Origin of the sequence: Pseudoalteromonas sp. APC 3691 (assembly GCF_030408135.1) — a bacterium.
GTDB lineage: Bacteria > Pseudomonadota > Gammaproteobacteria > Enterobacterales > Alteromonadaceae > Pseudoalteromonas.
The window spans coordinates 1-57,671 of the sequence record NZ_JASDCB010000012.1 but is presented as its reverse complement, the minus strand read 5'-3'; the positions used below and the strand labels follow the sequence as shown (position 1 = coordinate 57,671).

Here is a 57,671-nt window from a genome sequence, read left to right as displayed (position 1 = left end):
TGGCATACTTACTTTGCCGAAGCACCGGCTAATATGGCGTTTTTAACGCCTGATGATTACAACGCATTTTTAGTAAGCCTTGCCGACTACCCTCGCTTTAATCAAGAAAACATTAACTTGATGAAAGAAGGTATTGAAAAGGGTTACACGCACTACTGCAAAACATTTGAAAATTACAGCCAGAGTATTAACGCTCATATTGTTAAGCAACCTGAAAACAGCGCCTTATACGAGCCCTTTACACGCATACCAAATACATTTACAGCAGAGCAAAAGGCAACATACCAAAACAAAGCAAAAGCCTTAATTAGCTCAAAAGTAGTTCCGGCTTATCAACACTTTTACGACTTTTTTGAAAACGATTACATGCCTAACTGTAGAGCGCAGCCGGGTATTTCAAGCGTTAAAGGCGGGCTTGAGTATTACAAATATACAGTTAATTACTACACCACAACCAATGCCACACCAAAGCAAATACACGAGCTTGGCTTAAAAGAAGTGGCACGTATAAAAACACAAATGCAAAACATCATTGATAAAGTAGGCTTTGATGGCTCTTACAGCGATTTTTTAGAATTTTTAGCAACCGACGAGCAATTTTACGCAACAGACGCGCAAGACCTGCTTGAAAAAACAGCCTTTATTACGCAAAAAATGTATGGCAAGTTACCAACCTATTTTAATCATTTACCACGTAATACCTTTACTATAAAAGGCTCAGCGAGTCGCGGCGCGTTTTATATGCCACCTGCTGATAACCGCTCCCCTGGCACTTACTTTTTAGCCTCAACACCTAAATTGCAACCTTTGTATAATTTAGAAGCGCTAAGCCTGCACGAGGCAATACCAGGGCACCATTTACAAAACGCTATTGCAATGGAGTTAGATGTACCCGAATTTAGACGCACACTTAGCCATTCAGCATTTGGTGAAGGTTGGGCACTTTACACCGAACGTTTAGGTAAAGAAGCCGGCTTTTATCAAGACCCATACAGCGACTTTGGTCGTTTAGGTTACGAAATGTGGCGTGCCGTGAGACTCGTTGTTGATACCGGTATTCATGCATTTGGCTGGAGCCGCCAAAAGGCAATTGACTACTTGGCAGATCACACTGCTTTGCCACAAAGCGCGGTCGAGGATCAAATAGATCGTTATATTTCATGGCCAGGCCAAGCGCTCTCTTACAAAATGGGCGAAATAAAAATACGCGAACTACGTGCAAAAGCCGAAAAAGAGCTAGGTGCTAAGTTTGATATACGCAGCTTTCACGACACCGTAATCGGCCAAGGGTCACTCCCTATGGAAGTGCTAGAAGATGTAATAAACGATTGGATAACAGAGCAAAAATCAGCTATTTAAATTTTAATAGAGACGGCTTACTTAGCCGTCTCTATTAGTTAAGTAAACTGCCGAGCTAATTAAAATACCTAACCATTAATCCTCACCCGCTTTTGCTTCGTACCACTTTAGAGTTTAAAAACCTGAGCAAACCTATGAGCAAACGTATTTTATATTGGCTACAAAACGATTTACGAATAGACGACAACCCTATTTTAAGCGAACTTGCTACTGGGCAATGTGCGCTCGATATTGTATTTGTAATAAACCCGCACTGGTTTAAAAATAATAACCACCAACAAAAGTCATATGGTGCGCATAAACAACAGTTTTTAATGCAAAGCTTGTACGAGCTGCAACAAGCGCTTATTGAACGCGGACAAACACTGCACGTACTTGAGGGTGAACCTGTTAGTGTTTTAAAGCAGCGTATAGCTGAGCAACATATTGACGAAGTAGTGTGCAGTGAACATGTTGGAACCTATGAGCAGCGCCAACTTGCGCGACTAAAAGCACATTGCCCACATGTCATATTTAAAACAACTCAACAAGACACTCTATTTCAACAAAGCGACCTCCCTTTTGATTTAATCGAGCTGCCTAAAAGCTTTACCCCATTTAGAAAAAAAGTAGAGGCGGTAAACATACCTATAACAACCTCAACTCTGCCTAAAGGTTTACTCCCTCAACCTATAACATTATGTGCGGCCAAACCAATTGAGCTTAGTGAATATACTGATGACAACAACGCGATAATGCACGGCGGATTTAAAAGTGCGCAAGCTCATTTAGCGCAGTACTTTTCGGGCTTGCTACCAAGTACCTATAAAACAACTCGAAACGAGCTTGATGGCTTTAATAACACCACAAAATTTAGTACCTGGCTTGCCTTTGGTTGTGTAAGTGCGAGGCAAGTTTATAAAGCTGTTGAACAGTACGAACATAACCAAATAACAAACGAGTCTACCTACTGGATTAAATTTGAATTGCTATGGCGAGAGTATTTTAAATGGCATGCACTTAAAGCAGGCAACAGCCTATTTAGCTTTAAAGGTCAAAAGCAAACAAAACCCCTTACTACGTTTATACCAAACCGCTTTGCTGCGTGGTGTAATGGCTCAACACCCTACCCATTAGTCAATGCCATTATGAACGAGCTTAATACGACCGGTTATATATCAAATAGAGCAAGGCAAATTGCCGCAAGCTGCTTAGTTAACGAACTTGGCCTTGATTGGCGCTATGGCGCGGCTTATTTTGAACAACAATTGATTGATTACGATGTAGCCGCTAATTGGGGTAATTGGCAATATATAGCGGGTGTAGGGGTCGACCCGCGTGGTGGTAGGCACTTTAATATTGAAAAACAAACCGCGCAGTTTGATCCGCACGCTGTTTACACTAATAAATGGCAAGGCAATGAAAATACCAGCACACAGCTGGATACTTTAAACGAAGTTGATTGGCCAATTTAAGCCGCCAATCAACTTTTACCAAATAACGTTTAAAACAGCTCAGCAATGCCTATATTAATGGCAAAGCCGCCTAACGTTAAAAACAAAAATAAACACAGCGCCAGTAACAGCGGTTTAATACCCGCTTGGCGAATTGCCCCAACATGTGTGCGTAAACCCAAAGCCACCATAGCAATAGTGAGTAATATATTATCAAACCATACAATAGCGCTTGTAACCACTTGAGGAATAATAGAGAGTGAATGCACACCACTTGCCACAATAAATAACACTGCAAACCAAGGGATGGTAATACCCGTTTTTTGCTCGCCGCCATGCACGTTATTGTTTGTTTTTGCATGCTTTTTACTTTGCCAAAACGATAAACCCACTAAAAATGGCGCAAGCATCATTACGCGTAGCATTTTTTCTATAACGGCGGTATCTGCAGCATTGGCGCTTACAGCAGTGCCCGCTGCAACCACTTGCGCTACTTCATGAATAGTTGAGCCTACAAAAATACCGTAAGCGTGTTCACTCAGTCCCATAAACTCAAACATGATTGGGTAGGCAAACATGCTTAACGTGCCAAACACCACCACCGTTGCCACCGCTACCGATACTTTATGTGCCTGCGCTTTTATAACTGGCTCGGTTGCCATTACAGCTGCTGCGCCACAAATAGAGCTACCTGCGCCAATTAATATTACTGTTTGCTCATCAAGCTTAAATACGCGCTTACCTAGCTGCACTGCCAAAATAAATGTGCCTAACAGCATTACTATATCGGTTAATAGGCCATGCCAGCCTACACCCGCTACTTGCGCAAAAGTAATTCTAAACCCAAATAAAATAACGCCCGCTTTGAGTAATATACTTTTAGCGTAATCAACACCTATATCGGTTTGCGTAGCAATACGCGAAAACACACTGTTACCCACAATAATGCCAAGCACTATACCAATAGTTAAAGAGCTAAATTGCGCACTTTGCATTATAGGTAACTTACTTAATGCAACAGATACCCCCGCCAAAACAACCACCAGCAGCATACCTAACCACCAGCGCGCATCGCCGTATTGCTTAGTATTAATACCCAAATTTTTAATAGCGTTAAGCATAATATTCTCTCAATTGAACAACGTTAAACTGTTGACTTCATTTTAAGAAAGCGCAAAATATAACTCCAATACATTAAAATCATGATTCGATAACTTAAAGTTATGTGATTTGAGAGACACAATGAACTTGCATGCACTTCGGGTGTTTTATACGGTAGCAAAGCTTGGTAGTTTTTCAGGCGCAGCCGAGGCGCTTTTTATAAGCCAACCGGCTGTATCTAAAGCGCTAAAAGAGCTTGAGCATCAATTAAATATTCAACTTATAGAGCGTGCATCTAAAGGCAAAAAACTTACCTTAAGCGAGGGCGGCCAAGCCTTGTATGATCATGCACGTAGCATTTTTGCCATTGAAAAAGCCGCCATAGAAGATATTAAATCACGCACAAGGCTTAAGCGTGGCACGCTCGTTATAGGCACTAGTACAACCATTGCCAGCTATTGGCTACCGCCCTACTTAGCTAAATTTTGCGCGCAGTACCCTGATATAAAAGTAGAAGTACAAGTGGCTAATACCGCGCAAATTGAGCTTGCCCTACTAGAATGTACTATCGATTTAGCACTGGTTGAAGGCACACCTATCGAGCCGCATATTATAAGTAAGCACTGGCAAAACGATTTAATGAGTATCGTTATACCCAGTAACTTTAAGCCCGCTAAAAACTTAAATGCATGGTTAAACAAACAGTTTTGGCTACTGCGCGAGCCGGGCTCGGGCACTTTAGAAATGTCGGTTAAGTTATTAGCCCAACATGGCGTAATAGCAGAGCGCAGTATGCAATTGGGCAGCAACGAGGCAATAGCAAGGGCTGTTGCTCAAGGTATGGGGGTCGCTTTATTGCCAAACGTAGTTACTGAGGATTTAGTGCAGCTAGGTAAATTAACACGCCTGAGCCAAAAAAATAACGAGCAACTCTCTCGGCCGCTATACCAACTGCATTATAAAGACAGACCGTCTTCACATGCTGCGCAAGCATTCGAAAAAAGCTTGTTTAGTGAATAATGTTTATATTAATAAGTGTATACGCGATTTGTAAGTCGCGTATATGCGATTATTGGTAAGCTTAGCCTCTTGTTGAGTGCTTTATTGCTCGATATATTTAAATGTATTCGCACCATCAAAATATCTGATATTTACTGCTTTAATAATATCTGAGTTTACCATTCTGGCATTTATTGCAACTCTATTTGTACCATTATCTCGTTTTTGAGTGTAATGAGTGGTGCAACCACAAAACGAGCACGAGTGATACGAACGTAGTTTATTACCCCATAGATATATAGCATTATTTGATTCTTGTTTTATTACTACTTGATTCGCTGTGTAATATACCCACAAAGCTGCAATACGATAACATATGGAACAATTACAACTGGTTACTGATTTCGGTAATTTTTTTGTGGTTATTGCTATATTTCCACAATGGCAAGTTGCTTCGATCATGTAGCCTCCTTGGACAGTTAACACTTTAGTATTTACACACCACGCAGTTTATGTTGCATAATCGCTTATTGAACTAACAAAACTAGACCGCCACTAGGCAGGTTTAACTGGAGATCATCCTAATATTGTTCAGCCTCTATCTAGGGTCTTATAGGACTCCCCGTAAATGTCAAAAAGAAAAAGTTAAAATAAATTTAGATGCTAGCTTATATACGGGCTCAAATTATTTAAACAGGACAGCCACTCTAATTGAACAGAAAAAAATCTCCTAGATTCTAATTGGAAGTGCACCACCCACACATTAATTTATTAATAAACTATTTATTGCAACTCACCATCTAACTTATAAACAGATTAGCTAAACCGACAAGCTCTAATATAAATAGCTCTATTTATAAGTCCTGAGTTAAATCTTGCGCTAACGTACCCGTTGGCTTTTCAATTACACGCACTAACTCTTTACCATCGTCTTTTACTATAAACGTTGGCGTGTATTGTAAATCGTGAGCTTCTGCAATGCCTGCATCGTCTTGCTTGTTGTAACCTACGGCCACGTATTCAATGCTTGCAAGTTTTACCTTTGATGCATCAATTAACTTAATGAGTTTTGGCACTTCGCGCTCACTGTCGTGGCACCATGTGCCAAATAATACAATTAGCTCTTTGCCTTCTAGCTTTTGCATTAGGGCAATGTCTTGTGCTGTTGGCGTAAACGCTTTGTATTGTTCGTTAAACTTGTCGTAGTCGCTTAGCAGTACATCAGTGCTAATTCCGCCCGAAAACGGTGCATCAGCAGCGCAGCTTACAAGCGGCATGCTTAAAGCGCACAGTAAAATTAATTGTTTAAACATAAGGTTGCTCTTAATTTAGGTATTAATTTAGGTATTAAACGACTATACCCAATATTGAGTGTGGAGTGAACAACTCAAAACCGTTACTTTTTATCCATAAAAAAGTTAACTTGCGATAAGTTAGTTAAATATTCTCGCCTTACGTTTTTATTTTCAGCTAGCTTATCTAAGTCACCAATTAAGGTAACTAGTTTATTATGAGAATGGCTGCTTGTTTTTTTAAACTCGTCTTGCTTTTCGTCACTCTCAACACGCTCTTTTTTATTCATGTTGTAGCTGTTTTCGTTTTCTTCAAGCCAAATATCGTCAATTAAGCGAATGTCGCTTTTACTAACTGTTTGCTCTTGCATCGCCATTTGCAGCTCGTATTGATTGGTTTGCGGATTAAACTCAAACATTTTTGTATTAACATCAACCTCGTGAGACTGATCGAGCCCCACAAGCTCTTTATTTTTAACGGCGGTGTTTACGTTATAACTCTCTTCTTTGTTGTAGTAATCAGGGCGACTATATTGATAATCAAAGTGGCTACTTACATTTTTACTTTGCGTTACACCGCTAAGATCCCCTAATTGGCTTCGATCAGTCGCTTGGCTTAGTTCAATGGTACTTTTAGGCTGATAATCGCCGTTATCCAGCGCATAAGAAAATGTAGCATCAAAATCAGCGAGCTTAGAAATACTCGCACCCAATGTATTTGGGGCTTTATTACCAAGCCCTTGGTAACGGGCATCGTTTGTAATCATGTTATCAACCAAATCGGCAACCATGGCGCGCCCGTCATTAAAGTGCTGATCTGCAAGCGACTCCAAATTGCTATAACGCTCAGCCGCCGCCGACATACTCGTAAAAGCGCCTTTAAATAATGCAAAACCTTGCTGCATTGCCTCATCGCCTTTGCGCCCAAATGCCGACTCTTTATCGTCTTTGGTACTGTTTACTCGGCTATCTTCTAGGCTTTGATCTAGCGATGCTAAATACTGCTGCATTTGCTGCGTGTCTTTAGCGCCAATGGTTGACATATCAAGTGCAAAATCAATGTCGTTTTGCCCACCTGCGGCTTTAAACACAAGTGCTTGCTGGTTTGATGCTTCATCAATGGAGTAACTTAAATCAAGCGTGTTCTCTTTCGAATCAAGATCTTTATTTTGCGTTGTTGAAAACGACACATCAAAGCCTGTTAGCTGCTGACTATTAAAGCCTGCTAAAAAATCTAAACTCATGTCTGTTTTGTTTGGCACTATAAGAGGATTAAATGAGTTTTCACTCACTTTAAAAAATTCATCTGCCATTTCGCCAACACCACTGAGCACCTGCGTAAGTGCTTTATGCTCAGCCTCAGATAAATCGCCATTTACTTCGTAACTTAAACTAAAGCCATCAACGGCTTCGCCTGTGTTTTCATCGTACCCTTGCGATGAGTTAAAGATAATGTTTATAACATCGCCCTCTTTGGTTTTTATCGAGAGCTCAAACAGGTAGTTATCGTCATCCTCGTATTTTGCGCGATTGAGGCTTTCCATGTAGGGATTAAGTGAGCGCTCAACACGTTGCTGACTTGAGGCTAAAAACGTTTTTTGCTCATGCCCAAGCTGACCTAAACTCGATAAAATATCGCTGGTATTAGCATAAGCACCCTGAATATTTTTAACCGACGTATTTAATCGCTCAATTAATTGGGTACTGTTTTCGTTTTTTAATAACCCCTCATGCTGAGAGCTTATTACGGTGCGCAGGGCGAGTTCTTCATCGGAGAGTTTATAGTTAAGCGTGCTCGGCGTGCTTGAAATAGTAAATAACGAGGTAAGTTGCTGCTTTAAAACGTCCTCTACCTTTTGATTACTGGCTAGTGCTTCATCAAGAGTTTCATTATTTAACTGGCTTAATAACCCATCGGTTATTTTTGACTCGTTAGTTTGTAAATCATTAATAGCTTGAAGGTCGCTGCTGGTGTGTAGCGAAGGACTCACAGAGCTTTGGGTAGCGTTATTAACTGATTGGGCCAGCAAAGTGCTTAAATTAGCCTGGCTGCCAAATACATTATTAACCATGATTATCCCTAATCGCTAAACTCTATTAAGTAATTTATCGGTCGTTTGGTTAAAAGCTTTAGGTTATTTGAACGCTTAAATTTGAGCTCAACAATGAGCAGATTAAATCACAAGATCATATTTTTATAATTGTTGATTAAAATTCCACTCTGAGTCGAAAATGAGCCTATTTATCCACTTTAAGACTGCATTTATAATGATTTTTAAATAGTTGTACTTGAAAATAACTATTTTCTTCCTTCAGGCTGTATAAAATTTAACTCTATGGAGAGTATTTATGAAAAATGAAATAACGTGCAATTTTTTTCTTGATGTGAAAGAAGGTAAATTAATAGAGTTCAAAGAACTCATTTATAAAATTGTGGATGTTGTAAAAAAGGAGCCTGGCACTTTAACGTACACATATAATATCAGTGAAGATGGGAAAAAAATTCACATCGTTGAGAGATATAAAAATATAGCGTCAATCATCAGTCATATTGATGAAAGTTTTGCGCCATTCGCGAAAACTTTTTTATCCTTGGTTGATATTTATGCATTAAATGTTTACGGTGTTGCAGATAACAATTTACGTGAGAGACTGGACGTATTTGGCGCTAAATACCATGTATTAGTGGATGGGTTTTCTCGATAATAATACAAGAAAAGCACTAATATAAAATTATACACTTGTGAATATTACTCTTTTTATAAATAACCAGCTTATATATGAGGGCTATTTATCTACAAGAGAATTGCGCTAAAACTAGCAAAAACACGTATACATAATTGTTCTAAATAAAAATATTTAACCTGCCCCCTGGTTAAGATATTTACTAACGTATTAAATCATGGTGATATTTAAATTTATTTTCTCTAGCCAGAGATTTTCAGTGAAACAAGGCGAATTTACGCGTCAATAGCTGGCCTATTGCAAATAAATTCAACGCAGTTAGCGTTTAAAATAGCTGCTTTTAATTTACGACTCTATTAAAACAATTTCTGTGTATCTTCAACATAAGCAATAATGAAAGGCATTTGTAAAAAAGTATAGAAGAGAGAGCCATTGATTATAGTTCTAACTCCATCAATGGCTTATTTATATCTGTATACCTATGATGATTTTTTTAGCGTTTCAGCAAAAACTTCTCCTGAAATAGCCCAATCTTCTGTTTTTACATCATTAAAAATAACGTAAACATATTGCGGATCAACATCAGCGTGTTTAGCTATTGATGCTGTCACTTCTTTTGCTATCGCTTGTTTAGCATGATCACGACCTTCAAACATTTGAATATTAACTACCGGCATTAGGTATCTCCTTTAATTAGATAGGTGTTAACTCGTCAACGATATGACGAAAACAGCATAACAAAGACGTATAAGTAGATAAACATGCAAAAAGGAGACTCTAAGTAGTATTAATTTCTACAATTAATTAAAATTACCCTCATCTGATAAGCGTACAAATTCGTCAATAATAAACCTGACACTGGGCAGGAGATGTTTTGTTTTTGGCCAAATAATATGTAACTCAGTTGAAGCAGGATTTAACTCTGGCAAAATTGGTACTAGCTTACCTTCATCTAGCCAAGGCTGAAGCAAAGACTTAGGAAACTGAATGATTCCCGCGCCAGCAATACAAGCATCGACCATAGCATCACCATCACTAATTTGATGAAAGGGCTTAGGATGAAAGCGCATATCATCACCATCGGTATTTTTAATTAACCAATGTAGTGAACTACCACCTCGCCAAGCCACTATGCACTGATGGCTTGTTAACTCAGCAAGACTCGTTGGGGTACCTAAACGTGCTAAATAAGCAGGAGAAGCGGTTAAAATCAAATGTTGAGAAGTCAGTTTTCTAGCAACTAAATCACCACTATCTTTTATGGCACCAAATCGAATAGCTAAATCAAAGCCAGCATCGAGAGGATCAATAATTTTATCATTAAAAGTTACTGTTAGTTTTAATTGTGCATGTTGCTCAGCAAGCTTCAATAAAACAGGTAACACAAAAGAGCGACCAAACGCAGCTGGCACATCGATTCGTACTCGACCTGAAGGTTGGGATAATTTTGATTGTAACGCTAACTCTGCTGACTGAAGGGTATCTAATGCCAATTGACAGCTTGCTAAATACGCCTCTCCTTCAGTAGTTAAACTCAGTTTCCTAGTTGTGCGATGAAAAAGCTTGGTGTTTAAATGATTTTCTAATTTAGCAATGCTTTTACCTAATGCTGATTTGGAAATACCTAACTCTTCAGCTGCTGCGGTAAAGCTTTCATTTTTGGCCGCTGCGGTAAAATAGACAATACCTCGAAAGGAATCAGATAACACTGTTGACGACATACAATAACACCTATTTATATGGTTAAAAATAAAACACTTCTTCTAAATAATTACCTTATATTTGGCCTTAGATCATTACGACCTCGCATGGTCACTCAACATCAAAAATCGACCGTCAAGGCTACTAAAATGTTTTGATGTAGTTACTTGGAATCATAGCCAATACTTCTCAAAAGCTCTAATTAGATGTAAGTTATCAGAGTATTCTAATTTCGAAACTATATCCAAATATTCTACTTTGTAAAAAACAGACTGTGTATCTAACTGAACTCTAGTTAAGAGGTTTACTAACACATTGAGACATGATTATATTTAAATTTATTTCTCTCTCACCAGAGACTTCCAGTGAAAACAAGGCGAATCTACACGTCAAATATTAACTTCATACCTTATAATTTCTGATTGAGAAATGATTTCAAAATCGAGTAAAAAAGGACCGATCCTTTTTGATCAAACCACTCAATAATTGTACTAATTAATGCAATTAGTCATAAATCTGTAACCTTGATCCGCGATAATCTCTATCCGATAAATGAATAGACTCAAGAAGACTAAGTAAGATGAGTACTCCCTTAGTGCAACTAACATTTGCACTGCAATCATTTGATGATTCTATGTCTGCGGCGATGAGCCACGCTATGGAATATGAAAAACTATCACTAAAAGCCAGTGCTGCGCATAATATTACGCTGCAGTGTGTGTTGCCTGATGGCGCAAATGAGAGCGATGTTATTTCACTAAGTGCAACGCAGCCCAGTGCGCGTGGGGCGCAGTATTTTACTGAAAAAACGCTGAGCAATGCAGACCTTGAATCTGGTACTGTAAACCTAACTTTAAGTAACATTACACAAAGCCAGTGTTTTGTAGTGCAAATGATGCTGCACGGAAAAAACACGACTTTAAAAGAAAGCCAGCAACTCGATGTGTACATTAAAGCATTTGAGCAAGGCTATATTCCTGAGCAAATAAAAACTGAACATACCAAGTCACAGGGCGTTCGTAGCTACTTTGCGAGTATGGGTTCTACGTTTTTATCGCTGTTTTAGTGCTGGCTGCACTTAAATTACGCGACGCGTCTTATAAGTTATTAATCTGCAAAACTTACTTTACCCATAGTAACTCCCGCAATACCTTGTGCGGTGTTACTTAGGTGTTGCTGCTCTCCTGCTAGGCATTCGTTTGCTAAAATAGCAAATAACACAGCCTCTTTTGCATCGGGATTTATACCTAAATCGTCGGTATTTTTAAAAGCCTTAATACGTGGGCAAAGCACTGTAAGTTGCGCCATTAGTAACGGGTTATGAATACCGCCACCACTTGCATACACCACACAATTTTGTACGCGCTCTGCACACTCGTTTAATGCATTTGCTATAACGGTTGCAGTAAAGGTATTTAAGGTGGCCATTACATCTTCATGGCTTAAGTGCTGTGTATTTGTAAGCTGCTGTGCGGTGTTTAAATACGCTAAGTTAAATACCTCAGGCCCTGTGGTTTTAGGCATTGGGAGTTTAAAAAATGCGTTATTACATAATGCATTTAATAATGGTGTATTTACCTTGCCTGCTTTTGCTATTTTTGCGCCATCGTCATAATGCATACCTTTAAAATATTGCTGTACGTAGGCATCCATAATGGTATTACCTGGGCCAATGTCGGAACTAAATACGCCGTTTGCATCACCATTTTTGGGTAAAAACGTTAAGTTAGCAATGCCGCCCATATTTAGCAAAATCCGACTCTCCACAGCGCTCGAAAAATACAAATAATCGCCATACACAGCCAGTGGTGCGCCCTCGCCTCCTGCGGCTATATGTTTTTGCCTAAAATCACCAATGGTTGTAATACCCGTAGTAACGGCTATTTGGTCACTATCGCCAATTTGTAAGGTGCCATTAGTAAAGCTTTTGTGGTTATGCTGCGACTGCGGGCAGTGGTAAATGGTTTGCCCGTGGCTCGCTATTACATCAATACTTGCCGGGTTTATTTGCCAAGTATGTAAGCACTGGTTAACCATATCGCCATGGAGTTTACCTACCCACGGGTGCAATAAAGTAACAAGTTCTAAATCGCATTCTCGCTTAGCAAATACCTGCTTTATTTTAGTTTTATAATCGTCGTTGTAATCAACAGTAGTAAAATTTAAAACCTCAATGTGTGTATTTAAGCCTGCGCCCGTTACTTTGCATAGTGCAACATCAAGCCCGTCCAACGAAGTGCCGCTCATTAAACCAATAATTAAACGGCTTGGTTTTTGGGCGCTGTTATAAAGTGCTTTAATGTGAGGGTGCATAATGGCATCTAAAATAGGTGTAATATTTTGCTTATATTAGAGGACTTTAAAACAAAGTAATAGCCGTAAACCGTTTAATTTAGGTTCTGATTGTTTAACGTTAAAATGATTGTTAAGTTAGTATGCATACTAAAAATTTATGAAAAAATATGATCACCCTCAGAGAGTTTAAAGCCCAAGACGCGCCTTTCATTATTAGCACCCTAAATGATGAACAGGTAACGCGTTATTTATCGTCAAAAATTCCGTTTCCGTATACGCAAGCCGATGCTGATTGGTGGATAAACCAAGGCTCAAAAAACGGCGTAATTGATGCAACGGCTAAGGCCATTGAGGTTAATGGGCAATTTGCCGGCTGTATTGGCATAACTCCCGGCGAATTTGAATACAGCCACAGTGGCGAAATTGGTTATTGGCTAAATAAAGCCTATTGGGGGCAAGGCATTATTACTCGCGCTATTGAACTTATATGCAATGAAGCGTTTGCAAACTCACACATAAACAGAATTTTTGGCGCTGTGTTTGCTGGTAATACCGGCTCTATGAAAGCACTTATTAAAAGTGGCTTTGAGCAAGAGGCTGTGCTTAAACAGGCCATTTATAAAAACGGGGTACTTTACAACAATCATATATTTAGTAAGCTCAAAGCAGACTAATTACTCTAATTAAATCTGCGCAAAGGTTGAATTATCAACCACCCGCCCAAAACTCCTTTATTAAGGTACGCATTGTACATATTCATACTGCTTAGCCGCGCATTATTGTTTAGCTGAACACGATTTTTAAAACGTAAACATTCGGTAAGTAGTTTATTTATATTAATAGGAGATCTTATATGTCTACGACTAGTCGCCAACTTACTCTTGAATCACGCCCTAATGGCGCTCCAACAGATGAAAACTTTAAATTAAAAACGGTAGAGCTTCCTGCATTAAAAGACGGCGAAGTTTTACTACGCACTATTTACTTATCACTAGACCCATACATGCGTGGTCGTATGAGCGATGCTAAGTCGTACGCAGATCCTGTTAATATTGGCGATGTAATGGTTGGCGCAACAGTGTGCCAAGTAGAAGAATCTAAAAACGATAAATTTAAGACTGGCGAATGGGTACTTGCCTACACAGGTTGGCAAGACTACGCCATTACCGACGGCGAAGGCTTAATGCAATTAGGTAAAGAGCCTGAAAACCCTTCGTACGCATTAGGTATTATGGGGATGCCGGGCTTTACAGCGTACATGGGTTTACTTGATATTGGCCAGCCTAAAGAAAGCGAAACCGTAGTTGTTGCTGCAGCAACAGGCCCCGTTGGTGCAACGGTTGGTCAAATAGCTAAAATTAAAGGCTGTAAAGTAGTGGGTGTTGCTGGTGGCAGTGAAAAATGTAACCACGCCGTGGAAAAGCTAGGCTTTGATGCGTGTATTGATCACAAAGCCGATGACTTTGCAGAGCAACTAGAAAAAGCCTGCGACAAAGGCATAGATGTTTACTACGAAAATGTGGGCGGAAAAGTATTCGACGCCGTACTACCACTACTTAATACCGCAGCACGCGTACCATTGTGTGGTTTAGTATCGCAATATAACGCAACTAGCTTACCAGAAGGCCCTGACCGTTTAGGTATGCTAATGGGTCAATTACTTACCAAGCGTATTAAAATGCAAGGTTTTATCATTTTTGATGATTACGGCGACCGTTACGACGAGTTTGCACAAGACATGCAAAAATGGCTGAAAGACGGAAAAATTCAATACCGTGAGCACATGGTAGAAGGCATCGAAAATACAGTAGGCGCGTTCAACGATATGATATGCGGTAAAAACTTTGGTAAAACTGTGGTTAAAATTAATAACCCACTTTAATTTTAAACGGCTTGTAAGGCTAAGCCCTTACGAGCCACAAAAGGACTGACATGATCAAACTACATCATTTAAATAAATCCCGTTCTAAACGCGTAATTTGGCTTTTAGAAGAGCTAAATGTTGACTACGAAATCGTCGCTTATCAGCGCAATAAAGACACTTTTTTAGCCCCTGACGAATTAAAGCATATTCATCAACTTGGTAAGTCACCAGTGATTGAAGACGGCGGTTTAATTATTGCTGAATCAGGCGCTATTACCGACTACCTTATTACTAAATACGGTAACGGTAAATTTGCTCCAAAAGTAGATACCGCTGAATACGTTGACTACCAGCAATGGCTGCACTTTGCAGAAAGCTCAGCCATTTTACCGCTTTTACTTAAAATGTTTGTACTTAAAGACGGCGCTAAAACACAGTTTTTAGAAGGCTATGCCGACGCCGAAACAGCTAAAGTAATTAGCTACTTTAACGACCGCCTAGAAGGTAAACGTTATTTAGTGGGCGATACCCTAACGGGTGCTGACTTTATGATGTCGTTTATTGTTGAAATTGTTAAAAACTCAGGTCAATTAGCACACTTTAAAAACCTCGTTAAATACGACGAACAATTACAAAGCCATGAGAAGTTTCATACAGCTAATGAACTAGAAGCAAAGTACGACTAACTACTTTTATATAATATTTTTATATAACACAAAGGGGCATTTAGCCCCTTTGTTATGCCTATAAATATGCCTGTAAAATAATCCCACCAAAGTTACGCTTGTAAACTAAATTAACAAACAATCCCTTATTGCTAATAAAACTTTAATTAATAAGGCATAATGCTGCTATTATTTTAGAATAATCACTAATAATACAAGCTGCTTTTGCGCGTATTGACTCACACTTGGGATCAACCATGACCATAAACATGCGTTTAACGACCGGTTTTGGCGTAATTTTATCAATGATGCTTATTTTAACCATTATTGGAATTTCGCGCGTTAGCCTTATTAATAATAACATTACCCACATGACCGACGTAAACTCGGTAAAGCAACGTTACGCAATTAACTTTAGAGGCAGCGTACACGACAGAGCAATAGCCGTGCGCGATGTAGTGCTAATCACCGATCAAAGCAGTTTAAGCACCGTGTTAAATAGCATAAAAGAGCTAAACGCATTTTACCAAACCTCAAGCCGCTCTATGGCTAAGCTAATAAGTAATATGAATAGCGAAGAACGCGCTTTAATTAATAGAATAAATCAAATAGAGCAGCGCACTCAGCCTTTTATTCAAGGTGTAATAAACGCTAAAAACGCAGGAAACCTAAACGAAGCTGAGCGTATTTTATTAACCGATGCGCGCCCTGCGTTTACCGAGTGGCTAAATGTTATAAACCAATTTATAAACCTGCAAGAACAAGCAAATCAAGCCACCACTATTGATACTCTCGATATTGCCAGTTCATTTGAAATTTGGATGATTTCGCTCACCGCGCTTGCAGTTTTAATAGGTGCAAGTGTTGCGTACGTTATTAGCCAACTGATCAGAAAGTCAGTAGGTGGCGAACCACAAGAAGCCGCTGAAGTAATTGCCCTTATTGCCCAAGGCGATTTAAGGGGTGATGTACAGTCGTGTTGCCCAAATAGCATGATGGCTTCTGTAGGGGTTATGCAATCTAAACTAAAAACTATTGTAGATAGCATTATTAACTCATCTGAAGAGCTTTCTACCCACTCTGCAAGCGTAGCGTCTGGTTCGCAGCAAGCACTTAGTGCCGCTGACGCACAAGTAACTTATACAAACTCGGCAGTAAGTAGCCTAGAAGAAATGAGCCAAAGTATTCATGCCGTAGCCGATTCAGTTAGGCAAACAGAAGATAACTCAAAAATAACCGCGCAATTATCGCAGCAAGGCAGTATTGCTGTGCAAAAAGTAGCAGCCGAAATTGAGCAAATTTCAGTAACCGTAAAAGCCACAGTTACCCAAGTAAACGTGTTGCAAGAACATGTAAAACACATTGGCGATATTTTAAGTGTGATCCGCAGTATTTCCGATCAAACAAACTTACTTGCACTAAATGCGGCAATAGAAGCCGCTAGAGCAGGCGAAACAGGCCGAGGTTTTGCTGTTGTTGCTGACGAAGTAAGGCAACTTGCCCAGCGTACTGGTGATGCAACAGGCGATATTGAGAAGATGATTTTGCAAGTACAAGAAAATACGCAAGCGTCGGTAACAGCTATGGAAACCACAGTACCGCAAGTAGAAAATGGCTTAACGCTTACTCACGAAGCAAACGAGCTACTGCATCAAATACAGCAACAAGCTAATGACTCATTAAGTAACGTGCTTGAAATTGTTGAATCAACATCAAACCAAGTAGCCACCGTGGCGCAAATTAGTACCGGCGTAGAAGAAATTGCCAGTATGTCAAAAGAAACCAGCATGTCGCTTAACAGTAACGCACAAGAAGCCGTTGCATTAGCTGACCTTTCAAACACGCTTAAAAAGTATATTAGCTACTTTAAAGTTTAATTGTTTAGCGTTTTACAGTAATTAAAAAGGGGCTTTAAGCCCCTTTGTTGTTTATGTACTTTAATAATAGCGGACTATATACCCGCTAAATCACGCTCGGTAATACACTCACCCGACGCCATTTCAAACTCGCGACATACTAATGGGCGGTTTTCGTAAATAGAGCACATAAGCGTATTGCGGTCGAGTGCTTGACACCAGCCGTCGTCAGCGCGTTTCATTACTTCGCTGCCCCATTTATCGTATTCTATATAGTTAAAAGGCACGCCGGTGTCGGTTACTATGCGCACTTCTAATTGGCAACAACAGGCTTGGCAGTTAGCACAGGTAACTGGCTCTGGGGTAGTAGAAATATTTTCAACGGGAATAACAATATGAGGCATAGTGGCTTACTTTTTTGAATAAGCCACTAGGATACAGTAACTAATTTAACGCGCTAGTAGTTTTGCTTTTATATCGCTGTAACGCATCTGCTCGCACAGCGCAAAACCACTCAATTGGCGCACTTTATTACGCGCAAATAACGGCACACTCATCCCCGCTAAAAAGCGGCATTGGGTTTCAATACCCACATTATGATTACCTTTGCCCGCCATATGCGCTAAAAACTCATCTACCTTTTGATAAATAAGTTGCTCGTCAATATATGCAGGCTCTATAGAGTACTCAAGCTTAACCGCATGCCCTCTGCATACACTACAATGCCCGCATTGCGCTGGCGCATTTTGATCGTCAAAATAGCGCGCTAAGTTATAGCTTAAGCAACTTTGTAGCTCAAAAAAGCGAACCAATGCAGCAATACGTTTAATTTCGGCTTGTTCTTTATCGGTAAAGTAGTCGTGAAGTTGCTGGGCAAGTTCAGGGGTATTTATAACCTCTGCATGCACTTTGTATACTTGGGTAATACGTTTGGTTTCGAGCGTTATTAGGTTTTTTTCGGCTAGATAGTCAAGAGCAGCCACTACACGTTTTCGATCAACCTGCGCGGCTTGCGTAAGGGAATCAAAATTTAGCGTCCCCCATATTTTTTTAAAATCTGTATGGCTAAATATTTGCGTTAAAAATGCTTGGCGTTGCTCGTCAAATTGGCTTAGTAGCTCGTTTTTATCAACCAAAAATTTGTATTTAAAATCGGCGTAGTAGGCATATTGCGGCGTTATAGCGCCTTGCATTTCAAGCTGTACGAGTAAGGTTTTAAGTGCCAGTTGCCTAATATTACTTTCGCTCGATAAGCTATATTCTTGCATTTCCCATTGCTGGTGGCTTTGACGAATATCGTTAATTACGTATTCAATACCGCTAAGCTCAGGAGTGTCGCCGTATACAAAATTTTCTACCGTATTTAGGCCGTCTAGGTTAGCAAGCGTGAAACAGTTTGATGGATTACCATCGCGCCCTGCTCGGCCAATTTCTTGGCTGTAGTTTTCAATCGATTTAGGTAAATCGTAATGTATAACAAAGCGAATATCTGACTTATCAACGCCCATACCAAAGGCAATGGTAGCCACCACTACGTTAATTTTACCCGCCATAAAATCATCTTGAATTTGCCAGCGTAGCGTATCCTCAAGCCCCGCATGATAAGCCACCGCATGCACACCTTGTGCACTTAGCACATTAGCGACTTGTTCTGCGCTTTGCTGCAATGTTACATACACAATACCAGGGCCACTTTGCGCGCGTACAATGTTAGCAAGCTCGGTGTTTTTATCGGCGGTTTTAACGCTCAGCACGCTTAAGTCTAAATTAGCGCGGTAAAAGCCCGTTTGCACAATGCACTCAGGCGCAATAGCAAAGCGCTCTGCCATATCGCGTTTTACTTTTTTAGTCGCCGTTGCAGTAAGTAACAACACTAAAGGAATATTAAGCTCTTCGCGGTAACGCGGCAATTTAAGGTAGTCGGGTCTAAAGTTATGGCCCCATTCAGATATACAGTGCGCTTCGTCGACCACTAACATCGAAAGTGCCACTTGGCTTATAAACTCTCTAAAACGCTCGTTTTTAAAGCGCTCAACCGACACCATTAATACCTTAATTTTACCATTTCGCACATCATTCATTACGGTGCTGCTTTGCATTTGATCTTGGCTCGAATCAAGGCTGGCAGCATAAATACCTTTGCTATTTAAAAAGCTAATTTGATCTTTCATCAATGCAAGCAAAGGCGAAACCACTAACGTTAAATTTGGTAAATGCAACGCAGTTAATTGATAGCACAACGATTTACCCGAGCCGGTCGGAAATATAGCCAACGACGATTGACCATTTAAAAGCTGCTCTATAGTTTGTTGTTGCCCTGTTCTAAATTGGCTAAAACCAAAGTGCTGCTCAAGTGATTGAATTAGTGGCGTGGTCATAAATGTCCTTTTCGGTGTTTTTAACAGCAATTTAACTGTACAGCTAAACTATAAGAAAGTGAGTATAACTTATATGCCTTTATTCAGCATTTTTTGCTGACATCACCTTTATTTAAGCGCAAACTAGAGCACTATAAAATGAGTAGTAACTGCTTGTTGCCAAAATAATTTATTGATACCCAAGTCATCTTAAAAAACTAAAAATAATACAGATTATTTGGGTATATTATTTTTTGAGGGCAACGTTATGAGTATTACTAAACCTAAAATCGTCGTTATTGGCGGTGGCGCTGGTGGATTAGAGCTAGCAACACAATTAGGGCATAAACTAGGAAAGAAAAAACAAGCAGAAATTCTACTAATAGACAAAAACCGTACCCACATATGGAAGCCGTTACTGCACGAAGTAGCGACAGGCTCTATTGACCCCGATTTAGATGGGGTTGTGTATTCAGCCCATGCTGCAAAACACCACTATAACTTTCAACTTGGTACTTTTTGCAATATAGATCAAAGCAATAAAACAGTTACCCTTGCACCACTTTTAGATGAGCTAGGCCACACAATTTTACCCGAGCGCACCGTGCGCTACGACCACCTAGTCATTGCCATTGGCAGCGTAAGTAACGACTTTAATACCCCAGGTATAAAAGATCACTGCTACTTTTTAGATTCAAACCAACAAGCAGAGCGCTTTCAGCATTCATTACTAGATAGCTTTACACGCCTTCACCAAGACGACAACCAACAGCAATCACTTAATATTGCCATTGTAGGCGGCGGTGCTACCGGTGTTGAACTCTCAGCTGAGCTTTATCATGTGTCTGAACTATTAAAGCTTTATGGCTTAACAAATATGTCGTCTAAGCGTTTGCATATTCATTTAATAGAAGCCGGACCACGAATTTTACCAGCACTACCAGAGCGTATTGCCGTAAGTGCCAAACGCGAACTATTAAAGCTTGGCGTAAACGTGCGCGAGCAAACACAAGTAAAAGAAGGCACCGCACAAGGCTTTATCACCAAAGACGAAGAACACATTGATGCCGATATTATGGTGTGGGCAGCAGGCGTAAAAGCACCTGATTTTATAAAAGACTTAGGTATTTTTGAGCTGACGCGTAGCAACCAAATTCAAGTAAACGAGTTCTTACAAAGCACCGTAGACGAAAGCATTTTTGTATTAGGTGATTGCTGCGCATTTACCCAAGCCGATGGCAAGCAAGTACCACCTCGTGCACAATCGGCGCATCAAATGGCGCAGTGCGTCGAAAAAAATCTAATCGCAACGCTAAAACAGCAACCTCTACGCGGCTTTAAATACAGCGACCATGGCTCACTTGTTAACTTATCAAGCTACAGCACTGTAGGTAACTTAATGGGCAATCTAACCAGCAATACCTTTTTTATTGAAGGTAAAATTGCCCGCTTTATGTATATATCTTTATACCGTATGCACCAACGCGCCATACACGGTAGCGCAAAAACCTTTGCATTATGGATAAGCGAAAAAGTGCTGCGTGTAGTGCGCCCTAAAATGAAGTTGCATTAAAGGCGATTTAAATTAAAGGCAGTGAGCGTTATCACTGTCTTTAATTTTTAACATTGTCTGTGTAGAGTATTTAAAACAACTAAGGAAATTGGGTTATGACGGGTAAAACGCTAATTTTTAACTTTGACGGCACAGGAGGCGAGCCCCGTGACGCAGAACAATTTAGCTCTGATCATTTTAAAGAAGACTCTAATATTACCAACATTCTAAAACTGCATTTACTACTTGGCGGTAAATTAGAAGACTCCCCAATTACTCCATTTGCTAACCAACTCAGTTTTTATTATCAAGGTATTGGTACCAAAGGCAGTCGCCTTAAACGCATTTTAAACCAAACCCTTGCACCTCGTGGTGACGACGTAGCCAGTATTTTAAATCAAGCGTTAAGCGACTTTAAAGCTCACTACCTAATAGGCGATACCATACTGCTAACGGGTTTTAGCAGAGGCGGTGCACTTGCTAGGCGTTTTGCCAAAATCCTAGAGCCTTTAATTGCTGATAATGTTTACGTATGTGTGTTTGATACCGTCGCCTCAATTGGCTTGTCAAAAGTAAGTAAAGCCACACGCGGCGCAGAGCACGTTATTTTTGAAAACCACACCATTGCCAACAACATTACTCACGCGCTGCACTGCGTAGCCCTTGACGAAAAACGCCGCGCATTTGAACCCACACTCATGAACCATCAAAGCAACATTACCGAGCTATGGTTTGCAGGTGCGCATTCAGACATTGGCGGCGGTTACTACCGCGATGGCCTAGCCGATATTAGCTTGCGCCATGCACTTGAATGGCTAATAGAACAACCGCTTAATATATCGTTACTCACTAGCCACGATATAGACTACGAAACCCTACTCCCCGATAGCAACTTAGTAGCACAAGATGACGTAACAGTAACGCCCGATCCGCTCGCATTAAGTCATCAACAAAATTACTTTTGGTTTAACCCGTTTTTTAAATTAGTAGATAGGCAGTGCTATATATTAATTGATGACGAAGCCAGCAACCTTGAGCCTTTAGTGCACTACAGCGTAGCCGAACGTATTAATAAGCTAACCAGTTACCGCCCAGAATCACTTAAAAAACTGCATTACAAAATTAGCTACAACGACAACACCACACTTAGCTTTATTGGTTTAAGCCAACATATAGAACTGGCTAATCAAAACATGAGTGTGCTGAGCATTAACCAAAGCCAAGATGTAATGGTATTTGCCTCTGAGCAATACAACGCAACCGGCCTCATGCTAGAGCAAGGCGCCACGTACCGCTTTACCCCATACCCAAATCAATATTGGTTTGACGATGGCATAAAGTGCACGCCATTAGGCTGGAACCGCGATAACGTTCAACTTGGCGTAAAAGAAATCCCCATGGCCTTGCTTGAACCATTTAGACGATTTCCTCGCGCACAATGGTTTTCGCTCATTGGTGCTATTAATAAAAACGACGACCACCTATTTGAAATAGCCAATGGCGCCGACATTAAAATGGATAAATCAGGCGAGTTTTGCCCATTTGCAAACGACCTAAGCCGCTTTTATGGCGCTAATGCAGGTAAAATACAATTAAAAGTAACGCGGTTGGAGTAATAGGTACCCGAAGCTTTTAAATTGTAGGTGCGATTTCACATCGCGCTTTCTCTTTAGTAACTAGCTCATTACCACAATCAACGCTACAAAGCTCACCCAAACACCTGTAGGCGCTCAGCTTGCTCGCGCGAAAAGCGAAGCTTTTAAATTAAATAAAACAAATATCAGTTTTAATGTTCACTATAAAACTGATAGGTTATTATTACTGTTTTTATCAATGGTTACTTTTCGTGACAAATGAAGTTATACAAAAAATAATTGAGTATTTACATCAAAACACCGACATTGATGTAGTTTGGCTATATGGCTCTCATGCAAAAGGGACAGCTCAGCCTCATAGTGACATTGACTTAGCCATAGCATTTAAAAACTTTGATCTGGAATCGTTCGATAAGCGCCTTAGGCCAAAAGAGCTTGAGCTTGAAATAAGTAATGCACTTAATCTTAATGAACAACTTATTTCGATTGTTGATATAAATATTATTCCAAGTTATTTAGCTTTCAATGTTATTGAATATGGAAAAATAATTATAAGCAATAATAGTGTTAGAGCGATGAAAGAGCAGCAGCGTATATATAGCCAGTTCGAATTTGAAACCATAGCGAGTAAACATGACTGATACCGGAATTCCACTTTATTTAAGTGAAGTAACACGCCATATTGACGAATATATGCAAGAACTCGACGAACTCAGTCAAATCGATTCACTTAATAGCAGAGACTACCGAGCCGCTGAGCGATTACTACAGTTAATGACCGCGGTGTGTATTGGTTTATCAAAGCATTGGCTAAAGCAGCACAAAAGTAGTACCAGTAGCAACGCCTATCAAACATTTAGCGAACTTACTCATTTAGGCTTTTTGAGCGAGGCAGAACTACTGTCATGGCGTAAAATTATAGGCTTACGAAATGCACTTGTTCACGATTACTTAAATATTGATCAAAGTATCGTTAAAACAATCATTAAAAAACAACATTACATAACTATGCAGGCATTTAGTATTAAAGCGATTACAGAGCTAAACAAAGATTCATAGATAAAACCTCACCTACAATAATTAAACCACTGTACTGAACAAAACCGTAGGTGCGATTTTACATCGCGCTTTGTCCTCTAGTAACTCTGGTTCATAACTCCCAATCAACGCTACAAAAGCTCACCCAAACACCTGTAGGCGCTCAGCTTGCTCGCGCGAAAAGCGAAGCTTTTAAATTGTAGGCGCGATTTTACATCGCGCTTTGCCCTCTAGTAACTAGATCATTACCCCAATCAACTCTACAAAGCTCACCTAAACACCTATTCGCCTCACTTAATGAGGCGAATAGCAGAGTTAATTGCCTCATTACTTTTAAGCGCTACATAGAACAATAATTCACTTTTCTGTGGTAAAAAATGTATTTATAAGCGAGGTATAAAACCTCACCTACATTAATGTAAACATCACTCTTAACAAAAGCGTAGGTGTGATTTTATCTCGCGCTTTTAATTTTAATTTACTTATATCGCGTTGGCGATGGCAACCAATATATGAATTTATCACTCAAAATGCGTGTATTTATTTTCTAATATTTAAATAAATGCATCCATATTTGGTAGTTGTATTATTTGCTCACTCAGCTTATTTGCAGCTTTATTAATTATTTTTATGCACAAATCAATGTGTGCTAATTCAGCAGAAGATAAGTTATTTTTAACAGCAGAAACTTTAGCCGTATCAATTGCGGCTAATACAGAATCAACGGTTTGACTCATAAGTAGTTGCATCCGTGGTAGTGAAATAGCAAATTCATCAGCAAAATCAGCTAACATGTAAGCTGTAATCTCATTAGTAAAATTGCCCGCACTTTGCGAATTATGCTCCCCCACTGACATAGCATAACACCTTGATATTTTAGGCTGTAAATAGCCCATATCACGGTCAATGCTTCCCTGCTCAATAATAGCCTCTATATTTACCAAGTCGTAAAACGGCGTAAGCTCTAAACCATTTTTACCAACAAAAAAACTAATGTTTTTGCCATGAGCATCGTAATTACGTACTAAAATATTAAATGTCATCCAACGAATAAGCTGAGCCTCATACGCTTGTACATTCGTTGTTTTAACACTAAAGAGTTTTGCAAAAGAAACGCCATCTCGAATATAAATACCATCCCCATCATCACCATGCTGACGCTCATATTTATAAGAAGGAGGTAAATTAGTGGCTTGGCAACCATCAATAATATGACGACGTAATACACGGTTTTGATCTTGTGTAACGCGCCTATCAAAGCGATCTATTACAAATACTCTTACATCTGCGTAAGTACGCAACTCAACATGGGGAACATTGAGCCCCGACTCTTTTGCCAAAAGCATGGTAAAAAGTTCATTTACTGCAATGAAAGGAGCGGTACCTGTTTCGAATTTAAAAATTTTATTAGAACATAGCTCCCCTTCACCAAATCCTAATTTACTATCGATTTCGAGTAGGTTTAGTTTGTCTTGAACGCCAGCAACAGAGAGCCGAGTTCGGCCATCCCAATGAGTAATTGGCTCGCCAACTTGTACAAAGCGTTTAAGTTTTTGGCTTAGCTCGTCACTAGGGTCTGCTGTTCTTTCAAGGTTAAATTTGCAGCAGCCTGTTTGGTATTTAGGCAAGGCAGAGCCTATGCAGTGTGGTTATTCCCCATAAATGGGCGATAACGTAGCATTAATACCAAACAGGCGCTGCCCGAAGGGTTCTTCCTAGGAGCTATTTACTCTTTGTTGCTCGGTTTTTACTTAGCCCACTAGGTTGCAAATCTCGCATCGCGATTAAATAGCTCCTAGTTTGGACAAATTTTAATCCGCAAAGATCAACAGACCCTAGTTACTTCACGAAAAGATGTTTGCTTTAAAGTACTGTTACTTGCTCTAAACGACAAAGCGCCTGACGTTTCCTCGCCAATTACTTTAATCAAACCAAACGTATTATTTTTAGAGATAGTAGTACTACTTATAATCTCATCAAGACCTTTGCCCTCGGGTAATAAGTTTTGTAAATAATTACGCACATCACGTGAGTCAAAATCACCATTGAGCGGTAAGTGTGGTGAAATAGCAAACCCCTTATTAATCCACTCAGGTTCATAGGTAAATGCAATATCATTTTCAGAGCCTATATCAAGGGCTATCGCACCTATCTTCTGCGTATGCCCAATAAATACATCCAAGCTGTTTTTTTTAATACCACTGCTCATCGCTCACCTCATCCTTGTTATTGTGGTGCGACTCGTCATCACTGACAAGGCTAAACGACAACCCCAAGTATTCCATCACTTTGAGTACATTAAAAAACTGCACATTCACATCACCTTTTTCTATTTTTATCAGCGTAGGCTTTGAAATATTAAGTGCTTGCGATACATCAACCAGCGTAAGCTTCATACCTGTTCGCTTTGAAGTAATCGCTTTAGCGAGTCGCACCGACGAAAACGGCTTTGATAGATCAGGCATTTCAGTGCGTTTAACAACTCTTCCAAGTGTTTTTTTTGCTGGTAATTCACTCATTAAAGGTCAACTATAGTTTACTTATACAATTTATTTTAGGGTAGCCTACCCAAAAGTCAAATATAACTTACTTTTAAGTTTAAACGTATATTTACTGCCTATAAGTAAACCGTAACTTACTTATAGACAGTAAAATAAAACCCAGTCCCATAAGTAATACTTAAGTTACTTATGGGAAGTTAATGACATTTTGAGCTTAATAGCCAAGCTAAACACCTGTAGGCGCCCAGCTTGCTCGCGCGAAAAGCGTAGCTTTTAAATTGCCTTACTATCGTTTAAGGCTCGCTGCACCACTTGATAGCAAATAGCACGCTGCTGCTCTTGATTTAAGCTAACTTGTCGCATTGAAAGGATAGTTTTAACTATTTGTTTATGAGAAACGATTGGAAAGATTGGTCTCTGCTTTAGCTCAACAAACCAACCAGGAAAGCATAAAACAGGCAAAACTTGGGTGTTAAAACCCGTTGCCTCTCGTAGCCATTTATTCACCCAATTAGCTTGATTTTGGGCTTGCTCTAGCGGCTTACTTTCAAACCAAGAAGGAAATGCTAAATGGTTATTCTCAAATTTAACTCTGTAATTTGTATCGTCTTTTATTCGTTTATGTCTGCCTTTGGTTTCAATAGCAAATATCCCATTTGGCCCAACAACCAAATGATCAATATTAAAACCATCTGCTTGTATATCATGAAATACTTGGTATCCGTGTGACTGTAATTCTATAAGCTCAGAGGCAACGGCTAGTTCTGCATCACGCCCAAGTTTTAACTTTATTAAGTGATTAGATTTAACCCAAAGCTTTCGTGCTACATAGATTAAACCCAGTGCAATCGCAATAATTAAGAAGTAATTAAACTTGCCGCTGGCAAACATTTCAGCAATGCCTTTAATAGCAAAAGGCATTGTGACTATCAAAGCAGACAAGAAGACTAAGCCAATTACATCTAAAACTTTATCATTAACTTGTTCATTAAGTGTCTGCGCTGCAACACGTTTAAGCTTTTTACGATCTACAGGTAATTTAGCATTCTTCTGATGAAGCCATATTTTGAAAAACAAAACACCTAATAGCGAATAAACACTACCAATAACAAATAAAAGGCTTAAACCTTGGTTTAATAAATCATCCATGATGAGTTCCTATAATCACAATGTTTACTTTATACCTTAAAAACAGGTACATGTCGCATCATTCAAACCCACATTACAAAGCCCACCTAAACACCTGTAGGCGCTCAGCTTGCTCGCGCGAAAAGCGTAGCTTTTAAAATAATTTACTTATATCGCGTTGGCGATGGCAACCAAAGAGAAGTAACCGCCGACTTCTCTTTGGAATCTCTCGGCGCCCCTCAATTTCACTTATCCTTAAACAAATAATTAATATGAACGTAAACGTGATGAACGCACATCCATGTGCAAGCATCCCTTTCCTCGAATCCATGCGAGGTAATTACTCATTAATTATGTGTTTGCAGGTGAAGTTGAAGGGGATAATTTCTTAGCATCATCATTTGATTACTCTCTCGGCTAATACTTAACTCACACGTTTGTACTTAATTACTAGTAACTTAGTCGATTATTACTTGTAGCTGTACCGTATTTAAGTAAACTAACTACTCGCAAACAGGGAGTGGTTTTAATGCAGCAAATTGGTATTTACGAGCAGTTAATTACGCAAGTAATTGAGCAAAACTTAAATCGAGACCAATTTTATGTTGGTGAACGCCAGCTTGAAAGTGCTGAGGCGGCAACGTGGCTTTCACGCTTTTTAGGTAAACTTGTTGCTCATGCAATAAATGCTATTCCTAATTCAAACGAGCGGTTACAAGAGCAAATTAGCCTTGCTAACAACCTTGTTCTTTGGCTTAAAGATCATATAAAAGATGATGAGCTTATTAACGAAAACCTTATTGATAGCCAAGGCCGAATACTTACTGCACTGTTTAATACCCAAAACCCTATTGCTGCAAATCTTAAAGAATACTCTCACGATATATTCCCGCTAACGGGCCTTACGCAAAGCGAATTATTTAGCGGTGCTAATGCAGGTATATCGCTCGAAACCGAGCTAAAGCGCGAGATAAAATCGTCCGACACTATTTATTGGTTGGTCTCATTTATAAAATGGACAGGGCTGCGCATATTTAAAAATGAGCTGGAAGCGTTTACCAAAAGCGGCAATAAACTCAAAGTTATTACTACTTCGTACATGGGCGCAACGGATGCTAAAGCCGTTGAGTTTTTAGCAAACCTACCAAATACCGAAGTAAAGCTAAGTTATAACAATCAGCAAGAACGCCTACATGCTAAATCCTACTTATTTATGCGCAATACGGGTTTTCATACAGGGTATATTGGCTCGTCTAACTTATCGCATTCGGCGCTTACCAGCGGCCTTGAATGGAACTTAAAAATTACCGCACAAGAAATCCCACACATAATAGCCAAAACCAAAAGTACCTTTGAAACCTACTGGGAATCAAAAGACTTCGAGCTATTTACAGGCGCTGTTGAGTGTAAAGAAAAGCTCATTAATTCACTTAACGAGCAACGCGGTGTTGGGCAATCAAGCAGCCTATTTTATTTTGATATAACACCAAAAACGCATCAGCTCGCTATTTTAGAAAAGCTAAGTGCTGAGCGCAGCGTACATAAGCGTTTTAAAAACTTAGTGGTTGCCGCAACCGGCACAGGTAAAACTATAATATCGGCGTTCGACTTTAAAACCGTTTACGACAAAAACCCAAACGCACACTTTTTGTTTGTAGCCCACCGCGAAGAAATACTAAAACAAGCGCAAAGCGCTTACCGTGGTGTGCTTAAAAATAACGACTTTGGTGAGCTGTGGGTAGGTAACTACAAACCACAACGCTACAACCAATTATTTGCATCAATCCAAACGCTGAACAGCCAAATTGAATCGCTAAATTTAACTCACGATTATTACGACTACATAGTAATAGACGAAGTACATCACGTAAGCGCTGCCAGTTATCGCGCTATATTAAACCACTTTACGCCCACAATATTACTTGGCTTAACCGCAACACCAGAGCGACAAGATGGTGCAAATATACTCGATGATTTTTGTGGCGTAATAGCCGCCGAAATTCGCTTACCAGAGGCAATAAATCAACGCCATTTATGCCCATTTCAATACTTTGGACTAGATGACGACACCGACCTAAGCCAAATAACATGGCGAGGCGGCCGTTACGATATAAGCGAGCTAAGTAACCTTTATACAGGTGAAAACAACCGCGCTAACAAAATTATATCCAGCCTTGCCGATATCGTAACCAATGTTCACGCTATTAAAGCACTCGCGTTTTGCGTAAGCCAAAAACACGCTGAATTCATGGCCTCTAAATTTAACTTAGCAGGCATAAACGCCGATGTACTCACCAGCAAAAACACCAATGAGCGCGCGGCTAAGCAACAAGCACTGCGCCAAGGCGAAATACAAATACTCTGTGTAGTTGATATTTTTAACGAAGGTGTCGATATTCCAGAGGTTGATACTCTGTTATTTTTACGCCCGACTGAAAGCCTAACGCTGTTTTTGCAGCAACTAGGCCGTGGTTTGCGCCTGCCCGATAACAGCCAAAAGCAGTGCTGTACCGTACTCGACTTTGTCGGTAATGCTCGCCCAGAATATGACTTTGCGAGTAAATTCCGCGCACTCATTGGTAAAAGTAACCAGCCAATAAAAGCCGAAATCGAAAACAACTTCCCGCATTTACCACTGGGTTGCCGCATAGAGCTACAAAAGCGCACACAACAAACAATACTAAAAAATATTCAGCAAGCCATAAACACTAAACGCCGTTTACAGCAGCTTATAAATAGCTATTCGCAACACACAAATGACGCGCTAACGCTAAGTAACTTTTTACGCATAAACCCACAAGTCATACTAGAAGACATATACAAACCAAAAGACGGTAAGCTCGGCGGCTGGCATTGGTTAAAGGACGGTGAAATCCCTGCAGAGCAAGCCGATATTTACGCCGCGTATTACCGCGCAATCAACACCCAATTACTCGGCTGTGACTCGCTCAGCTACTTATGCTTTTTACGTGATTTATGTAAAAACGATTTTAGCTTTACGCCAACAGCACAAAACCAACAGTACGCATTTATGGCGCATTACAACTTTTGGGATTCCACTGGCACAAGTTTAGGCTTTAAAACGCTTGAACAAAGCTTACAAACGCTTATTCATCCAGCGTTACAGCACGAACTTGCACAAGTAATCACGCTTTTATTAAACCGCATTCACCAACAAGAAAGCGATTTAGCGTGTTTACCTAATCACGCCATAAAATTGCACAGCCGCTACACGCGCCAGCAAATACTTTCTGCATTTGGAGCGCACTCGTTTGATAAAAAATCGACAGCCCGCGAAGGCGTTTTAGAGTTTAAAAACCAAAATCTAGAGCTATTATTTGTAACGCTTAATAAGTGTGAAAAAACCTACTCACCCACCACGCTGTATCACGATTACGCAATCAGCCCCACCCTATTCCATTGGCAAACGCAAAACAGCGCTCGCCCTGAACACGGCCGTGGCCTTAGTTATATTCAGCACCAAAAAACTGGCAAAACCATCCTGTTATTTGTGCGAGAACAAGGCAAAGACGAAAACGGCAGAACTATGGGATTTGTAAACTACGGCGAGGTTAAATACCAAAGCCACAACGGCAGCCAGCCGATGAATATAACGTGGGAATTAACCAGCCCCATGCCAAGTGAAATGTGGCACGAGGCTGGGAAGTTAGCGGTTGGGTGATTAAAAATTAGAAAAGTCGTCTATGAATTATCTCCAATCTATCAACAAACACACCTTCCCCGTGATCACACCTGAAACTGAGTTAATGATGAGTAATTTACAGCATGGATGCTGTAAAAAGCGTAGCTTGGCCATGGATGGCCTACCTACGCTGGTTACGTTCACATCATTAACGTAAGTTGAAGATAAAGTGTGATCCTCGGGTGCGCCGTGGGATTCCAAAGGGCGGTCGGCGGCAGCCGCCCTTTGGTTGCCATCGCCAACGCGATATAACCTCGAATAGAGGTTTTTAAATCCTTTAAACCTACATCAAAACACCAATTTATGAGCGCGATATAAAATCGCACCTACAACTATTCCACAACTACCTGTTTAAACCGCGCAAATGTTCGCATGCTTTCATCAGCAATCATTACTTCATAATCTGGGTTTTGAGCGATTAACTCATATTGCCCATTTGGTAATTTATTAACTTTGCGCAGTAAATACTGCCCATCACCGCTTATATCGTCTCGCTCTATCGCGACTATTTGGCCGCGTAACGATCCTGCTTTATCGGATGTTATAAGCTCAAGTAGCAGTAAATCACCATCCAGTATTGGATGTTTACCGCCGTTCATAGAGTTACCCGAAGCGCGTGCTAAAAAATGCACGTTTGGATCAAGCTTGCCTGCGCCAAGTGGCGCGTCCATCAATTCCATACCGCTTTCATCCCCTGTTTTAAAATGCCCACAGGCAATTCTAATATTGGGAAAGAACGGCAGTTTTAGCGCGTTATCTTGTTCTTTTACTGTATCGGCTAACTCTTTAAACGCTAACTGAGTTACATTGTCAGCTTTTTGCTCTGTATTTTGTTCCGTGGTTGGCGTTTTTACTTTTAGTCGCTGGCTGTATTTAGCTAAGGTGTATTCAACCAGTTCTAACACGGCGCCGTTTAGTAACTCGCATTTTTCTGCGGGTACGTCAAACGTGGCTTTTACGGTGTTGTTTTGTAAGGTAAACCATTGTGTGCCGTCTTTATTTTTATTGGTGTAGGCTTTAATTGGATTTTTACGCCAGTAGCTCTGCCATGTTTGCGAATCTGCAGCTGCTTGCTGTTCTTTAATAGGTAAATCGTGTTGCTTTAAATTTGGATGTCGCGCGAGTACCTTTGCACTCATTACAGCAAGTTCTGCAACTGTTGGGGGGTTAGCAAAGCCATTTAAAGCAACATAAGCCTCAAGAAAAATAGCTTTGAAGCATTTGGTCATACTGGTAGTTTGTATGCCTTTATGTAAAAAGTCGTAAAACGGTGCTAATTGCTTGGCACTTTGCTGTGCTTCGTCATCAATATTTTGTATTTTAGCAATTAGATCAAACCAACTAGTGTAGTTGCTGTTTACCTTTTTTATATCGCCGTAGTGGTAGTAAAACTCACTTAATGTAGGTAAATGCCCTAGTTGCTCGGCAAGTTGTGTTATATCTTCTAACGCTGTGGTGCGCTGTATTTTGGCTAGCTGCTGCCAAAAGTTGGTAACTTTTAAGTCAATATTTATAAAGCAGCCATCAGCAAGGTTTGGTTTTTTAAGCTTTTTAACTACACCAGTTGGCGTGGTTTCATGAAGTAGCGCATAAGGTTTATTTAAAAAGCTGTGGTGGTTACCAATAAAATCGAGCACCACTAAATGTGTTTTACCTTCGAGGGTGCGTAAACCCCGCCCTAATTGCTGTAAAAAGAGTATTTTAGAGTCGCTTGGGCGCAGCATTAATATGGTATCAATGCTTGGTAAATCAGTGCCTTCGTTAAATAGGTCAACAGTAAATAGTACTTCAACTTTACGCTGTTCTAATTGTTTAAGCGCCTCATTACGTCGTACTTTTGATTGGCTATGCACTGATAGCGCTTTTACACCCGCTTTATTAAATGCAGCAGCCATATAATCGGCATGTTTGGTAGATATACAAAAGCCCAATGTGCGCTGCTGTTTGTATTGCTGCCACTGTAAAAGTGCATGGTCTGCCCGTTTTTGGGTTGCAAATTTGTTTTCAAGTGCTGCTGGATCAAATCGGCCATTACGCCACGGAATAGCTTGGTAGTTTACGTTTTCATCCCAAATACCGTAGTAATGAAATGGCACTAACGTTTTTTGGTCTATCCCCTGCGTTAAGTTACGCTCAAATACTAGGTTGTTGTCGCATAACCCTAAAATATCAGCTTGGTCGGTACGCTCTGGTGTAGCTGTTAAACCCAGTAAAAACTTGGGTTCAAAGTAGTTTAAAAGCTGGCGATATACGCGCGCACTTGCATGATGAAATTCGTCAACAATAATGTAATCAAATGCCGTTGGTGCAAACTGCTTTAAGTGATTACTTCGGCCAATGGTTTGAATAGAGGCAAACAAACACTCAGCGTTTTTGTCTCGCTGTTTACCGTTATAAAACCCAGTAGATAGAGTAAGTAATTCAGAAAATGTACGCTGTGCTTGCAAAAGTATTTCTTCACGATGCGCTACAAATAAAACACGTTTTGCTTTGAATTGTTTTACATCAAATGCACTTAACCATGTTTTACCCATACCCGTTGCTAAAACCACTAAGCCACGCTTAAAGCCCTCAGTACGCGTTTGCGCTAAGGCATTAAGCGCTTCAATTTGAGCTGTCCTTGGTGTTTTAGCTTCATTCTTTTCAATAACTTGCTCAGCTGTATCAGCGTGGTTTACCGATACAAACTGCTGTGTTTTACGCCTAGTAATGTAGCTATTTATCCATTCATGGCTTAGATGGGTAACAAATTCGTGATTAAAAATATTTTCAAAAGCTGTGCGTATACTAAAAAACTGCTTCGCTGCTTGGCTTGTTTTTGGTTGTGTATAATCGTGTCTAAAATTCCACTCATGCCCTTTGGTTAATGCGCTGGCACTAATATTACTTGAGCCAATAAAGGCACAGCCATCAGTAATCTCTTTTTGGTCGTTTGTTTTGACAAAAATATACGACTTCATATGAAAACTTTGATTACTGTGTGTTTGGTAAATACGCACATCGGCTCCACGATCTACCAATGCCATGAGTTCTCTCAACGCATTAGGATGAGTAATATCTAGGTAATCTGAGGTAAGTAATTTAAGTGTTGCACCACTTTGCAAAGCTTCACTGAGTGGATCAAACAACAAAGCTAAGCCACTTGGCTGAATAAATGAAACCGTAACTTCAATCTCAGTGGCATTATTTATGGCATGCACAAGATTAGGTAATAACGGGTCATTATCACCCGTAATAAGCTGCTGGTTATTACTTTGCAGGTGTTGATGTTCACTAAAACTATTCACTTATAATTTCGCTTTGCTATGCGTTAACAAGGCATTGAGCCACACTTCACTTTCGCGCTCTGGGCGCTGATCAACACTTTGCCATTGTTTAATAGCTTTTAACTGCGTATGGCTAAGTAAATGCGTTAAAGAATTTTCGTTTAAATCGGTAAATTCGCGACCATTATGCACACGCTCTGTGTCGCCATATTTAAACGATACATACAAAACACCGTTTGGTTTTAGTGCATTTTGTAGGTTTAAAAATACCTGTGGTAATTCAGCTTTTGGCACGTGTAATAAACTGGCGCAGCACCAAATGGCATCGTATTTATTAACACAATCTAGCTGCTGGAAGGTTTTAACGTCGACGGGTTGCTGTAAGTAACTGCTTGCTATTGCGGCAAGTTCTGGGCTTGCATCAAACGCGCTAACAGTAAAACCCTGTTGTTTAAAGTAAGCAGCATCGCGGGCACTGCCGCACCCGGCATCTAAAATATGGCCGTGTTCGGTAACGTGTGGCAAAAACTCAGCATACAGCACTGACATATCAACATTTAAGGTTGAATCACTAAAGCTTTGTGCGTTTTGATTGTAGTAACTAAGTGTGGAGTTTGACACGAGACACACCGCTCCTTGGCTTATCTGTTAATAACTAACGTATTATTAAGTTAGTATTCATTTAAAACAATTTACCTGATTGGTAAAAATAAATATAGGCTTATTAGTTATATAACCAATAAAAACTACGCCGTTATCATTAATACGCGCCTGCTTTTACAATTATGTAAATTTAGCCTTAACTTTTAAACAATTAAGTACAAGCTTTTGTTATTACTAAATTTAAAAAAATACACAACACGTTTAAATTAATCCGAGTGCATAATCGTGCCTACACATTAAAAGCTGCGTTTTTCGCGTCAGCAAGTTCAAGTCAAACCAAGCTCGGTGTTTAGGTTATGCGTAGGCGGGGCTTTATGCCGCGCTGGTTAAAATTAAAAAATTGCGCGAGGTAAACTCTCGCCTTCATTCATAAACACTAACATTGAGTATTTTTCACCTAAAACCTGCCCTGTGCTTTTGTGCCTAGAAACAAACTTGCAAAAAACAAAATACCGCTAAGCTAATCATTTAGTGGTTAATGATTTAATTGGTAGTCATTTATGAGATCTGAACAAGTATTAAAAATCGCTCAGCGAATGGGGGATTTAATTCGCCAACACCGAACACTCCATTACACTCAAAGTACCTTTGCCAAAATGATTGGTGTATCGCGTTCTACGGTACAAAAGCTAGAGCAAGATGAGGTTGTAAAAAGCGATATTTTATTTGAGGCTTTAGTGGTGCTGAAGCTTCAAGGTAGTTTACTTGATGAAATAAATGAACTTGCTTCCGATGTGGGTGGCTATAATGCACGCCAGCGTAAAACAAACAAAACACAGGTGATTAACGATGACTTCTGAATGCTATGTGTTTATTGACGGGCTTTAAATTTATTATTTCAAGCACTGCGCTTTGTAAGCACAAGCGACATTGATATTGCACGTTTAACAAGCGTAATTTCTACTATTGAATAAAAACTTAAAAAGCGGTTATGCACTTCAAATTGAATCTGCGTTATGTTTAGCGCGATATAAATCACGCTAAACGTTTTTCACCTACTTTTTTCTTAACCAAAAAAGACTCGCCGGAACCGAAATCCATGCCTGCTTACCTAATGAATCAAGGTAAACACCTACCTCTTCTTTGCTGCCTGGGCTGTAATATGGCGGCTGTTCTTTAAGTTTTTCTTGCCCGGTGAGTATTTTTACAAAATGTTTACTCTGTTGTTTAAGCATTTTTTTGTAATCGTTAGCTGGTTTTGAATCGCCATGCTTTACAAAAGCACTTAGCGCTAGGCTTGCTGTTGTGTGTAGTTCTTGAAAATCAAAGTCGGCTAATAGAGCGTCTAACTTCTCCCACTCTTTGTTTATGATTAGGCAGTTCATTAATAAAAAGCGGTTTGCTTGATTATCGTTTGGGTTTAGCTTTAATAGATCTTCGAGTTCTGATTGTGCTTTTTGGGTATAACCATGCAGCGCGTTTATTTTTGCACGATGCGCACGCAGCATCATATAAGGGCGGGTTTCGTGCAAGCCCCAAAAGTGCCCGGTGTTGTCTTTAATATATTGCTTTGTTATGAGCCCTTCCATAACCTCTAAAAGCATCTGTATTGGCTCAAGTGCTGTTAGTTCTGTATCGGCGAGTACCAGTTCAAGTAGTTCATCAAGCTGATCCAATTCATCTGGTTCTTCATCTAAAAAGCTGTTGTTAAATTCAACCTCATCTTCATCGCTTAAAGTAAGGTCGTTATTAAACCTAAGCTCAAAAATAGCGTCGGCCATAAAATAAACATAATTACGTTTATATTCTTGGGCGTTGTATTGGGCAAATTCACCAAACTCTTTTGCGGCGATTTTGGGGCTTGTAAATGCTTTTAACACTGTAGTAAAGCTGTTTATAGAACGTTTTTGTTCTGTATTGAGCATGCGTTTATTTATATTTTTAAGCGCCTGTAAAACCCCTTTACAGTAATTTGGTAGGGGCATATTCGGCTTTAGTGACTCACGGTAGTCTTGTTTAGATAGGCTGCATTTTGCTGGCATTTTTAATTCGTTTTGAATTATTTTATCCATGCTTTGGTTATACAGAGCCATTAAGCTTTCGAGGTATTTTAGCTCAGTCTCGTTTTGAATATTAAACTCTCCAAATAGATCTGGGTGCCACTCACTGGGAACAAGTAGTTGAGGTAATACACCTAATCCCATTAAGTAGCCTTGGATAAAGTAATAATCTGGTTTTTTAGTGCTTAATTCACTGAGTTTTATAACATCACTGCGTATTTTGGCGGGTGACATAACGTGCCCTGCTATGTATAAATTTATTATTAGTGTACCCATAGATAAGGTTACCAACAACGCTAGTTTAGTTGTTTTATCCTAAAATGAATTTTTAACGAAATATTTACAAATTTACACAATCCCTCGCCGCTAAAATACAAAAGCTGGTTTATACTGTTGTAATAATAAGCAAAAATAATAACTATGAGGCGCAATGAATAAATTAATTACCGTATTTTTATGTTTGCTGTTTACGGCTCCGTTTAATGTATTTGCTTGTGAGAGAACCTTTAGCGTGGCATCGCACGATGCTTTTTGGCCGCCTTATGTAATGGGCATTAACGGTAAGCTGCAAGGCTTGGAGGTTGATGCGCTTAACATTATATTTGCTGACTCCCCTTTTTGTTTTGAAGTTAAGTTACTGCCAAATTCTAAGCGGGCTTTTATTGAGCTTAAATACGGCCGTATTGATTTAGGGTGGGCTGCAAGTTATACCGATGAGCGCGCTAAATATGTGCACTTTAGTGATAACTACCGAACTGAGGTTATGCGCTTATACGAAAACAAAAATAATCAGCATAGTGTTAAAAACCTCGAAGACATTTTTAAACAAGGCTTTATTGTTGGCGCTAACTTTGGAAGCTATTACGGTGAGGAGTTTGAGCAATATAAAACTAAATATAAAAAGCAGATTGAATACACCAGTGCAACCAGTAAATGCTTTGAAATGCTTAATAAACAACGTATTGATTTTGCTATTGAAGACGAGTTAGTGGGGGCTTATTTTGCCAAAAAAGGCTCAAATATCAAATTAGTAACCAATGTTGAGCATGTAAATAAAGACGATATTTATTTAATGTTTAGCAAAAATACGGTGTCGGTTACTGAGCTTGCGGTAATTAATGAATATATAAACAAAAATAAAACAGCACTTAATGCGCTGTTTAAATACTAGGAGTGTAATGAAAACTTTATTTTTAACATTTACTACACTGCTATTTACTCACTTTAATGCCCTTGCGTGTTCAAAAACATTGGTAATGGGCACTAACGAAACTAATTGGCCGCCTTACCTTGTTAAGCAAGGTGATACATTTTTAGGCACAGAAGTGGATGCTGTAAACGCTATTTTTAAAGATTCAAAATTTTGTATTAAATGGACTTATTTTCCGAGTTTTTCGCGTGTTCAAGCTGAGCTTAAAAATGGCCGAGTAGATATGACCTACGCGGCAAGTTACACAAAAAAACGCGCACAATATGCGCACTTTAGTTTGCCCTACCGCGAAGAAGTTATGCATCTTTATAAACATAAAGACTCGCCTGATGTAACCAGCTTAGCTGATCTTTTTAGTCAAGATTTTACAGCAGGTATTAACCGAGGAAGCTTTTTTGGTGATGAGCTTGAACAACTCAAAACCAAATATTCAAAACAGGTCGTGCTTACTGCTCAAGCAAATAATCGATTTAACATGTTAGATAAAAAACGAATCGACTATGTTATTGAAGACTCCGTGGTTGCGCAGTACTTTGTAAAAAAACACTCCTCAATTTCGCAGGTAAAAACTATTACACCGATTAACGTTAACAATGTGCATTTTATGCTAAGCAAGGAGTCGCTAACACTTGATGACGTGACGACTGTTAATCAGTTAATTACCAAAAACGAGGCGGCGATAAAGTCAATTTACCAACCTATGCATTAAAACATAGCTAATAACTTAGCTATTTGGCGCCCCCTCTTTAATATTGCTTGGCATTAGTAATTATTTACATTGTGGCTGTAAGTACATTCAACACTACATACGTTAAAAATAGTGACCTAAAACCGAGAATTGCCGTTATTTTTACTTGGTTATAAATTAGCTGCCTTTTATCTTTCATTCGTTGTGGCTGATCTGTATAATTCGCCAGCTAATTTACCCTATTGTCTGGTTCTTGTTTGTGGCGTTTTGCTGCAGCGTACTCCTGTCAGTACTAATCTAGGATTACCTTTTTTGATCTCCACCGCAAATATTACGATGCAGTTTGGCGCAGAGCCGTTGTTTGAAAACATTTCAGCTAAATTTGGTAACGGTAACCGTTACGGTTTAATTGGCGCTAACGGCTGCGGCAAGTCGACTTTCATGAAAATTTTAAGCGGTGCGCTTGTTCCAAGTGCGGGTAATGTATCTATTACTCCAGGGTTAAAAGTAGGTAACCTAAGCCAAGACCAGTTTGCTTTTGAGCAATACAGCGTTGTAGACGCGGTAATTATGGGCGACGTGGAGCTTTGGAAAGTAAAGCAAGAACGCGAACGTATTTACTCGTTACCAGAAATGAGCGAAGAAGACGGTATGAAAGTTGCCGATCTTGAAAGTGTATTTGCTGAAATGGACGGTTACACCGCAGAAAGCCGCGCTGAAGAGATTTTGCTTGAAGCTGGTATCGATAAAGAATTTCATTACGGTTTAATGGCAAACGTTGCCCCAGGTTGGAAACTACGTGTGCTTTTAGCACAGGCGTTATTTGCAAACCCTGACATTTTGCTACTTGATGAGCCTACCAATAACTTGGATATTCATACAATTACGTGGCTTGCTAACGAGCTTAACAAACGTAAATGTACGATGATTATTATTTCGCATGACCGTCACTTTTTAAACTCGGTATGTACACACATGGCCGATATTGATTACGGTGAGCTGCGTATTTACCCTGGTAACTATGAGAAATTTTTAGAAGCTGCGGGCTTACAACGCGAGCAACTTTTAGCTGAAAATGCTAAAAAGAGCGCTGAAATTGACGAGCTACAAGACTTTGTTAACCGTTTTGGTGCTAACGCTTCAAAAGCTAAGCAAGCAAGTTCGCGCGCTAAAAAAATGGATAAAATTAAGCTTGATGAAGTTAAATCTTCAAGCCGTATGAGCCCATCACTTTCGTTTGACGAAGGTAAAAAAATGTATCGTCAAGCGCTTGAAGTTAATAAGCTTGGCCATGGTTTTGATGGCGAAACGTTATTTACTGGTGGCGACTTACTACTAGAAGCTGGCGCTAAGCTTGCCGTAATTGGCGAAAATGGTGTGGGTAAAACTACATTTTTACGCTGTTTAGTAGACGAGCTTAAAAGTAATGAAGGCGAAATTAAATGGTCTGAAAATGCGAGCTTTGGTTATTGCCCGCAAGACAGCACTAAAGATTTTGATAACGATTTAACGTTGTTTGATTGGATGTCGCAATGGCGTACAGCTAAGCACAACGATTTAATGGTTCGTGGCATGCTAGGCCGCTTGTTGTTTACAGCTGACGATTCAAACAAAAAAGCGCGTAACTGTTCTGGTGGTGAAAAAAACCGCCTGTTATTTGGTAAGTTAATGATGCAAGACGTTAACGTGCTTGTTATGGACGAACCAACTAACCACATGGATATGGAAGCCATTGAAGCGCTTAATAACGCGTTAAAAGATTTCCAAGGTACGCTTATTTTTGTAAGCCATGACCGAGAGTTTGTTTCGTCATTAGCTACACGTATCATTGATATTAAAGATAAAAAAGTAATCGACTTCCAAGGTACGTTTGACGAATACCTAGCAAGTTGTGAAGAGAAAAAAGCGTAAACTTTTTCTTATTGCTTATAAAAACGGTGCTAAATTTAGCGCCGTTTTTTTATGTGTGGAATTTGAGTTTAACTATAAAATTAATAAAGGCTTAAATAAATAATTCACTAAGAGGTTAAGAGACGCTACGCTTTTAGAGTCAGTGATAAAATACTCGTTTTCTGGCTTGGCTCTTCTCATTTACTCCTCTTTGGCTTCTCCTAGTGCAATAGTTTTTCAAGTAAATAGTTCACTAATGGTGATATAAGACGCAGCGCTTTTAAAGTAAGTGATAAAATAAAAAACACTGTTTTTTGACTTAATTTTTCTTAGTTACTGCAGCATCGCTTTCTCTTATGCAATTAATGACTCTTATCGCAGAGCTAATTATTCACATTATTTTATTGGTAAATTCTGCATACCTCACTGCTTTAAATCTAGTCATATTCCCCTGTAAGTCTTTGTCACTTAATGCTAATGTTGATGGAGTGAATTATTTAAAACTTTAATAGCTAAACCAAGAGGTAACTATGTCTAATTGGGTTGAAGCAACAGTAAAAAATGTCACGTGGTGGAGCGAAACACTCTTTAGCTTAACCGTTAATGCAAACGTAGAGCCGTTTAAAGCTGGCCAATTTACAAAGCTTTCAATAATGGATGGCGACAAACGTATTGCTCGGGCTTATTCATATGTGAATGCCCCTGAAAACCCCGATCTCGAGTTTTATCTTATTAACGTAATTGACGGTTTGCTTTCTCCTCGTTTAGCTACCTTACAACCTGGCGACACCGTATTAATAGAACAACACGCAACCGGCTTTTTTACCCTTGATGAAATACCACAAAGTGATCAGCTTTGGATGTTAGGGACTGGCACTGCCATAGGCCCTTTTTTATCAATTTTACAACAGCCCCATGTATGGAAAAAATACAAAACTATAAATTTAGTGCATGGCGTACGTTTTAATAACGACTTAAGCTATCAGGCACTTATTAACGAGCTATTAAGAGTGTACCCAGCACAACTTAACTATATTCCGGTTGTAAGTAGAGAGGAGCCATTACAAGGCTTAAGTGGGCGAATTACTAACGCAATTGAGAGCAACCGCTTGTTTGAATATGTAAAGTTAGACCCAAAGCCCAGTAATGCACAATTTATGATTTGCGGAAATCCACAAATGGTAAAAGACACAACCGCGCTACTTCTCGATAAAAACTTTACGCGTAACCGCCGTAAAAACCCCGGCAATATTACGGTAGAGCAGTACTGGTAGGCTTCAGTGGTGGTATTAACTACCCGATAACGTTAAAATTTGCTATGTTGCACCCTTATACTAATTTTATCAAAAATATGATCATTCTATCGCATTAAATAACTCACTAACTGCGTTAAAGGTTATTCATATAGAACAACTATATGTCACAATTTTCGCGTTGTTATTGCGCTATTTTTTAACGCTATAATAGATCGCCTATTTAATGTAATTGGTATTACACGTATTTAGTGTTCATTTTAGGAAAGTTATGAAACCGTTATCTATTATTTTAGCCTCATTAGTCACTACCGTTGCGCTAATTACTTATGCCGCAGAGCAAAGCGAGCCTGAGCAAAAAGAGCCGCAAGTTGAAGCTCAAGCAAGCGTTGAAAAGCCAAAAGTTGAAAATGAGCAATCAGTAGCTCAAACCAACACTGACGACAAAGTAAATACGCTTGAATACAAAGTGCCAGAGCTTAAAAAGCCAACAATTGATGCGACTAAACCAGACGATTCAAAAGTATTAGGTAACGAGCAAATTAAACCTGCTGAAAAGCCTAAAAATAAAATAGAAAAAGCAGTGGCTGTAGCCGAAGCTGAAAAAGCTGTAACGCAAGCAAAAGAAGCACTTACAGTTAAGCAGCAAACTAAAGCTAAACAATCGCGCGAATCACTTGCTGTGGTAGAGCAGCTAGTTAAAGCATATAACGCGCGTAACATTGAAGAGTTTCTTCGTGTATATGCCGAAGATGTTGAGTTTTATATTTTCCCTAATGAGCTATTATTTAAAGGTAAAGAAAAACTAATAGAACGTTATGGGCTAATGTTTAAAAAGTTGAAGTGTATTCACTCATCACCAATTAAGCGCATAGTGCACGGTGATATAGTGATTGATCACGAACTTTCAGAAACTTGTTCAACTGACGAAAACGTAGTTGATAAACGCTCAGAACTTATTTCGAGTTATCAAATTAAAGATGGGAAAATAGTACGCGTACTGTTTTTTAGATAAAGGCTTTAAATGCAAATAAATGACGACAAAAAAATTCGCTTAATGTATCGCATTGAGCCAGGTTGCCTTGGACCTAAGGGTGCTGAGCATATTGAAGATTTTTGTCGTTTTGCAAACAAGCATATTAAATCCCCCTTTTATGGCCAATTTGTATTTTTACCACGTTACGATAAAACCATAGACGAGCGACAATATAGCGTTAACAGCCGTAATTTATCACTTGTGCAGGCTCGGGCTTACTTAAAGCACTTTGATATTAATATTGAAGAATTTGAAGAACAACTCGACGAGCTCCTCACAAAAGCGATTGATTTATACTTTAAGCGATAGCGTTTAATTGCTGTAGCTTAGGTAATACCTCCCCTCAAACGTACATTTTTATTTATTTTAATTACTATTAAAAATATAAATAATTTCTTTCACAAAGATAAGGTAATCAGTAATAACTGAGAAAAACCAGTCTAGCCAATATGTATCATTTACTCTAAAAGCGCAGCGCCTCTTAACCTCTTTGTGAATAATTCGCCCTTTAAAAGCCTTTATTTGCACAATGAGAAGTAAAAGAAAAGTAAATGAGGAAGCCAAAAAAAAACAGTATTGTTATGTTTTATCACTACTCTAAAAGCGCAGCGCCTCTTAACCTCTTTGTGAATAATTCGCTCTTTAAAAGCCTTTATTTGCACAATGAGAAGTAAAAGAGGAATAAATGAGAAAAGCCAAAACCAGTATTTATATGTTTTATCACTCACTCTAAAAGCGCAGCGCCTCTTAACCTCTTTGTGAATTAATTAACTAAATATTTTAAAAGCCCTAAAAACAAAAAAGCGGTGTTAATTTTAACACCGCTTAATGCGTAATATATTTAGCTTTAGTAAGCTTGGGTTACAACATAGGTTTTATAACATCAAACACAGCTTCTATATGGTCGTCTCTGTCGTTTAGTGCCGCTATGTAACGGTATTTTTCGCCGCCTGCGTTTTCGAATATTTCACGGTTTTCACCTTCTAGCTCTTCAAGTGTTTCTAGGCAGTCGGCGCTAAAAGCAGGACTTATAATAGCTACATCGGTAATACCTTCATCAGGTAAGGCTGCAAGGGTTGCGTCGGTATAAGGCTTTAACCACTCTGCTTTACCAAATCGACTTTGAAAAGTACTAATTACTTTGTCTTTATCAAGGCCTAGTTTTTCGACAACTAAACGCGTGGTTTGTAAACATAGGCAATGGTACGGATCGCCGCGCTCTAAAAACAATTTAGGCATACCGTGATACGAAAAAACAATTTTTTGTGGCATACCATTCGCTTCTAAATCCTCACTAATACTATTAGCAAGCGACTCAATGTAACGGGTGTTTTTATGATAGCCATTTATAAAATGAAGTTCTGGCACCCAGCGCCATTTTCGCAGTACGCTCGATACAGCATCAAACGTAGAACCCGTAGTTGGGCTAGAATATTGCGGGTACATTGGTAAAATAATTATACGCGTCAAGCCTTTATCACGAAGCTCTTCAAGGCCTGCCTCTATTGAAGGGTTGCCATAACGCATTGCCATTACTACTTCTGTATTGGTATAACCTTGCTCTTTTAATAAAGTATTTAACTTTACACTTTGCTGGCGAGTAATGTGGGTAAGTGGTGAGCCGTTTTCGGTCCATATACTCTCGTATAATTTAGCCGAACGTTTAGGGCGTACGCGTAAAATAATGCCATGTAAAATTATCATCCATACCAAGCGTGGTATTTCTACAATGCGTGGATCTGATAAAAATTCGCGTAAATATGTACGAAGCGCAGCCGCTGTTGGTGCATCAGGGCTGCCTAAGTTAGTTAGCAGTATTCCCGTTTTTTGGTTAAAACGCCCATCATGGGGGTTGTCAGTAACCGCAGAAAATCGCGACACAGAGTGCTCCTTCAAGCAAATTCAATAATCTATTTTATGCACATTGTAACGAAAAAAACTGCGGTTTAGATCAATCATTTAGCAGTTTTCACCATTATTCTGAACGGAGTTGGTTTTTTCGATTCTAGCTGTTGGAGTTTTTCTATCGATTTACTGCCAAATACATGACCTTTGGGCAGCAACATTATGCCCATATGGCTGTGTAGAGCATGGCCCAGTACCATTTGCTCTTTGAGTTCATGGGCGTTACAAATTAGCACTGATCCTGCTGAACTTTTTTGTTCGTGTAGTTTTGCATGGCTTGCTTCAAGTGCACGTACAATTTTAGGATGATAAAACGATCCACTATAAAGTTTTACACTTTCGAGTGCGTCATCGTGGCGCTGTTTTTCATCACTTGCATTGCTTTGCTCAAACGCGTCCCAATAGTCGCGCGCTAAACCTAGCACCATAGCGCCTATTGGTATGTCGTTTCCGGCAAGGCCTTTGGGCATTCCGTTTCCGTTAAAGCGCTCAAACTGATAATAAATAGCATCCGACAAGTCATGTAAATGTATTGCTGGCATTAACATTAATTGTGCAGTACTTGGGTGAGTATAAAAGGTTTTACGTTGTTGCTCATTTAAGCGGTTAACTGGTTTTTTATAAAGATCAGGATCCATAGCAAGCAAGCCTATTTGCGCCAAGTAACCAGCCATAGGGGCAAGATCAATACTTTTTTGCGACAAGTTTAAATAAAGTGCTATTTGTGTACAGGTATTTGCAATATTTTGTGCTTTGTTGCCATCTAGGTAAGGGTTTGCGTTAACAAAATTATATAGCAGCTCTACGGTCGATTTATGCTCTTGTTTTTCGCGCTCGTTGGCGTCTTCAAGCTTTTTTAAAACCTGTTTGATTTGTAAGGTGCGTTTTTCTACCCGTTGCTCAAGCGAATTATTAAGCTCTAGCAACTCTTGGTTTTGCGCTTTAACTTGTGCCTCTAATTTTTGATTTTGTTTTTTTAGTGCAAATTTTTCTAGGCTATCTCTAATGCTACGAAGTAATAAATCGTTTTGCCAAGGCTTTTGAATATAACCATTTATTTGGCCCTGGTTAACAGCCGCTAAGGTGGTTTGTATGTCGGCGTAACCGGTTAATAAAATGCGTTGGGTGTCGGGCGCCAGCGCACGTGCTTTTTCTAAAAACTCGGCACCGTTCATTACCGGCATACGCATATCGCTAATAATTAAACCAAACTCATGATTTTTAAAAAGCGTTAGTGCACTTTGCGGGTTATCGCAAACAATAACCGACAGGCCATTTACTTCAAGTAGCCGTGTTAACGTGCGTAGTACTATCTCATCATCATCAATGCAAAGTACATCAACCTGATTTATTGGTGTGCTTGGTGTTACTTGAGTCATTGAGTCGCCTTTAAATTACTTCTGGTTAAATAATAGCTTAAAAAAATATTCTATGGTGTGTTTGTGACTACCTTTTATATTAAGTGGTATTTATATAATGGGGTTATTAGCAATAAGTGGATAATTACTCATACATAAAATTAGGCCTTGGCCACACTAAAGTTGCAAATTTGCATGCAGACGACTAAACGTTAAGTATAAAGTTATCTATATGGATGAAGGGAATGGATGGATCAGATGGTAATTTTGAACGTGCTTTTTTAAACGAACAAAAGCTGCGCTTAGCTGCAGAGCAATTACTCAAAGATAAAAGTAGCGTTTTAGTTGCCATAAATAATGAACTACAAAAAAAAGTAGCCGACTTAGAACACCAACAAATGCTGTTTGTGCAAACAGAAAAAATGGCAACCTTAGGTACACTGAGCGCAGGCGTTGCCCACGAAATAAATACCCCACTTGCCTATGCAATGAGTAACGTAGAGAGCCTACAAAACGCAAGCCCTTTACTTGTAGCGCTGCTAAAACTTAACGAACAATATTTAAATAACGAAATTAAAGAGAGCCGTTTTAAACACGAAATCGACATACTCAATTTACAGTATCCGTATGCGTGGATTTATAACAATTTGCAGGGGCAAATTAACGACAGCGTTGAAGGACTTAAACGTATAAAACAAATAGTGCATGACTTATTAAACTTTGCCCACCCCACCTCTTCTCAAGATAAACAATTAGCCGATGTAACAACGGGTGCTAATAATGCTTTAAGGTTATTGAGTAGCAAACTTAAATTATGCGAAATAAAAACGCGGTTTGAACCCCTACCACTCATTTGGTGCAATTTATCGTCAATTAATCAGATTTTTGTAAACCTTTTAATGAATGCTTGGCAAGCTTGCGAGTTAGATTTAGAAAAAGGCTGCATTATCGAAGTGAATATTTTTGAACTAAACACAAATATTTGTATTGAAATAAAAGATAACGGTTGTGGAATGAATGAAGACACAATAGCGCATATGTTTGACCCTTTTTACACAACAAAAGAAGTCGGAAAAGGCACCGGTATGGGTATGACACTTGTATACGCTATGGTGAGCGATCACGGTGGAAAAATAGAAGTTAACAGTACATTAGGCACAGGTACGACCATTCGCTGCCTATTACCTTTAAAAGTATAAAATAACGAGCAAAACCACATTGTAAATAAAGCGTTAAACACTCTGCTTTTTGATGTTTAATCCTTTATTAGCGTGCATTTTAATCGATTTGATGTGATTTTTTCTTATCTTGAAGTTTATTTGCATACTTAGACCATATATTTAGTTTTTTTATTTCTTTTTGTTTACATATGTTGCTAGGATGTTTGCAACAGGTTATGAGCATCATAACCACACACATATTATTAAGAATACAAAAAAACAGGGTCGTCACTATGTCAACATACCGTTTAAACACACTTGCTGTAGCCGTTGCTTTCGCGTTTAGCGCACCAAGCATTGTTAACGCAGAAGAAGCACCAGTGCAAGCTGCTAAAAACATAGAGCAAATATCTGTATTAGGGTCGCGTGTATCTAACCGTACCTCTGCAGAGTCTTCTTCTCCTATTGATTTAATTGACGCGGATGATTTAACTAAAGGTGGTTTTACCGAGTTAGGCCAAAGCCTTCAAGCGACAGCGCCTTCGTTTAACTTTTCGCGTACACAAGTATCAGACGGTTCAGATTTATTTAGACCCGCAACACTTCGTGGCTTACAACCAGATCAAACCCTTGTATTAGTAAATGGTAAACGTCGTCATAACCAATCAATTTTTGGCCTTAACGGTACAGTAGGCGCAGGCGCTGCGGGTACTGATATGAATGCCATTCCGCTAACAGCGCTTAAAGGCGTTGAAGTATTACGCGATGGCGCTGCAGCGCAGTATGGCTCTGATGCTATTGCAGGCGTAATTAACTTATCTCTTAATAACTCAACCGGTATTACAACGGGTTTTGTACAATACGGCGGCACGAGTGAAGGTGACGGCGACACTATTTCAGCAGGTTTAAACCGTGGTTTTGAATTAGGTAACGAAGGCGGCTTTATTAACCTATCGCTTGAGTACCGTGATGCCGACGGCACTAACCGTGCAGAGCGCGATACGGGTGGTTCGCTTAATGTTGAACCAGGTACACTAAGTGAAGATGTACGCTGGGGCCAAGGTAACTCAGAAAGTGAATTTACGTCGTTATTTTACAACATGGCATTACCAATGGGCGACGGCGAGCTTTACTCGTTTGGTGGCTACTCTGAGCGCACGGCGCTGGGTAATGGTTTTTACCGTAACTTTAACGAAGCCTCTAAAAACGTAACCCAAGTATACAGCGATGGTTTTTTACCGCGCATATATAACGAAGCACAAGATATTTCAGTAGCGCTTGGTTTTAAAGGCGATATAAACACAGACTGGACTTACGATGTATCGGCTGTTTATGGTGAAAACCAATACGATTTTACATCACGCAATACATTAAATGCTTCTTACGCGGCTGAGTATTTATTTAATAACCCAGATGCAAGCGATGCCGACATTGCAGCAAACTCAGGCCCTACTGGCGGTTACTCAGGTGGTTTTAGATTCGATCAAACAACGGTTAACCTTGATGTAAACGGTATTGTAGATATTGGCCGTAGTGAGCCTTTATATGTAACAGTAGGCGCCGAATACCGTAAAGAAAACTACGGAATAGTGCCTGGCGATGAAGCATCATACGCCTGTGGACTAGCAAATATGGATACCTCGTACCCATCAGTAAACGATCCGGATCAATTTGCACAGTGTGGTTTTCAGGCTTATAACGGCCTTCGCCCTGAAGCGGCTAACGACAGCGACCGTAACAGCTACGCAGTTTATGTAGACGTAGAAACTATGATCACCGACGCATGGAACGTAAGTGGTGCACTACGCTATGAAGATTTCTCAGATGCTGGGGATGATTTAATTGGTAAATTAGCAACGCGTTATGAATTTTCAGATGACTTTGCAGTACGTGGTGCACTGTCTACTGGTTTTAGAGCGCCATCACTTCAACAAAGTGGTTATACAGCCTTTACAACTAACTTAGGCTCAGACGGTACATTAACGCAGTCGTTCACAGCAAACACCGGTACAGCCTTCCCAAGTGCGTTAGGCGTAGATAGCTTAGAGCTTGAAACATCAACAAACTACAGTGCTGGTTTTGTTTACGATGTAACAAGCGAGCTTTCGTTAACGGTTGATTTTTACCGTGTAGAAATTGAAGACCGTATTACACTTGGCAGCTTACTTTCGGCTGACGACGTATCGTTTAGCGGTGATGCAGTTGCAGCGCTACAAACAACTGGTGCAGTGCAAGCTAACTACTTCTCAAACTCGGTTGATTCTACTACACAAGGTGTTGATATTATTGCATCGTACCGCACTGAAGTTGAAGGCGGTAATTTAGGAGTAACCTTTGCAGGTAACCTAAACGATACTAAAATTGACAGCGTAAATGCAGAAGACGGTATTCCTGAAGCGGTTGCTTTTGATGATTTACAACGCAGCTTTTTTACCGACGGACAACCTAGCGAACGTGCAACGTTTACGTTTGACTACGAGCGCGATGCCTACACATCAACCATTCGCTTTAACTACTTTGGCGAAACAGATGTAAAATACTTTGGTAACGACCATATTTCATTACCTGGTGAGCTTTCGCCTACGGGGTCATTTAAACCAACAAGTACGGTTGAGTCTGCTGTGTTAGTTGATTTAAATGTTAGTTACCAAATTAATGACATGTTTGCGCTTTCGGTAGGTGCCGATAACGTGTTTGACGAAACGCCAGACGAGCTAGGTGACGACGAAGTACTTAACTTTATCACCAATGGTGCATTTAAATATCCTGTACGCGCATTGCCATACGGCTTTGACGGCAGAACGTACTATGCAAAAGTAAGCTTTAGCTTTTAATTTTTAAAGCAAATTAAACCACATTAAGCGCGGTTATTAACTGCGCTTTTTTTATGCGTTTTTATTATTAAAATACGACCAAAAGAATGTTAAAAATACTTGCGCGGTTGAAAATTAAGCCTACAATCGCCATCTCTTAAATAGGCCAATATAAAAGCCTCTTTATTATTTAACTTAAAATAACCATTAGTTGATAGGAAATATATGACTAAAAAATCTAAAGCAAAAACCGCAAATACCAGCGCGGTAGACACAGGGCGAGGCGTTATAAACCACAATGCACTAGCGGCAATGGTCACCTCTAAATTATTTAAACCACAAGTAGTTAAAGCTAAAAAAGGCAAAGGCTCGTTTAAACGTAGCAACAAACATTCAGGACAAGAGTCCTATTTAATCGCGGCTTAAATAGCACCGATCAAATAGGGCTTTTGAATATAATAAGCGAGGTTTTATACCTCGCTTTTACTTTTAGTTCTTTATTATTTTAACTTCCAAGCTGTCCTCTAAAAGAGCAGCGCCTCTAAACCTCTTTGTGAATAACAGCCCTTACAAATATAAATGCACAAAGAGAAGAAAAAGAGGAGTAAATGAGCAGACAAAGTCCATTTGTTTAAGTTATATGATATTTCACCATCGAGGCGCTGTGCGTTACACAAAGAAAACACGAGTAATGTTAGTCACTGCTCCTTGTTTTCTCCTTCACTTCTCGGTGGTGATTAAGTCACTTGTTTACTAATGCATCCAACTAAATGTAAAAGCGGTGCTTTTAAACGCCAGCAAGCTGCGCGTCTTGTAGGTGTTTTAACCCAAGTTAGAAGTGTAGTTTTTAACCTTTAAAACTATTATTTTTAACTGTTTGTGATGGGTTTTCACCAAAAAGTTGCGTGTAATCTTTAGCAAATTGTCCCGCGTGCCAAAACCCCCAATTGGCTGCTATTACTGAAATTGGCTTATCTTGGTTTAATTTTTTCAGTTCCCGCCTTACATTATTTAAACGTGTTAAACGTAAAAACCGCAAAGGGTTAATTCCTAAAATACTCTCAAAGCTATATTGAAGTGTGCGCCTACTTACAAAGGCAAGCTCGCACAGCTCGGTTATGGTTATTGTTTTTTGTGGATTTGTGGTCACATACTCTTTTACTTTATCTACCACGGCTTTTCGACGTTTATAACTTGGCGCAATATTTTGCTGTGGATTATCCGCTTGTAATAAGTGTAGCGCCAACATGTTTAACATATCTTGTTGTGATTCGGTTTTAAGTCCAAAGCCCTTGCCTACAACCATGCTATTAATTATTTGCCTTGCCGTTTGCAATGATGAGTTGCTCACCGATAAGCGAGCTGATTGCGCAGATGACAGGTTTTTCAATGTTACACCTTGTAGCTGCGCCATATATTCAATTGAGTTTCAATCGATTACCAAACCATAAATATTAAATTACTCAGGGGTTATCAGTTCAAAGTCATTATCACTTGTACGGCACATAAATTGATTACTTGCCACATTTAGGCCATTAATTCTACTTTGCTGCGACTGATGAGGGATGCCAAGCCAAACAGAATTGGGGGCTATGTTACATTACTGACGAAGCGCTCGCTCGGTGTATTCTTTAAACACGTGAATATTGGCGTAATCCGTTTCTTCAATAAAACCATAAAAGCTGCCGTCGCTCATTTGATCGTATTTTTGCTGCCATTGAGTAAGGCTATGCGCTTGCTCGTCTATGTCATGTGTTTGCACCTTGCTCTTAAGTGGTGCGCCGTACCTATTTTGCTGCGCCATATAGGGGATGCTCTTTTTCGTTACACTTTTATTATGCTTAAGTTAACACCGCTTTGCGTATGCAACCAATTGAATTGGATTAATAAATAATCTTTTGCCAAAATTCGATAGTTACTTGGTACAAAATAAGCTGTCTTGTAACTATTCAAAATTGATTTATAGCTAAAATATAGCAAAACCTATACCAAGGTTTGTCATGTTAGTTATGTGGAGTAAATCATGGGGCAAGCGTACAGTTACATTAGGTACACATACTTATAAATTCGATAACTTAGCCCAGTTAATGGCTAAAGCAACGCCGCAGCGTTCGGGTGATCGCTTACCGGGTGTAATTGCACAATCGGCGCAAGAGCGCGCTGTAGCACAAATGGCATTGGCCGATGTACCTCTTAAAACATTTTTAAATGAGGTACTTATTCCCTATGAAGATGACGAAATTACACGTTTAATTATTGACGAACATGATGCGAATGCTTTTATGGCTATTGCACATTTAACCGTAGGTGACTTTCGTAATTGGCTTTTAAGCGACTTTGCAACACCCGCTGTGCTTGCAAGTATAAGGCAGGGTATTACGCCCGAAATGGCCGCAGCTGTTAGCAAAATAATGCGCAATCAAGATCTCATATTAATTGCTAAAAAGTGTCATGTTACGAGTGCTTTTAGAAATACTATTGGCCTTCCTGGGCATTTATCTACACGTTTACAACCAAACCACCCTACTGATGATATTAATGGTATTGCTGCATGCATGCATGCTCGATGGTCTGCTATACGGTAATGGCGATGCCGTAATAGGTATCAACCCTGCAACCGATAATGTTGCTCAAGCCATTAAATTAATGACGCTAATGGATGATGTTATTCAAAAATATGAAATACCAACCCAAAGCTGTGTACTCACCCATGTTACTAACACGATTGAATGCATAGAAGCAGGTGCACCGGTTGATTTAGTGTTTCAGTCGATTGGTGGCACAGAGGCTACTAATTCAAGTTTTGGCTTTAATTTAAATACCTTAGCCGAAGCGCAAGATGCGGCCTTGAGTTTAAAGCGCGGTACTGTTGGCAATAACGTGATGTATTTTGAAACCGGGCAAGGCAGTTCGCTTTCAGCAAATGCGCATCATGGGCTTGATCAGCAAACGTGTGAAGCTCGCGCTTATGCTGTTGCTCGTAAGTTTAACCCGTTACTAGTAAATACCGTGGTGGGGTTTATTGGCCCTGAATATTTGTTTGATGGTAAAGAAATTACTCGGGCAGGACTTGAGGATCATTTTTGCGCTAAGTTACTAGGTATACCGATGGGGTGCGACGTGTGTTACACCAACCATGCAGAGGCCGATCAAAACGATATGGATAACTTGCTAACGCTATTAGGCGTTGCAGGTTGCTCGTTTGTAATGGGAATACCTGGCTCTGACGACATTATGCTTAATTACCAAACTACGTCGTTTCATGATGCATTATATGTTCGTCGTGTTCTTGGCTCTAGACCCGCCCCTGAGTTTGAAGCATGGCTGAGCAAAATGAAAATTATGCAAAGCACTTCCGATATCACACTTTCAGATACTTTGCTTCCCGCTTTTGCCAAACCTCTGGGTGCAATTACTGGAGGTGGCTCATGAAATCAAGTTCAAAACAGAGCACTCCTTTAGATAACTCAGTAAACGAGCATAAAAATAACGGTAATGTAGTGCACAACCCTTGGAGTTATTTACGTCGTTTTACCGACGCGCGTATTGGCCTTGGCCGCGCCGGTATAAGTTTGCCCACCTCAGAAATGCTGGCTTTTCAGCTATCTCATGCACAAGCGCGCGATACGGTGAGCTTTCCGCTAGATATTAACGAAATGACTGAGCAACTGGGTAGTATTAGTGCTCTAAAAGAGGTTGCTCCTCCCCTTCATTTACACAGCCAAGCTACTGACAGGGTTACTTACCTTCAGCGACCCGATTTAGGCCGCAAGCTTAATGACAATGGTAGGCAAATACTTCTCAGCTATATGAATAAACAAAAACACACTACGCAGGCTAAATACGATTTAGCAATTGTCGTGGTTGATGGACTCTCGTCGTTGGCGGTACAAAAAAATGCATACCCATTTATAACAGAGCTATTAACGCACCTCACAACAGACAAGCAATTTAAAATTGCTCCCATTACTTTGGTTGAGCAAGGGCGAGTAGCGATTGGCGACGATATAGGTGAGCTGCTAAATGCGCAGGTGGTTATGGTGTTAATAGGAGAGCGCCGAGGACTTAGTTCGCCAGATAGCCTTGGCTTGTATTTAACGTGGGAGCCCAAAACAGGACTTAACGATGCATGTCGTAATTGCATATCGAATATTCGCCCTGCAGGCCTGCCTTATGCTGAAGCGGCTAGGCGTGCACTGTACTTATTACGTGAAGCTAAAAAACTAAAACTAACTGGGGTTAATTTAAAAGACCGCACACAAGACGATGTCATTGAGCATCAGGTTTCAACCACTAACTTTTTAATTGCTGAGTAATTTTAATTAAAAACACGTGAAATAAAACAATAAAAACTAAACATCAACGGAGAAGGGTTATGTCTACTAATAATACAGAGTACCTTGCTAAAAGACAGTTAAAACGGGGTACTGCGGGATTGTTATTACTCGCAGGTTTGGGTGTGTCGTATGTAATATCGGGTGACTTTGCAGGCTGGAACTTTGGTATTGCTGAAGCCGGTTGGGGTGGCTTTGCCATTGCAGCAGTATTAATGGCAGTTATGTATTTAGCGCTAGTATTGTCGCTTGCTGAAATGTCAGCTGCAATACCTGCTGCAGGCGGTGGTTATAGTTTTGCGCGTCAAGCTATCGGGCCAGCGGGAGGCTATTTAACCGGACTTGCCGTATTAATTGAATATGCCTTAGCGCCCGCTGCTATTGTTATTTTTATAGGCTCTGCAGTTGAAGCCCTTACCTGATTTAATGGCCCATGGGTATATGCATTATTTTACTTACTATTTGTGGGAATTCATTTAGCAGGCGTAGGAGAAGCACTTAAAGTAATGATGGTAATAAGTGGTTTAGCAGTATTAGCTATTATTGCAACGGCTTTTGTTTTAATTACAAATTTTGATGCATCGCGCTTATTTGACGTCCCCGCAACTGATGCAGTCGGAGCCAGTGAGTTTTTACCTTTAGGTTGGTACGGGGTTTGGGCTGCATTACCGTTTGCCATGTGGTTATTTTTAGCGGTAGAAGGTGTACCGCTTGCTGCGGAAGAGGCAAAAGATCCCGCTAAAGATGTGCCAAAAGGCATTATTGGTGCAATGATCTTTTTGTTATTTACTGCTTTTTTAGTTGTTGTTTTAGTGCCTGGCGCTGGCGGTGCTGCTGCAATGGGCGCAAGTGCTGTACCTTTGGTTGATGCATTAAATGCATCGGGTAGTGAGGGCTTAGCAACTGTAGTAAATATATTAGGGCTTGCGGGTTTAGTTGCTTCGTTTTTCTCTATTATTTATGGTTATAGTCGCTTAGTGTTTGCTTTATCTAGAGCCGGATATTTATCGCGTTCGTTGTCGATTACAACTAATCGCAAAGTGCCAGCACGTGCGTTGATTGTACCTGCCGTATTTGGTTTTTTAGTATCACTCAGTGGCGAGGGTGATTTAATACTTGCAATGGCTGTAGTAGGTGCAACTGTATCGTATGCATTGATGGCGCTGAGCCATATTTTGCTACGCGTTAAACAACCTGATTTACCTCGCCCGTATAAAACCCCTGGTGGTGTAGTAACTTCAAGTATTGCTTTAGTGCTTTCGCTTATAGCATTAACCGGTGTGTATGCGTTCGACCCTCGTGCATTTTTATACACTATGATGCTGTTTATTGTGGGCGCCGTATATTACTTTGGCTACAGCTCAAAACACTTAGTTGCTAAAAGCGCTGATGAAGAGTTTGCAATGTTGGCAGATGCAGAATCTGATTTAGAAATGGCTAAGTAAATATTAATAGTTATTATAAGTGAGGCTAGCCCTCACTTATATTTTTATACAAGCAACACGGTGTAAAAATAGTGCCTGCATGTAAACATCAAGCCCCTTCTCTACTTTATTAATACCATTTAAAACTAAAATTTTATACTACCTCGTAGTGCTTTGTTTTGGCCGTGTTTGGTTTTTTTATCCATACGTTTGCGTTGTGAATTACGGCTAGGCTTAGTAGCTCGGCGCGCTTTATTGACAACGGTAGCACTGAGTATTAAATCTTTTAAGCGTTTAAGGGCATCTTCGCGGTTTAGTTCTTGTGTGCGGTGGCTTTGCGCTTTTATTATTAAAACGCCTTCTTTAGTAATGCGCGAGTCGTTTAGCTTTAGTAGTCGCTCTTTGTAAAAGTCAGGTAACTTTGAGCGATTAATATCAAAGCGTAAATGAATAGCACTGGCTACTTTGTTAACGTTTTGGCCACCGGCACCTTGCGAACGAATAGCGGTTAGCTCTAGTTCCCATTCATCTATAGTGACAGTATTTGAAATAGTTAACATTACGTTCAGCTCTTATCGACAAAAATGCATTATAACATTTGTAACTATATTTGTGCTGAATCAGCTTAAGTTATAGGACTTTAAAGTATTTATACTACTTTATAGCCTAAATACACCTAATACTTTAGTTATGTATTGGCAAGCGCTTACATTTAGTTTTAAATAGCGTTAATTAAACAACAGGAAATGCTCAATGAAAAAAATACTTGTATCACTTAGCTTATTAGCGATGAGTTTCTCAAGCCTTGCAGAGGATATTAACGAAGGTCAACTTCAAAGCTATATGAAAGCACTGCCAGCTGTTACTAGCTGGGCAAGCAGCCAAGAGTCGTTAAAAGACTTAGATTTAGCAAGTATGCTAGGTGGTTCTGCAGATCAAAGTGTTGGCGAACAAAGCTCTTTAGCTAACAGTGCATTAAGCATGATTAAAGAACAAGACCTGTACAAAAGCTTTGCGAGTGTTACAAACCGTTACGGTTTTACGCCAGAGCAGCTAGTAACTGTAGGTTCTGAAGTATCAATGGCTTATATCGAAAATCTTAAATCGGGCCTTTCGGCTGATAATCAAGAAACTGCTAATAAAGTAATGGGCGGTTTTCAAAGTATGAAAAGTGCTAAAGATAAAGGCGCTAGCTCATTAATGGGTTCGTTTGGTAAGTCATCAAGCGCAGCTGAGGAGTCTACAGAATCTTTAGTAAGCGAAAACAACCTTGAACTTGTGGGCGAATATATGCCACAACTACAAAAGCTTTTTGCACTTTTATAAGTTTTATTGCTTTAAAAAAAGCGGGCTTATCTAGCCGTGAAATTAAAACGCATATCGAGTAGGGTGAGGCTTATGCCTCATCCCTCTCACAGAACCGTACGTACGGACCTCGTATACGGCTCCTGTACCCTTCACATTTTATCAACTTATTTCCTAAACGCTGATAAAGCAAGCCATCCCGTATTCACTTTTTCTATTGGATATAAACCAAGCTCCTCAAA

The 57,671-nt window shown here is 39.7% G+C and carries 46 protein-coding genes and 3 pseudogenes (1 of these 49 running past the window's edge); 29 read left to right on the top strand and 20 right to left on the bottom strand.

The window, feature by feature from the left end:
• A protein-coding gene (locus QL998_RS06095) for a DUF885 domain-containing protein (protein WP_024605507.1) crosses the window boundary here: on the top strand, nt 1–1,359 show its 3' portion. Its footprint begins 369 nt before the window's first position; the window shows 1,359 of its 1,728 coding nt (coding positions 370–1,728); its start codon lies off the left edge, out of view; the stop codon is at nt 1,357–1,359.
• A 134-nt stretch (nt 1,360–1,493) separates the two neighbouring features.
• Entirely contained in the window at nt 1,494–2,813 is a 1,320-nt protein-coding gene (locus QL998_RS06090; protein ID WP_182195145.1) for a DASH family cryptochrome, read from the top strand.
• A 29-nt stretch (nt 2,814–2,842) separates the two neighbouring features.
• On the opposite strand, the gene QL998_RS06085 is transcribed toward QL998_RS06090, so the two are convergent.
• Nucleotides 2,843–3,913, bottom strand: coding sequence for a YeiH family protein (locus QL998_RS06085; RefSeq protein WP_182195147.1), 1,071 nt, complete (start codon nt 3,911–3,913; stop codon nt 2,843–2,845).
• Between the two features lie 121 nt (nt 3,914–4,034).
• On the opposite strand from QL998_RS06085, the gene QL998_RS06080 reads away from it, so the two are divergent.
• Entirely contained in the window at nt 4,035–4,913 is an 879-nt protein-coding gene (locus tag QL998_RS06080) for a LysR family transcriptional regulator (protein ID WP_290192320.1), read from the top strand.
• Between the two features lie 81 nt (nt 4,914–4,994).
• On the opposite strand, the gene QL998_RS06075 is transcribed toward QL998_RS06080, so the two are convergent.
• From QL998_RS06075 to QL998_RS06065, 3 genes are all read right to left on the bottom strand, one after another.
• Nucleotides 4,995–5,354 (bottom strand): aldehyde-activating protein, encoded by a 360-nt coding sequence (locus QL998_RS06075; protein WP_170071587.1) that lies wholly within the window; start codon nt 5,352–5,354, stop codon nt 4,995–4,997.
• A gap of 392 nt (nt 5,355–5,746) precedes the next feature.
• Nucleotides 5,747–6,205, bottom strand: coding sequence for a thioredoxin family protein (locus QL998_RS06070; RefSeq protein WP_024604340.1), 459 nt, complete (start codon nt 6,203–6,205; stop codon nt 5,747–5,749).
• An 83-nt stretch (nt 6,206–6,288) separates the two neighbouring features.
• Complete coding sequence (locus QL998_RS06065; protein ID WP_290192319.1) at nt 6,289–8,256, bottom strand: hypothetical protein; 1,968 nt, start codon at nt 8,254–8,256, stop codon at nt 6,289–6,291.
• A 277-nt stretch (nt 8,257–8,533) separates the two neighbouring features.
• On the opposite strand from QL998_RS06065, the gene QL998_RS06060 reads away from it, so the two are divergent.
• A complete protein-coding gene (locus QL998_RS06060; RefSeq protein ID WP_024608398.1) occupies nt 8,534–8,890 on the top strand; it encodes an antibiotic biosynthesis monooxygenase in 357 nt (118 codons plus the stop codon).
• 458 nt (nt 8,891–9,348) lie between these two features.
• On the opposite strand, the gene QL998_RS06055 is transcribed toward QL998_RS06060, so the two are convergent.
• Nucleotides 9,349–9,546: a 4-oxalocrotonate tautomerase family protein gene (locus QL998_RS06055; protein WP_024604338.1), complete on the bottom strand. Its 198-nt coding sequence runs from the start codon at nt 9,544–9,546 to the stop codon at nt 9,349–9,351.
• Nucleotides 9,547–9,669: 123 nt separating this feature from the next.
• Nucleotides 9,670–10,590: a LysR family transcriptional regulator gene (locus QL998_RS06050; protein WP_024604337.1), complete on the bottom strand. Its 921-nt coding sequence runs from the start codon at nt 10,588–10,590 to the stop codon at nt 9,670–9,672.
• Nucleotides 10,591–11,150: 560 nt separating this feature from the next.
• Between QL998_RS06050 and QL998_RS06045 the strand changes: the two genes are divergently transcribed.
• A complete protein-coding gene (locus tag QL998_RS06045) occupies nt 11,151–11,636 on the top strand; it encodes a hypothetical protein (RefSeq protein WP_290192318.1) in 486 nt (161 codons plus the stop codon).
• A gap of 41 nt (nt 11,637–11,677) precedes the next feature.
• Here QL998_RS06045 and QL998_RS06040 read toward each other — a convergent pair whose 3' ends face one another.
• Entirely contained in the window at nt 11,678–12,883 is a 1,206-nt protein-coding gene (locus QL998_RS06040; RefSeq protein WP_024604336.1) for an anhydro-N-acetylmuramic acid kinase, read from the bottom strand.
• Between the two features lie 149 nt (nt 12,884–13,032).
• Between QL998_RS06040 and QL998_RS06035 the strand changes: the two genes are divergently transcribed.
• From QL998_RS06035 to QL998_RS06020, 4 genes are all read left to right on the top strand, one after another.
• On the top strand, nt 13,033–13,539 hold the full coding sequence (locus QL998_RS06035; RefSeq protein WP_024604335.1) for a GNAT family protein: 507 nt from the start codon (nt 13,033–13,035) through the stop codon (nt 13,537–13,539).
• 179 nt (nt 13,540–13,718) lie between these two features.
• A complete protein-coding gene (locus tag QL998_RS06030) occupies nt 13,719–14,747 on the top strand; it encodes an NADP-dependent oxidoreductase (protein WP_290192317.1) in 1,029 nt (342 codons plus the stop codon).
• A gap of 50 nt (nt 14,748–14,797) precedes the next feature.
• Nucleotides 14,798–15,415 carry a glutathione S-transferase gene (locus QL998_RS06025; RefSeq protein WP_010554991.1) on the top strand — a complete coding sequence of 206 codons (618 nt, stop codon included), beginning with the start codon at nt 14,798–14,800 and terminating at the stop codon, nt 15,413–15,415.
• Nucleotides 15,416–15,651: 236 nt separating this feature from the next.
• Nucleotides 15,652–17,271: a methyl-accepting chemotaxis protein gene (locus QL998_RS06020; RefSeq protein WP_290192316.1), complete on the top strand. Its 1,620-nt coding sequence runs from the start codon at nt 15,652–15,654 to the stop codon at nt 17,269–17,271.
• 74 nt (nt 17,272–17,345) lie between these two features.
• Here QL998_RS06020 and QL998_RS06015 read toward each other — a convergent pair whose 3' ends face one another.
• Both QL998_RS06015 and QL998_RS06010 read right to left on the bottom strand, forming a co-directional pair.
• Nucleotides 17,346–17,654, bottom strand: coding sequence for a YkgJ family cysteine cluster protein (locus tag QL998_RS06015; RefSeq protein WP_010554993.1), 309 nt, complete (start codon nt 17,652–17,654; stop codon nt 17,346–17,348).
• A 45-nt stretch (nt 17,655–17,699) separates the two neighbouring features.
• Nucleotides 17,700–19,628: a RecQ family ATP-dependent DNA helicase gene (locus QL998_RS06010; protein WP_290192315.1), complete on the bottom strand. Its 1,929-nt coding sequence runs from the start codon at nt 19,626–19,628 to the stop codon at nt 17,700–17,702.
• Nucleotides 19,629–19,875: 247 nt separating this feature from the next.
• On the opposite strand from QL998_RS06010, the gene QL998_RS06005 reads away from it, so the two are divergent.
• From QL998_RS06005 to QL998_RS05990, 4 genes are all read left to right on the top strand, one after another.
• Nucleotides 19,876–21,180 (top strand): NAD(P)/FAD-dependent oxidoreductase, encoded by a 1,305-nt coding sequence (locus QL998_RS06005; RefSeq protein WP_024604330.1) that lies wholly within the window; start codon nt 19,876–19,878, stop codon nt 21,178–21,180.
• A gap of 95 nt (nt 21,181–21,275) precedes the next feature.
• The gene (locus QL998_RS06000; protein WP_290192314.1) at nt 21,276–22,775 is read left to right on the top strand and encodes a DUF2235 domain-containing protein; all 1,500 of its coding nucleotides are present in this window, start codon (nt 21,276–21,278) and stop codon (nt 22,773–22,775) included.
• A gap of 230 nt (nt 22,776–23,005) precedes the next feature.
• A complete protein-coding gene (locus QL998_RS05995) occupies nt 23,006–23,395 on the top strand; it encodes a nucleotidyltransferase domain-containing protein (RefSeq protein ID WP_197103407.1) in 390 nt (129 codons plus the stop codon).
• Nucleotides 23,388–23,813, top strand: coding sequence for a DUF86 domain-containing protein (locus QL998_RS05990; RefSeq protein ID WP_290192313.1), 426 nt, complete (start codon nt 23,388–23,390; stop codon nt 23,811–23,813). The genes QL998_RS05995 and QL998_RS05990 overlap by 8 nt, the downstream gene beginning before the upstream one ends.
• Before the next feature lie 533 nt (nt 23,814–24,346).
• Here QL998_RS05990 and QL998_RS05985 read toward each other — a convergent pair.
• The 4 genes from QL998_RS05985 to QL998_RS05970 form a co-directional block, all read right to left on the bottom strand.
• Entirely contained in the window at nt 24,347–25,420 is a 1,074-nt protein-coding gene (locus QL998_RS05985) for a HipA domain-containing protein (protein WP_290192312.1), read from the bottom strand.
• A gap of 197 nt (nt 25,421–25,617) precedes the next feature.
• Nucleotides 25,618–26,001, bottom strand: a complete 384-nt coding sequence (locus QL998_RS05980; RefSeq protein WP_290192311.1) for a HipA N-terminal domain-containing protein — start codon at nt 25,999–26,001, stop codon at nt 25,618–25,620.
• Entirely contained in the window at nt 25,985–26,311 is a 327-nt protein-coding gene (locus QL998_RS05975; RefSeq protein ID WP_029753647.1) for a helix-turn-helix transcriptional regulator, read from the bottom strand. Before QL998_RS05975 ends, QL998_RS05980 begins: the two co-directional genes overlap by 17 nt.
• Before the next feature lie 255 nt (nt 26,312–26,566).
• A complete protein-coding gene (locus QL998_RS05970) occupies nt 26,567–27,442 on the bottom strand; it encodes a nuclease-related domain-containing protein (protein WP_290192310.1) in 876 nt (291 codons plus the stop codon).
• 508 nt (nt 27,443–27,950) lie between these two features.
• On the opposite strand from QL998_RS05970, the gene QL998_RS05965 reads away from it, so the two are divergent.
• Together QL998_RS05965 and QL998_RS05960 are read left to right on the top strand one after the other, a co-directional pair.
• A complete protein-coding gene (locus tag QL998_RS05965; protein ID WP_290192309.1) occupies nt 27,951–31,103 on the top strand; it encodes a DEAD/DEAH box helicase in 3,153 nt (1,050 codons plus the stop codon).
• A gap of 22 nt (nt 31,104–31,125) precedes the next feature.
• A complete protein-coding gene (locus QL998_RS05960) occupies nt 31,126–31,281 on the top strand; it encodes a hypothetical protein (RefSeq protein WP_165744258.1) in 156 nt (51 codons plus the stop codon).
• A 175-nt stretch (nt 31,282–31,456) separates the two neighbouring features.
• Here QL998_RS05960 and QL998_RS05955 read toward each other — a convergent pair whose 3' ends face one another.
• Nucleotides 31,457–34,411, bottom strand: coding sequence for a DEAD/DEAH box helicase family protein (locus QL998_RS05955; protein ID WP_290192308.1), 2,955 nt, complete (start codon nt 34,409–34,411; stop codon nt 31,457–31,459).
• Nucleotides 34,412–35,011 carry a class I SAM-dependent methyltransferase gene (locus QL998_RS05950; protein ID WP_290192307.1) on the bottom strand — a complete coding sequence of 200 codons (600 nt, stop codon included), beginning with the start codon at nt 35,009–35,011 and terminating at the stop codon, nt 34,412–34,414. It abuts the gene before it with no gap.
• A 542-nt stretch (nt 35,012–35,553) separates the two neighbouring features.
• Here QL998_RS05950 and QL998_RS05945 point away from each other — a divergent pair.
• Nucleotides 35,554–35,853 (top strand): helix-turn-helix transcriptional regulator, encoded by a 300-nt coding sequence (locus QL998_RS05945; RefSeq protein WP_024604317.1) that lies wholly within the window; start codon nt 35,554–35,556, stop codon nt 35,851–35,853.
• A 195-nt stretch (nt 35,854–36,048) separates the two neighbouring features.
• Here QL998_RS05945 and QL998_RS05940 read toward each other — a convergent pair whose 3' ends face one another.
• Entirely contained in the window at nt 36,049–37,287 is a 1,239-nt protein-coding gene (locus QL998_RS05940) for a UPF0149 family protein (RefSeq protein WP_290192306.1), read from the bottom strand.
• A 196-nt stretch (nt 37,288–37,483) separates the two neighbouring features.
• Between QL998_RS05940 and QL998_RS05935 the strand changes: the two genes are divergently transcribed.
• From QL998_RS05935 to QL998_RS05910, 6 genes are all read left to right on the top strand, one after another.
• Nucleotides 37,484–38,224, top strand: a complete 741-nt coding sequence (locus QL998_RS05935; protein ID WP_290192305.1) for a transporter substrate-binding domain-containing protein — start codon at nt 37,484–37,486, stop codon at nt 38,222–38,224.
• Nucleotides 38,225–38,231: 7 nt separating this feature from the next.
• Entirely contained in the window at nt 38,232–38,972 is a 741-nt protein-coding gene (locus QL998_RS05930) for a transporter substrate-binding domain-containing protein (protein WP_290192304.1), read from the top strand.
• 291 nt (nt 38,973–39,263) lie between these two features.
• Complete coding sequence (locus QL998_RS05925) at nt 39,264–40,862, top strand: ABC-F family ATPase (RefSeq protein WP_290192303.1); 1,599 nt, start codon at nt 39,264–39,266, stop codon at nt 40,860–40,862.
• A gap of 509 nt (nt 40,863–41,371) precedes the next feature.
• Nucleotides 41,372–42,115, top strand: a complete 744-nt coding sequence (locus QL998_RS05920) for a ferredoxin--NADP reductase (RefSeq protein WP_290192302.1) — start codon at nt 41,372–41,374, stop codon at nt 42,113–42,115.
• 250 nt (nt 42,116–42,365) lie between these two features.
• Nucleotides 42,366–43,109: a nuclear transport factor 2 family protein gene (locus tag QL998_RS05915; RefSeq protein ID WP_290192301.1), complete on the top strand. Its 744-nt coding sequence runs from the start codon at nt 42,366–42,368 to the stop codon at nt 43,107–43,109.
• Nucleotides 43,110–43,118: 9 nt separating this feature from the next.
• Nucleotides 43,119–43,439 (top strand): hypothetical protein, encoded by a 321-nt coding sequence (locus QL998_RS05910; RefSeq protein WP_290192300.1) that lies wholly within the window; start codon nt 43,119–43,121, stop codon nt 43,437–43,439.
• A gap of 552 nt (nt 43,440–43,991) precedes the next feature.
• On the opposite strand, the gene hemH is transcribed toward QL998_RS05910, so the two are convergent.
• Nucleotides 43,992–45,011: a ferrochelatase gene (gene hemH / locus QL998_RS05905; protein ID WP_024604224.1), complete on the bottom strand. Its 1,020-nt coding sequence runs from the start codon at nt 45,009–45,011 to the stop codon at nt 43,992–43,994.
• 74 nt (nt 45,012–45,085) lie between these two features.
• Nucleotides 45,086–46,414 carry an HD domain-containing phosphohydrolase gene (locus QL998_RS05900; protein WP_024604223.1) on the bottom strand — a complete coding sequence of 443 codons (1,329 nt, stop codon included), beginning with the start codon at nt 46,412–46,414 and terminating at the stop codon, nt 45,086–45,088.
• A gap of 224 nt (nt 46,415–46,638) precedes the next feature.
• Between QL998_RS05900 and QL998_RS05895 the strand changes: the two genes are divergently transcribed.
• The 3 genes from QL998_RS05895 (at nt 46,639) to QL998_RS05885 (ending at nt 50,792) form a co-directional block, all read left to right on the top strand.
• Entirely contained in the window at nt 46,639–47,592 is a 954-nt protein-coding gene (locus QL998_RS05895; protein ID WP_002963108.1) for a HAMP domain-containing sensor histidine kinase, read from the top strand.
• A 254-nt stretch (nt 47,593–47,846) separates the two neighbouring features.
• Entirely contained in the window at nt 47,847–50,387 is a 2,541-nt protein-coding gene (locus tag QL998_RS05890; protein WP_290192299.1) for a TonB-dependent receptor, read from the top strand.
• A gap of 204 nt (nt 50,388–50,591) precedes the next feature.
• The gene (locus QL998_RS05885) at nt 50,592–50,792 is read left to right on the top strand and encodes a ribosome alternative rescue factor ArfA (protein ID WP_007583517.1); all 201 of its coding nucleotides are present in this window, start codon (nt 50,592–50,594) and stop codon (nt 50,790–50,792) included.
• Nucleotides 50,793–51,213: 421 nt separating this feature from the next.
• Here the strand turns inward: QL998_RS05885 and QL998_RS20765 are convergent.
• A pseudogene (locus QL998_RS20765) lies at nt 51,214–52,170 on the bottom strand (helix-turn-helix domain-containing protein).
• Nucleotides 52,171–52,375: 205 nt separating this feature from the next.
• Here QL998_RS20765 and QL998_RS05870 point away from each other — a divergent pair.
• The 3 genes and pseudogenes from QL998_RS05870 to eat all read left to right on the top strand — a co-directional run bounded on the left by QL998_RS05870 (nt 52,376) and on the right by eat (nt 56,145).
• Nucleotides 52,376–53,798: pseudogene (locus QL998_RS05870) on the top strand (ethanolamine ammonia-lyase subunit EutB).
• Nucleotides 53,795–54,682 (top strand): ethanolamine ammonia-lyase subunit EutC, encoded by an 888-nt coding sequence (gene eutC / locus QL998_RS05865; protein ID WP_290192297.1) that lies wholly within the window; start codon nt 53,795–53,797, stop codon nt 54,680–54,682. Before QL998_RS05870 ends, eutC begins: the two are co-directional and overlap by 4 nt.
• A 59-nt stretch (nt 54,683–54,741) precedes the next feature.
• Nucleotides 54,742–56,145: pseudogene (gene eat, locus QL998_RS05860) on the top strand (ethanolamine permease).
• 125 nt (nt 56,146–56,270) lie between these two features.
• Here the strand turns inward: eat and arfB are convergent.
• Nucleotides 56,271–56,684: an alternative ribosome rescue aminoacyl-tRNA hydrolase ArfB gene (arfB, locus tag QL998_RS05855; protein WP_149592756.1), complete on the bottom strand. Its 414-nt coding sequence runs from the start codon at nt 56,682–56,684 to the stop codon at nt 56,271–56,273.
• 193 nt (nt 56,685–56,877) lie between these two features.
• On the opposite strand from arfB, the gene QL998_RS05850 reads away from it, so the two are divergent.
• Nucleotides 56,878–57,450 (top strand): short-chain dehydrogenase, encoded by a 573-nt coding sequence (locus QL998_RS05850; protein ID WP_290192296.1) that lies wholly within the window; start codon nt 56,878–56,880, stop codon nt 57,448–57,450.
• Nucleotides 57,451–57,671: the final 221 nt, after the last annotated feature.

Coding starts and splice junctions, on each gene's coding strand:
- QL998_RS06090 (WP_182195145.1), top strand. CDS start 1,494: ATGAGCAAACGTATTTTATATTGGCTACAAAACGATTTACGAATAGAC.
- QL998_RS06085 (WP_182195147.1), bottom strand. CDS start 3,913: ATGCTTAACGCTATTAAAAATTTGGGTATTAATACTAAGCAATACGGC.
- QL998_RS06080 (WP_290192320.1), top strand. CDS start 4,035: ATGAACTTGCATGCACTTCGGGTGTTTTATACGGTAGCAAAGCTTGGT.
- QL998_RS06075 (WP_170071587.1), bottom strand. CDS start 5,354: ATGATCGAAGCAACTTGCCATTGTGGAAATATAGCAATAACCACAAAA.
- QL998_RS06070 (WP_024604340.1), bottom strand. CDS start 6,205: ATGTTTAAACAATTAATTTTACTGTGCGCTTTAAGCATGCCGCTTGTA.
- QL998_RS06065 (WP_290192319.1), bottom strand. CDS start 8,256: ATGGTTAATAATGTATTTGGCAGCCAGGCTAATTTAAGCACTTTGCTG.
- QL998_RS06060 (WP_024608398.1), top strand. CDS start 8,534: ATGAAAAATGAAATAACGTGCAATTTTTTTCTTGATGTGAAAGAAGGT.
- QL998_RS06055 (WP_024604338.1), bottom strand. CDS start 9,546: ATGCCGGTAGTTAATATTCAAATGTTTGAAGGTCGTGATCATGCTAAA.
- QL998_RS06050 (WP_024604337.1), bottom strand. CDS start 10,590: ATGTCGTCAACAGTGTTATCTGATTCCTTTCGAGGTATTGTCTATTTT.
- QL998_RS06045 (WP_290192318.1), top strand. CDS start 11,151: ATGAGTACTCCCTTAGTGCAACTAACATTTGCACTGCAATCATTTGAT.
- QL998_RS06040 (WP_024604336.1), bottom strand. CDS start 12,883: ATGCACCCTCACATTAAAGCACTTTATAACAGCGCCCAAAAACCAAGC.
- QL998_RS06035 (WP_024604335.1), top strand. CDS start 13,033: ATGATCACCCTCAGAGAGTTTAAAGCCCAAGACGCGCCTTTCATTATT.
- QL998_RS06030 (WP_290192317.1), top strand. CDS start 13,719: ATGTCTACGACTAGTCGCCAACTTACTCTTGAATCACGCCCTAATGGC.
- QL998_RS06025 (WP_010554991.1), top strand. CDS start 14,798: ATGATCAAACTACATCATTTAAATAAATCCCGTTCTAAACGCGTAATT.
- QL998_RS06020 (WP_290192316.1), top strand. CDS start 15,652: ATGACCATAAACATGCGTTTAACGACCGGTTTTGGCGTAATTTTATCA.
- QL998_RS06015 (WP_010554993.1), bottom strand. CDS start 17,654: ATGCCTCATATTGTTATTCCCGTTGAAAATATTTCTACTACCCCAGAG.
- QL998_RS06010 (WP_290192315.1), bottom strand. CDS start 19,628: ATGACCACGCCACTAATTCAATCACTTGAGCAGCACTTTGGTTTTAGC.
- QL998_RS06005 (WP_024604330.1), top strand. CDS start 19,876: ATGAGTATTACTAAACCTAAAATCGTCGTTATTGGCGGTGGCGCTGGT.
- QL998_RS06000 (WP_290192314.1), top strand. CDS start 21,276: ATGACGGGTAAAACGCTAATTTTTAACTTTGACGGCACAGGAGGCGAG.
- QL998_RS05990 (WP_290192313.1), top strand. CDS start 23,388: ATGACTGATACCGGAATTCCACTTTATTTAAGTGAAGTAACACGCCAT.
- QL998_RS05980 (WP_290192311.1), bottom strand. CDS start 26,001: ATGAGCAGTGGTATTAAAAAAAACAGCTTGGATGTATTTATTGGGCAT.
- QL998_RS05975 (WP_029753647.1), bottom strand. CDS start 26,311: ATGAGTGAATTACCAGCAAAAAAAACACTTGGAAGAGTTGTTAAACGC.
- QL998_RS05970 (WP_290192310.1), bottom strand. CDS start 27,442: ATGGATGATTTATTAAACCAAGGTTTAAGCCTTTTATTTGTTATTGGT.
- QL998_RS05965 (WP_290192309.1), top strand. CDS start 27,951: ATGCAGCAAATTGGTATTTACGAGCAGTTAATTACGCAAGTAATTGAG.
- QL998_RS05960 (WP_165744258.1), top strand. CDS start 31,126: ATGAATTATCTCCAATCTATCAACAAACACACCTTCCCCGTGATCACA.
- QL998_RS05945 (WP_024604317.1), top strand. CDS start 35,554: ATGAGATCTGAACAAGTATTAAAAATCGCTCAGCGAATGGGGGATTTA.
- QL998_RS05940 (WP_290192306.1), bottom strand. CDS start 37,287: ATGTCACCCGCCAAAATACGCAGTGATGTTATAAAACTCAGTGAATTA.
- QL998_RS05935 (WP_290192305.1), top strand. CDS start 37,484: ATGAATAAATTAATTACCGTATTTTTATGTTTGCTGTTTACGGCTCCG.
- QL998_RS05930 (WP_290192304.1), top strand. CDS start 38,232: ATGAAAACTTTATTTTTAACATTTACTACACTGCTATTTACTCACTTT.
- QL998_RS05920 (WP_290192302.1), top strand. CDS start 41,372: ATGTCTAATTGGGTTGAAGCAACAGTAAAAAATGTCACGTGGTGGAGC.
- QL998_RS05915 (WP_290192301.1), top strand. CDS start 42,366: ATGAAACCGTTATCTATTATTTTAGCCTCATTAGTCACTACCGTTGCG.
- QL998_RS05910 (WP_290192300.1), top strand. CDS start 43,119: ATGCAAATAAATGACGACAAAAAAATTCGCTTAATGTATCGCATTGAG.
- QL998_RS05900 (WP_024604223.1), bottom strand. CDS start 46,414: ATGACTCAAGTAACACCAAGCACACCAATAAATCAGGTTGATGTACTT.
- QL998_RS05895 (WP_002963108.1), top strand. CDS start 46,639: ATGGATGGATCAGATGGTAATTTTGAACGTGCTTTTTTAAACGAACAA.
- QL998_RS05890 (WP_290192299.1), top strand. CDS start 47,847: ATGTCAACATACCGTTTAAACACACTTGCTGTAGCCGTTGCTTTCGCG.
- QL998_RS05885 (WP_007583517.1), top strand. CDS start 50,592: ATGACTAAAAAATCTAAAGCAAAAACCGCAAATACCAGCGCGGTAGAC.
- eutC (WP_290192297.1), top strand. CDS start 53,795: ATGAAATCAAGTTCAAAACAGAGCACTCCTTTAGATAACTCAGTAAAC.
- arfB (WP_149592756.1), bottom strand. CDS start 56,684: ATGTTAACTATTTCAAATACTGTCACTATAGATGAATGGGAACTAGAG.
- QL998_RS05850 (WP_290192296.1), top strand. CDS start 56,878: ATGAAAAAAATACTTGTATCACTTAGCTTATTAGCGATGAGTTTCTCA.